49 protein-coding genes and 1 tRNA gene (2 of these 50 cut by a window edge) are annotated in these 57,671 nt (G+C 39.5%); 24 read left to right on the top strand and 26 right to left on the bottom strand.

Translation table 11 applies throughout. The annotated features are described in order from the left end of the window. The 6 genes from B4B65_RS08370 to ccoS all read left to right on the top strand — a co-directional run. Window positions 1-974, top strand: the 3' portion of a protein-coding gene (locus B4B65_RS08370) for a PAS domain-containing sensor histidine kinase (RefSeq protein ID WP_201680151.1). It extends 211 nt beyond the left edge of the window; 974 of the gene's 1,185 nt are visible here — the last part of the coding sequence; its start codon lies off the left edge, out of view; it ends in the stop codon at window positions 972-974. Window positions 975-983: 9 nt separating this feature from the next. Then, window positions 984-2,045, top strand: coding sequence for a response regulator (locus tag B4B65_RS08375; RefSeq protein ID WP_201680150.1), 1,062 nt, complete (start codon window positions 984-986; stop codon window positions 2,043-2,045). Between the two features lie 166 nt (window positions 2,046-2,211). After that, a complete protein-coding gene (locus B4B65_RS08380) occupies window positions 2,212-2,655 on the top strand; it encodes a lactate dehydrogenase (RefSeq protein WP_293915029.1) in 444 nt (147 codons plus the stop codon). Beyond that, a complete protein-coding gene (gene hemN, locus B4B65_RS08385; RefSeq protein ID WP_293915031.1) occupies window positions 2,645-4,009 on the top strand; it encodes an oxygen-independent coproporphyrinogen III oxidase in 1,365 nt (454 codons plus the stop codon). Before B4B65_RS08380 ends, hemN begins: the two co-directional genes overlap by 11 nt. 2 nt (window positions 4,010-4,011) lie before the next feature. Continuing rightward, a complete protein-coding gene (locus tag B4B65_RS08390) occupies window positions 4,012-6,405 on the top strand; it encodes a heavy metal translocating P-type ATPase (protein WP_293915033.1) in 2,394 nt (797 codons plus the stop codon). Window positions 6,406-6,665: 260 nt separating this feature from the next. Next, window positions 6,666-6,836: a cbb3-type cytochrome oxidase assembly protein CcoS gene (gene ccoS / locus B4B65_RS08395; protein WP_201680146.1), complete on the top strand. Its 171-nt coding sequence runs from the start codon at window positions 6,666-6,668 to the stop codon at window positions 6,834-6,836. A 21-nt stretch (window positions 6,837-6,857) separates the two neighbouring features. Here ccoS and B4B65_RS08400 read toward each other — a convergent pair whose 3' ends face one another. Genes B4B65_RS08400 through B4B65_RS08415 form a run of 4 tightly spaced genes read right to left on the bottom strand, consistent with a single transcriptional unit; the run spans window position 6,858 to window position 13,314 of the window. After that, window positions 6,858-7,712, bottom strand: coding sequence for a cyanophycinase (locus B4B65_RS08400; protein WP_201680145.1), 855 nt, complete (start codon window positions 7,710-7,712; stop codon window positions 6,858-6,860). A 2-nt stretch (window positions 7,713-7,714) separates the two neighbouring features. Continuing rightward, on the bottom strand, window positions 7,715-8,767 hold the full coding sequence (locus B4B65_RS08405) for an isoaspartyl peptidase/L-asparaginase family protein (RefSeq protein ID WP_293915037.1): 1,053 nt from the start codon (window positions 8,765-8,767) through the stop codon (window positions 7,715-7,717). 19 nt (window positions 8,768-8,786) lie between these two features. Continuing rightward, entirely contained in the window at window positions 8,787-10,196 is a 1,410-nt protein-coding gene (locus B4B65_RS08410) for a RagB/SusD family nutrient uptake outer membrane protein (RefSeq protein WP_293915039.1), read from the bottom strand. Window positions 10,197-10,200: 4 nt separating this feature from the next. Next, complete coding sequence (locus B4B65_RS08415) at window positions 10,201-13,314, bottom strand: SusC/RagA family TonB-linked outer membrane protein (RefSeq protein ID WP_293915041.1); 3,114 nt, start codon at window positions 13,312-13,314, stop codon at window positions 10,201-10,203. A gap of 262 nt (window positions 13,315-13,576) precedes the next feature. On the opposite strand from B4B65_RS08415, the gene B4B65_RS08420 reads away from it, so the two are divergent. Continuing rightward, complete coding sequence (locus B4B65_RS08420) at window positions 13,577-14,284, top strand: 3-keto-disaccharide hydrolase (protein ID WP_293915043.1); 708 nt, start codon at window positions 13,577-13,579, stop codon at window positions 14,282-14,284. Window positions 14,285-14,300: 16 nt separating this feature from the next. On the opposite strand, the gene B4B65_RS08425 is transcribed toward B4B65_RS08420, so the two are convergent. Continuing rightward, window positions 14,301-14,708 carry an NUDIX hydrolase gene (locus tag B4B65_RS08425; RefSeq protein ID WP_293915045.1) on the bottom strand — a complete coding sequence of 136 codons (408 nt, stop codon included), beginning with the start codon at window positions 14,706-14,708 and terminating at the stop codon, window positions 14,301-14,303. 58 nt (window positions 14,709-14,766) lie between these two features. Between B4B65_RS08425 and B4B65_RS08430 the strand changes: the two genes are divergently transcribed. Beyond that, window positions 14,767-15,339 (top strand): DUF1572 family protein, encoded by a 573-nt coding sequence (locus B4B65_RS08430; protein WP_293915047.1) that lies wholly within the window; start codon window positions 14,767-14,769, stop codon window positions 15,337-15,339. A 52-nt stretch (window positions 15,340-15,391) separates the two neighbouring features. Beyond that, window positions 15,392-15,577 carry a quinol oxidase subunit 4 gene (locus B4B65_RS08435; protein WP_293915049.1) on the top strand — a complete coding sequence of 62 codons (186 nt, stop codon included), beginning with the start codon at window positions 15,392-15,394 and terminating at the stop codon, window positions 15,575-15,577. 110 nt (window positions 15,578-15,687) lie between these two features. Here B4B65_RS08435 and B4B65_RS08440 read toward each other — a convergent pair whose 3' ends face one another. The 3 genes from B4B65_RS08440 to B4B65_RS08450 all read right to left on the bottom strand — a co-directional run bounded on the left by B4B65_RS08440 (window position 15,688) and on the right by B4B65_RS08450 (window position 17,576). Continuing rightward, window positions 15,688-16,089 carry a hypothetical protein gene (locus tag B4B65_RS08440; protein WP_293915051.1) on the bottom strand — a complete coding sequence of 134 codons (402 nt, stop codon included), beginning with the start codon at window positions 16,087-16,089 and terminating at the stop codon, window positions 15,688-15,690. A gap of 359 nt (window positions 16,090-16,448) precedes the next feature. Then, window positions 16,449-16,841 carry a VOC family protein gene (locus tag B4B65_RS08445; RefSeq protein ID WP_201680128.1) on the bottom strand — a complete coding sequence of 131 codons (393 nt, stop codon included), beginning with the start codon at window positions 16,839-16,841 and terminating at the stop codon, window positions 16,449-16,451. Window positions 16,842-16,850: 9 nt separating this feature from the next. Beyond that, the gene (locus B4B65_RS08450; RefSeq protein ID WP_236582249.1) at window positions 16,851-17,576 is read right to left on the bottom strand and encodes a hypothetical protein; all 726 of its coding nucleotides are present in this window, start codon (window positions 17,574-17,576) and stop codon (window positions 16,851-16,853) included. Window positions 17,577-17,639: 63 nt separating this feature from the next. Between B4B65_RS08450 and B4B65_RS08455 the strand changes: the two genes are divergently transcribed. After that, complete coding sequence (locus tag B4B65_RS08455) at window positions 17,640-18,404, top strand: copper homeostasis protein CutC (RefSeq protein ID WP_293915054.1); 765 nt, start codon at window positions 17,640-17,642, stop codon at window positions 18,402-18,404. 34 nt (window positions 18,405-18,438) lie between these two features. Here the strand turns inward: B4B65_RS08455 and B4B65_RS08460 are convergent, their stop codons facing one another. Further along, entirely contained in the window at window positions 18,439-18,618 is a 180-nt protein-coding gene (locus B4B65_RS08460; protein ID WP_002993525.1) for a hypothetical protein, read from the bottom strand. A 31-nt stretch (window positions 18,619-18,649) separates the two neighbouring features. After that, window positions 18,650-18,720, bottom strand: a tRNA-Cys gene (locus B4B65_RS08465). 288 nt (window positions 18,721-19,008) lie between these two features. Here B4B65_RS08465 and B4B65_RS08470 point away from each other — a divergent pair. The 5 genes from B4B65_RS08470 to B4B65_RS08490 all read left to right on the top strand — a co-directional run bounded on the left by B4B65_RS08470 (window position 19,009) and on the right by B4B65_RS08490 (window position 23,122). Further along, on the top strand, window positions 19,009-19,605 hold the full coding sequence (locus tag B4B65_RS08470; protein WP_293915056.1) for a porin family protein: 597 nt from the start codon (window positions 19,009-19,011) through the stop codon (window positions 19,603-19,605). A 112-nt stretch (window positions 19,606-19,717) separates the two neighbouring features. Then, window positions 19,718-20,779 (top strand): AI-2E family transporter, encoded by a 1,062-nt coding sequence (locus B4B65_RS08475; protein ID WP_293915058.1) that lies wholly within the window; start codon window positions 19,718-19,720, stop codon window positions 20,777-20,779. Between the two features lie 159 nt (window positions 20,780-20,938). Continuing rightward, the gene (locus B4B65_RS08480; protein ID WP_293915060.1) at window positions 20,939-21,574 is read left to right on the top strand and encodes an outer membrane beta-barrel protein; all 636 of its coding nucleotides are present in this window, start codon (window positions 20,939-20,941) and stop codon (window positions 21,572-21,574) included. 116 nt (window positions 21,575-21,690) lie between these two features. Continuing rightward, window positions 21,691-22,326 carry an outer membrane beta-barrel protein gene (locus tag B4B65_RS08485; RefSeq protein ID WP_293915062.1) on the top strand — a complete coding sequence of 212 codons (636 nt, stop codon included), beginning with the start codon at window positions 21,691-21,693 and terminating at the stop codon, window positions 22,324-22,326. Between the two features lie 190 nt (window positions 22,327-22,516). Continuing rightward, window positions 22,517-23,122 carry a porin family protein gene (locus B4B65_RS08490; RefSeq protein WP_201680121.1) on the top strand — a complete coding sequence of 202 codons (606 nt, stop codon included), beginning with the start codon at window positions 22,517-22,519 and terminating at the stop codon, window positions 23,120-23,122. An 85-nt stretch (window positions 23,123-23,207) separates the two neighbouring features. On the opposite strand, the gene rpsJ is transcribed toward B4B65_RS08490, so the two are convergent. The 4 genes from rpsJ to rpsL all read right to left on the bottom strand — a co-directional run bounded on the left by rpsJ (window position 23,208) and on the right by rpsL (window position 26,737). Continuing rightward, entirely contained in the window at window positions 23,208-23,513 is a 306-nt protein-coding gene (rpsJ, locus tag B4B65_RS08495; protein WP_002993539.1) for a 30S ribosomal protein S10, read from the bottom strand. A gap of 71 nt (window positions 23,514-23,584) precedes the next feature. Then, entirely contained in the window at window positions 23,585-25,708 is a 2,124-nt protein-coding gene (fusA, locus tag B4B65_RS08500) for an elongation factor G (RefSeq protein WP_201680120.1), read from the bottom strand. Window positions 25,709-25,836: 128 nt separating this feature from the next. Further along, window positions 25,837-26,304 (bottom strand): 30S ribosomal protein S7, encoded by a 468-nt coding sequence (gene rpsG / locus B4B65_RS08505; protein ID WP_002993544.1) that lies wholly within the window; start codon window positions 26,302-26,304, stop codon window positions 25,837-25,839. A gap of 19 nt (window positions 26,305-26,323) precedes the next feature. Then, a complete protein-coding gene (gene rpsL / locus B4B65_RS08510; RefSeq protein WP_002993550.1) occupies window positions 26,324-26,737 on the bottom strand; it encodes a 30S ribosomal protein S12 in 414 nt (137 codons plus the stop codon). A 296-nt stretch (window positions 26,738-27,033) separates the two neighbouring features. Here rpsL and B4B65_RS08515 point away from each other — a divergent pair, with 296 nt between their 5' ends. Both B4B65_RS08515 and B4B65_RS08520 read left to right on the top strand, forming a co-directional pair. Then, window positions 27,034-27,441 (top strand): hypothetical protein, encoded by a 408-nt coding sequence (locus B4B65_RS08515; protein WP_201680119.1) that lies wholly within the window; start codon window positions 27,034-27,036, stop codon window positions 27,439-27,441. Between the two features lie 146 nt (window positions 27,442-27,587). After that, on the top strand, window positions 27,588-29,777 hold the full coding sequence (locus B4B65_RS08520; protein WP_293915071.1) for an alpha-galactosidase: 2,190 nt from the start codon (window positions 27,588-27,590) through the stop codon (window positions 29,775-29,777). Window positions 29,778-29,869: 92 nt separating this feature from the next. Here B4B65_RS08520 and rnr read toward each other — a convergent pair whose 3' ends face one another. The 3 genes from rnr to fsa all read right to left on the bottom strand — a co-directional run bounded on the left by rnr (window position 29,870) and on the right by fsa (window position 33,755). After that, window positions 29,870-31,999 carry a ribonuclease R gene (rnr, locus tag B4B65_RS08525; protein WP_293915073.1) on the bottom strand — a complete coding sequence of 710 codons (2,130 nt, stop codon included), beginning with the start codon at window positions 31,997-31,999 and terminating at the stop codon, window positions 29,870-29,872. A 531-nt stretch (window positions 32,000-32,530) separates the two neighbouring features. Beyond that, window positions 32,531-32,995: a Fur family transcriptional regulator gene (locus B4B65_RS08530; RefSeq protein WP_293915075.1), complete on the bottom strand. Its 465-nt coding sequence runs from the start codon at window positions 32,993-32,995 to the stop codon at window positions 32,531-32,533. A 100-nt stretch (window positions 32,996-33,095) separates the two neighbouring features. Continuing rightward, window positions 33,096-33,755: a fructose-6-phosphate aldolase gene (gene fsa / locus B4B65_RS08535; RefSeq protein WP_201680115.1), complete on the bottom strand. Its 660-nt coding sequence runs from the start codon at window positions 33,753-33,755 to the stop codon at window positions 33,096-33,098. A 200-nt stretch (window positions 33,756-33,955) separates the two neighbouring features. Between fsa and B4B65_RS08540 the strand changes: the two genes are divergently transcribed. Continuing rightward, on the top strand, window positions 33,956-35,200 hold the full coding sequence (locus B4B65_RS08540) for an MFS transporter (RefSeq protein WP_201680114.1): 1,245 nt from the start codon (window positions 33,956-33,958) through the stop codon (window positions 35,198-35,200). Here B4B65_RS08540 and B4B65_RS08545 read toward each other — a convergent pair. The 4 genes from B4B65_RS08545 to B4B65_RS08560 form a co-directional block, all read right to left on the bottom strand. Then, window positions 35,172-35,615 carry a retropepsin-like aspartic protease gene (locus B4B65_RS08545; protein WP_293915078.1) on the bottom strand — a complete coding sequence of 148 codons (444 nt, stop codon included), beginning with the start codon at window positions 35,613-35,615 and terminating at the stop codon, window positions 35,172-35,174. The two genes, B4B65_RS08540 and B4B65_RS08545, sit on opposite strands and share 29 nt — an antisense overlap. A gap of 41 nt (window positions 35,616-35,656) precedes the next feature. Next, window positions 35,657-36,595, bottom strand: coding sequence for a malate dehydrogenase (locus tag B4B65_RS08550; RefSeq protein ID WP_201680112.1), 939 nt, complete (start codon window positions 36,593-36,595; stop codon window positions 35,657-35,659). Window positions 36,596-36,715: 120 nt separating this feature from the next. Next, entirely contained in the window at window positions 36,716-39,052 is a 2,337-nt protein-coding gene (locus B4B65_RS08555; RefSeq protein ID WP_293915081.1) for a BamA/TamA family outer membrane protein, read from the bottom strand. Beyond that, complete coding sequence (locus B4B65_RS08560) at window positions 39,015-44,312, bottom strand: translocation/assembly module TamB domain-containing protein (RefSeq protein WP_293915083.1); 5,298 nt, start codon at window positions 44,310-44,312, stop codon at window positions 39,015-39,017. Before B4B65_RS08560 ends, B4B65_RS08555 begins: the two co-directional genes overlap by 38 nt. Before the next feature lie 414 nt (window positions 44,313-44,726). Between B4B65_RS08560 and B4B65_RS08565 the strand changes: the two genes are divergently transcribed. The 4 genes from B4B65_RS08565 (at window position 44,727) to B4B65_RS08580 (ending at window position 50,011) form a co-directional block, all read left to right on the top strand. Further along, window positions 44,727-47,003, top strand: a complete 2,277-nt coding sequence (locus B4B65_RS08565; protein WP_201680106.1) for an ATP-dependent helicase — start codon at window positions 44,727-44,729, stop codon at window positions 47,001-47,003. A 66-nt stretch (window positions 47,004-47,069) separates the two neighbouring features. After that, window positions 47,070-47,855, top strand: coding sequence for a DUF4290 domain-containing protein (locus B4B65_RS08570; protein ID WP_293915085.1), 786 nt, complete (start codon window positions 47,070-47,072; stop codon window positions 47,853-47,855). A 91-nt stretch (window positions 47,856-47,946) separates the two neighbouring features. Continuing rightward, window positions 47,947-49,272, top strand: coding sequence for a UDP-N-acetylglucosamine 1-carboxyvinyltransferase (gene murA, locus B4B65_RS08575; RefSeq protein ID WP_293915087.1), 1,326 nt, complete (start codon window positions 47,947-47,949; stop codon window positions 49,270-49,272). Between the two features lie 103 nt (window positions 49,273-49,375). Continuing rightward, a complete protein-coding gene (locus B4B65_RS08580; RefSeq protein ID WP_201680103.1) occupies window positions 49,376-50,011 on the top strand; it encodes a YceI family protein in 636 nt (211 codons plus the stop codon). A 68-nt stretch (window positions 50,012-50,079) separates the two neighbouring features. Here the strand turns inward: B4B65_RS08580 and B4B65_RS08585 are convergent, their stop codons facing one another. Beyond that, window positions 50,080-50,976 carry a DUF3078 domain-containing protein gene (locus tag B4B65_RS08585; protein ID WP_201680102.1) on the bottom strand — a complete coding sequence of 299 codons (897 nt, stop codon included), beginning with the start codon at window positions 50,974-50,976 and terminating at the stop codon, window positions 50,080-50,082. Between the two features lie 184 nt (window positions 50,977-51,160). On the opposite strand from B4B65_RS08585, the gene rlmH reads away from it, so the two are divergent. Continuing rightward, window positions 51,161-51,634, top strand: a complete 474-nt coding sequence (gene rlmH, locus B4B65_RS08590; RefSeq protein ID WP_201680101.1) for a 23S rRNA (pseudouridine(1915)-N(3))-methyltransferase RlmH — start codon at window positions 51,161-51,163, stop codon at window positions 51,632-51,634. A gap of 467 nt (window positions 51,635-52,101) precedes the next feature. On the opposite strand, the gene B4B65_RS08595 is transcribed toward rlmH, so the two are convergent. The 3 genes from B4B65_RS08595 to B4B65_RS08605 all read right to left on the bottom strand — a co-directional run bounded on the left by B4B65_RS08595 (window position 52,102) and on the right by B4B65_RS08605 (window position 54,606). Beyond that, window positions 52,102-52,554 (bottom strand): NUDIX domain-containing protein, encoded by a 453-nt coding sequence (locus B4B65_RS08595; protein WP_293915090.1) that lies wholly within the window; start codon window positions 52,552-52,554, stop codon window positions 52,102-52,104. A gap of 22 nt (window positions 52,555-52,576) precedes the next feature. Beyond that, window positions 52,577-53,323 carry a hypothetical protein gene (locus B4B65_RS08600; protein WP_201680099.1) on the bottom strand — a complete coding sequence of 249 codons (747 nt, stop codon included), beginning with the start codon at window positions 53,321-53,323 and terminating at the stop codon, window positions 52,577-52,579. Between the two features lie 86 nt (window positions 53,324-53,409). Beyond that, entirely contained in the window at window positions 53,410-54,606 is a 1,197-nt protein-coding gene (locus B4B65_RS08605) for a DEAD/DEAH box helicase (protein WP_293915093.1), read from the bottom strand. A gap of 195 nt (window positions 54,607-54,801) precedes the next feature. Here B4B65_RS08605 and B4B65_RS08610 point away from each other — a divergent pair, with 195 nt between their 5' ends. Further along, entirely contained in the window at window positions 54,802-57,222 is a 2,421-nt protein-coding gene (locus tag B4B65_RS08610) for an alpha-ketoacid dehydrogenase subunit alpha/beta (RefSeq protein ID WP_293915095.1), read from the top strand. A gap of 33 nt (window positions 57,223-57,255) precedes the next feature. Here B4B65_RS08610 and B4B65_RS08615 read toward each other — a convergent pair whose 3' ends face one another. Further along, a protein-coding gene (locus B4B65_RS08615; protein WP_293915097.1) for an ROK family protein crosses the window boundary here: on the bottom strand, window positions 57,256-57,671 show its final stretch. 442 nt of this gene lie beyond the right edge of the window; the window shows 416 of its 858 coding nt (coding positions 443-858); its start codon lies off the right edge, out of view — the gene reads right to left on this strand; the stop codon is at window positions 57,256-57,258.

A 57,671-nucleotide genomic window follows, 5' to 3' on the forward strand; every position in this document is an offset into this window, starting at 1 on the left:
AGACTGGTCAAAAAAAAATCATAGGAATCGGAAGAGAAGTGCTGGGCCGTCGTAAGGATGGCAGTACCTTTCCTTTCCGATTGGCTGTAAGCGAAGTGTTCTATGAACATAAGAATGTATTTACAGGATTTATCCATGACCTTTCCAAAGAAAAGGCTGCTGAAGATAAACTGTTGAAGCATGCTCTTGAACTGGAACAGCGAATCCGTGAACGTACTAAAGATCTCATAAAGACGGTTTCCGAACTTGAAAAGGCAAAGGCAGAAGTCAGTAATTCGCTTGAAAAGGAAAAAGAACTAGGTCAGATGAAGTCACGCTTTGTGTCTATGGCTTCCCATGAATTCAGGACACCGTTGAGCTCCATCCAGCTGTCGGCTTCTCTTATCGAAAAGTATATAGAGAAACCGGATTTTCTGAATGTACGTAAACACACGTCACGTATCAAAGGATCCGTTCAGCTATTGACTAATATTCTGAATGATTTTCTTTCACTGGAAAAACTGGAAGCTGGTGTGGTAGCTGTTCAGAAAGAGCGCATCAATCTGGTTACGCTGGCAGAAGAAATCACAGAAGAGATGCAGATGATCTGTAAGAAAAATCAGCATATCGTATATGAACATACCGGTACGGAAGCAGAGTTTACGATGGATGCGCATCTGTGGAAAAGTATTGCGATCAACCTTATCTCCAATGCCGTGAAATATTCTGGTGAAGATACGTTTATTGAATTCAGTACGATGATTGAAGGAAATACCTGCACGGTTAGTATCAAAGATAATGGTATCGGTATTCCGGAAGAAGATCAGGTCAATCTGTTTGAGCCATTTTTCCGGGCTCATAATACCGGCAACATACCGGGAACAGGATTGGGACTGAATATCGTAAGGCGCTATGTCGAATTGCTGGGCGGACATCTGGTGTACAGATCTGTTATAAATGAAGGAACATCTTTTTTACTCACTTTTGAACAATAATTAATAAAAATGGATAAGAAGAATATCTTAATTATTGAAGATAACTTTGAAATTCGGGAAGGTACAGCTGAAATACTCGAATTGACAGGGAATTATAATATCATTACGGCTGAAAATGGAAAGATTGGTGTTGATCTTGCTATCAAACATCTTCCCGATCTGATTCTTTGTGATATTATGATGCCTGAGCTGGACGGCTATGGAGTGCTTTACATGTTGAGTAAACATGAAGAAACCGCTACCATTCCTTTTATTTTTCTGACAGCCAAAAGTGAACGGGTAGACATGCGAAAAGCGATGGAAATGGGGGCAGATGACTATCTTACTAAGCCATTTGATGATCTCGAACTGCTAAATGCTATCGAAAGCCGATTGCGGAAAAGAGGGCAATTAGTAGCTAAGACTGCACCCGGACATGATGGTCTGCAATTGAGTGATGAAGAACAGCAGATACTTCTAAAAGATCTGATCGAATCTTCAAGAGTAAAGCTCTTCAAGAAGAAGCAGGCTATTTATGAATCAGGAGACAACCCTATTTTTGTTTACTACCTTATTAAAGGGCGAATAAGAAGTTTTCTGTATTATATGGATGGAAGAGAGCTTTCGACAGATATACATATAGACCGCAGTTTCTTTGGATATGAGTCTGTATTGTTAAATGAAAAGTACAGTGATAACGCATCTGCTCTGGAAGATTCGGAAGTGGCATTGATTGCAAAGGATGATTTCTTTGAATTACTTTATCGGAAACCGGCTGTTACAGGTAAGTTTATCAAACTGTTATCAGGTAATATCAGGGAAAAAGAAGAGAAACTTCTGGAACTGGCCTATGATTCTGTACGTAAACGTGTGGCTAATGCTTTGGTCGATGTCGCTGAAAAATCAGAGGCTGAGCATGAAGATGAGTATCTTATCCGTATCTCAAGAGATGATCTTGCAGCTTTGGCAGGTACAGCCAATGAAACGATCAGCAGGATGCTGGCCGATTTTAAAGATGAAAAACTGATCAAAAAAGAAGGCAATGCAATCCGGATATTTTCTGTAGAAAAATTGAGAAAGATTAAACAGTAATCAGATGTCAATATAGAAAGAGGAGAGGTTTTCGCACAGAAAGCCTCTCCTTTTTTTTGTGATATAGTGATGAATATCACTTCTTTACTTGATAGCCTTCACGAAGGAGGGTATATATATAACTTAAATTTGTTTTGCGTTATCGAATAAATGGAGAAGATATTACATGAAAGTCGTTGCCTATAATATTAAGCCTGAAGAGAAAGAGATATTGGTACTTGCCAATGGAAAGTTGCACGATCTGACATTGATATGCAATGAATTGAATCATAGTACTGTCCACTATGCTATCGGAAAAAAAGCAATCATTGTGTCGGATGACGACATTCTGGATAAAAATATTTTGCGTGAACTCAAAACGCTTGGCGTTCAGTATTTGATCACCAGATCTATCGGGACTTTACATATTGATACAGAGGAAGCCAGTCTCCTCAACATTAAAATAGCCAATACCCCTTACGAAAATCAGACTATAGAAGGTGTCGCCAGACAGACAATCCGTAATCTTAATCTCTGGGAAAATGGTAAATGTGTAGGCCGGGCTTGTTGTTGCTCTAATGACTGTGCTGCCCTGGAAGATAAATCTAAACATCTGAAAGATGGAGAATAAAAACATCGAACACCTGATTCGTAAATATAATGTGGCGGCGCCCCGTTACACCAGTTATCCTACCGTTCCGTTTTGGGAAAATGACAGATTTAATACGCCAGATTGGGAAAATCGGGTAAAGCAAACTTATATAAGCTCTGGTGCGAATGGAATCAGTATTTATATTCATTTGCCATTTTGTGAAGATTTATGTACCTATTGTGGTTGTAATACCCGTATTACTAAAAATCATAAAGTCGAAGAGCCGTATATTACTGCTGTATTGAAAGAGTGGGATATGTACAAACAGATTATAGGAGACACTACTTTAAAAATCAGTGAAATCCATCTGGGCGGAGGAACTCCAACTTTTTTTCAGCCTGCTAATCTGGAACGGTTGATAACAGGTATTCTGGCGGGCAATAGCTGTGCTGAAGATGCTTCTTTCTCTTTTGAAGCTCATCCTGCGAATACAACTGAAAAGCATCTCGAAACGCTTTATGGTTTGGGTTTTAGACGTTTAAGTCTGGGTATACAGGATTTTGATGCTAAAGTACAGTTCGTGATCAATCGTCTGCAAACAGTTGAGGATGTAGAGCGTGTCGTTGCACAGGCGCGGGCAATAGGCTATACTTCCATCAACTTTGATCTGATCTATGGTCTTCCTTTTCAGACCGAAAATACGATTACACAGACTATAGATAAAGCATTGGAAATGCGACCGGATCGCATATCTTTTTATAGTTATGCTCATGTACCCTGGATCAAACCGGGTCAGCGCAGGTTCACAGAAATGGATTTGCCAGAGGGTGAAAATAAACTCAGACTGTATAATCTGGGAAAACAAATGATTAGAAAAGAAGGATATGAAGATGTAGGAATGGATCATTTTGCCAGACCTGATGATGAATTGTTTCTGGCTTCCCGGGAAGGAAGGTTACACCGGAATTTCATGGGATATGCGGATCGCTATACTCCGTTAATGATTGGGTTGGGGGTATCTTCTATCAGTGATGCATGGACTGGTTTTGCTCAGAATGTAAAGACCGTAGAAGAATATCACCAGTTAATAGCAGAAGAGAAATTGCCTGTTGTAAAAGGACATTTGCTGACTGAAGAGGATGAGATATTGAGAAGATATATCCTGCATATGATGTGTAGGGGGGAAATGGAATTTGAAAAAGATTTTAAACTGAATACACCGATCAAAGAGCGTCTGGAACCGATGTTTCTGGATGGTTTACTGACAATGGGAGCAGATAATGTATGTATTACAGAAACCGGAAAATCTTTTTTACGTAATATCTGTATGGCTTTTGATGAGCGTCTGCAACAGTCAAAAGAACAGAACCGATTATTCAGTCAAGCAATATAGTAATGGAAACGAAGTATAATATTCAGGTAAAGGAAAAGTGCTTTCACTGTGGCGATCAGGTTGAAGTGACCGGGTTTCATCTGGATGATCATGATTTTTGTTGCCTGGGTTGTCAGACCGTTTATCAGATATTAAGTTCAAATAATCTGGAAAGTTATTACCGTTATAATGCGCATCCCGGTAAGGTAAATAAAACAAAACGGGTGGATCTTAGCTATCTGGATGAAGAAGAGATCGCTTCAAAACTGCTGGATTATAAAGATGATGAGCTTGCCATTATTACAGTATATATCCCGGTGATTCACTGTAGTTCCTGTATCTGGTTACTCGAGCATTTGTATAAACTTAATCCTGCAATTGTTTCTTCCCAGGTAGATTTTATGAAGAAGCAGGCGACGATCAAATTCAAACATCAGGAGGTATCACTGCGGGCAATCGTGACATTGCTGACAGATATAGGATACGAGCCAAAGATCACGCTTCAGGATGTAGTCAAAGAAGGGCAGAAACTTAATCAGGATAATCTGGTTCGGAAAATAGCAGTTGCCGGATTTTGTTTTGGCAATTCCATGATGCTTAGCTTCCCGGAGTATTTTGGAATGGCGTCTTTTGAGAAGAGTTATTCTGCTTTTTTCGGATATATGAATCTGCTGTTTACTCTTCCTGTATTGCTGTATAGTGCATCTGATTACTTTCGTTCTGCCTGGTTAAGTCTGAAACAAAAACGGTTGAATCTGGATGTTCCGCTGGCTCTGGGCATTTTTGTGTTGTTTTTACGTACAGCTATTGAAGTACTGACGGTTTCAGGTCCCGGATTTGGGGACACTTTATGTAGTTTAGTGTTTTTTATTCTGATCGGAAAGTGGGTACAGCAAAGGACCTACTATCACATATCATTTGAGCGGGATTACCGTTCTTATTTCCCGGTAGCAGTAACTGTAATTTCCAATGAAGGAGATAAACCCACACCAATCGGGGATCTGAAAGTTGGAGACCGTATTTTGGTTCGCAATAATGAAATTATCCCTGCAGATGCAATTCTGCTGAAAGGACAGGCTTCTGTGGATTTTAGTTTTGTAACAGGCGAATCCAAGGAAGTCAGCAAAGTGTTGGGGGAGGTGGTCTATGCCGGAGGAAGACAGATTGCGGAAGCAATCGAACTGGAGGTGGTGAAACCCGTATCCCAGAGTTATCTGACGAAACTATGGAATAATGAAAGTTTTAAAGCATACGACAAGCAGTTTGATACTTTTATCGGGTTTATCAGTAAGTATTTCACTTTAGGTCTTTTATTAATAGCATTTGTATCTTCGATTATCTGGTTGACAGGTGGAGATGCCGGTCGTGCATGGGGAGCATTTACAGCTGTTCTTATTATTGCCTGTCCGTGCGCACTGGCTTTAAGCTCTCCTTTCACACTTTCAGCGGCCTTGAGTATATTTGACAAAAACAAATTCTACATCAAGAATACCGCTGCTATTGAGCAGATGGCAGCTATAGATACTGTGGTATTCGATAAAACAGGTACTATTTCTTCTCCGACAAAGTCTTCCCTGTTTTACGAAGGATCTTTAAGTAAAGATGAACAGGTCATGCTTTCCTCTATCTGTCGCAATTCCAGCCATCCTCTGAGCCGTGAAATCGTTCGCTGGCTGGGTGTCAGTAGTGCTGTTCCATTAGATTATTATTCGGAAATTCCGGGAAAAGGTATACAGGCAGTTACTGGTGAATTTGCTTTTATGGTGGGGAGCGCATCTTTTCTGGAAATCAGACATCAGGAAGAAAAAGGATCAGCTGTGTATGTGATGATCAACGGAATAGTTAAAGGCTGCTTTACACTGGAACAATCCTGGCGACCAGGATTAACCTCATTGGTAAATAAATTAGAACAAAACTATGAATTACATCTGCTGTCAGGAGATAATGACCGGCGTTCGGACAGTTTGAAGCTTATCTTTCCGATACGTTCGGTATTGCTGTTCAATCAGAGCCCTTTGGATAAATTGTCTGCCATAGAAAAATGGCAGAATCAGGGAAAGTCAGTGTGTATGTTAGGTGACGGACTTAATGATGCAGGAGCACTGAGAAAGGCTAATCTGGGGATTGCGGTAAGTGATGATATCAATAATTTTTCTCCGGGATGTGATGCGATATTAGATGGAGAAGCATTTGAAAAATTACCGAAGTTTTTCTCCTTTGCAAAAGATGCTGTCAAGGTCATTCATATGAGTTTTGTGATTTCTTTGACATACAATATAATAGGGCTGAGCTTTGCAGTACAAGGTACAATGTCACCGTTGTTTGCTGCGATCCTGATGCCTATAAGTACAGTTACTATTATTTCATTTACAAGTCTGGTGACCCGGTATTATGCCAGACGCAAAAAACTGCTTTAGCATTTTCAATTGCTGGTGTGGACACCAGCAAACGCAATGAAATAAAGTTGATAATTCTCTCCTTTTTAAGGAGAGATGCCCGTAGGGCAGAGAGGTTTATAAGAAGTTGAAAAGGTTTAGAGGATTAATGTAGTTTATAAAGTTACGCTGTGTGCTGTTATAGAATTCTCTCCTTTTTAAGGAGAGATGCCCGAAGAGCAGAGAGGTTTTAATAAGATACAACAGGAACAATTCCCGGTAGGGTATTAAAAAATATAGATATGAGTATAATATTTTTTCTGATCGGATGCAGTATTTTTGTGGCATTGATCTTTTTAGGTGCTTTTTTCTGGGCACATAAAACAGGGCAGAATGAAGATACTTACACGCCTTCGGTTCGGATCTTATTTGATGATGAAGTCAAAGAGATACCTGCCGAAAAACATAAATAAATCCTCTTTCTGCCGGTTGTCTTATTGTATCGGAAACGTTTTTCCGTTATCGTAAATACTGAGCCGGATATCATCCCAGATAATTCTGCCGTCTTTATTTACCTCCAGTTTTACTGGTTTGCTGGCCACTACAACCTGAAACTGCCCTACGACTTTTGCTTTTTTATTGTGAATAAGTATTGCAGTGCTCTCATCTATACCAATACAGATCTTATCCGGATGTTCAGCTAAAGCAGAAAATAATCTGTTATAACGGCTTCTCTTGATAAAATGCTGATCAATAATAGCTGTGCGGATGAGTCCCATTCCTTTTGCAGTGACTAAATTATCTTTGTTCAACCGGTTAAAGGTAGCCCGATAAGTAGAATCCTGAGCTTGCTCACCGGTAATCATCTGATCGCTCATGATTGCAGCACCTGCACTTGTACCTGCAATACAGGCCCCTTGTTGATAAGCGTTGTGAATAGCATCAAATAAGGGAGACTGCTCGACCACAGCCATGAATCTGTTCTGATCGCCTCCGGTTATATAGATGAGTTTTGCTTTTCTTACAGAATCTACCAGTCTGGGATCTGATGCATCAGCTTTAGAGAAATTTATAGCTGTTATTTTATGATCTGTTACTTCCTGCAGTTGTTCTTTTATATCGGCTACAGAAGCATCGGCCACTGTACTGGCCATAGGCAGTATCATAATATAATCCTGGGCAGATAATGCTGCAGCATCGACCATACTACGGATCAGCTGCGGATCTTTAGCTCCACCTCCGATAATAAACAGAGAGCCTTTGGGCTCCTTTATTTCTTTTGCAAAAGATGTTAAGGATAAGCACCCCAGACCAACGATCAGGAGTGCTTTCTTGAATTTTAATTTCATAACTATTTGTAAATATATATTTCGATCTGACCATCTGATGTGATCATACCGCGGTACATACCTTCAGTATTAAAAGGCATAGCAAGATTACCCGATTTATCTAAGGCGATCAAACCTCCGTCACCACCCATTTTTCCAATATTATCGATTACTGTCTGACTCGCAACTTTGACAGATTCCTGTTTGTATTCCATCAGGGCAGAGACTGTATAGGCAGCTACATTGCGGATATAATATTCACCCCAGCCTGTGCAGGATACGGCTACCGTAGCATTGTTGGCATAAGTTCCGGCTCCAATGATCGGAGAATCACCCACGCGGCCAAACTTCTTATTGGTCATACCGCCTGTAGAAGTTCCTGCTGCCAGATTTCCGTTTTTGTCCAGAGCTACACAGCCGACAGTTCCAAATTTGGAATCTTTGTTAAGTATACCCAAACGTTGGCTCTGCTTCTGATCGTGATCCAGTTGTACCTTGGTGCTGTCTTCTTTCTTGATTTTTTGCAAGGCATCCCACCGCATTTTTGTCCAGAAATAAGAAGGATCTACGATTTCAATGCCAGCTTGTCTGGCAAAAAGTTCTGCACCTTTTCCTACCATCATGACATGTTCGGATTTTTCCATTACTGCACGGGCAGCGCTGATCGGATTTTTGATAGTTGTCACACCCGCTACAGCTCCGGCTTCCAGCGTTTTACCATTCATAATAGAAGCATCCAACTCGTTTTTGCCGTCATTGGTAAATACAGCCCCTTTCCCGGCATTAAAGAGAGGAGAATCTTCCATAACATGAATAGCCTGTTCTACGGCATCAAGACTCGACTTGCCATTTTTGATCTGCTCATATCCCTTCTGTAGGGCTAGAGTCAGTGCATCTTTGTATGCTTTTTCCATCTCCGGAGTCATATTGGAGCGCAGAATAGTTCCTGCTCCGCCGTGAATAGCCAAAACATAGGTTTTATCCGTATTTGATGTTCGGACAGGTGGATCAGGTGCATTTTTGAATGCAACCAAAGTAGTACCAATCGCCAGTAGGATTATTATTGTTCTTTTCATGTTATAGTAAGTTGAGCTGCTAATTTGAGTAATTCGGATTTTGAACCATATTTTTATTGACGGACATTTCTGTTGCCGGTATCGGGAAGTTATACTGTGCTTTTCCGGACTCTAATGTTAATGCTCCTGATGTATTCACAGCATCCTGAGCCGAACGTTGTACAGGAAGATTTCTGCGTTTCAAATCAAAAAAGCGGTGTCCTTCGTAAGCAAGCTCTTTATAGCGCTCCGTATAGATCTCACGTATTAGCGCTTCTTTATCAGCAAATGTCTGATCTGTATAACCAGTAATTCTGGATTTGCGGAGCTGATTAAGATCTGCAGTACCTAACAATTGGTTTGGTGTTTCGGCATATGCCTCTGCACGTATCAGGTACATTTCGCCTGTGCGGAAAAGTTTGATATTAGTCAGTCCCGGGGCAATAATTTTACTTCCCTCATATTTTTTGATTAAATATGGAGATTTACCTGCTCCTCTGTCGGGATCATAGGTGATATAACTCAAATAACGAATATCATTGTCCTTGTCAAATAAATTTAACAGTTTATTGGAAGGCGCAAATAAAGCAATACCTCCGTCTTCTCTGAACAGAAAGCTTCCTATATAAGAGTCACTGACTTGAGATTTTTTCAAAGACCAGATCACTTCATCTTCTGACTGATCTGTCCATATTCTGGCAAAGTTTTGTTGGGAAGCCAAAGGTTTGGCATTGATTGCCGATGTAGAAGCGGATATAGCTAAAGGCCAGTCTTTGCTGTATAAAGCGGTACGGGCCAGAATTGCATAAACAGCAGGCTTGGAAATACGATTTACAGATGCTTCATCTCCGATGAGATTGAGAGCCTCATTCAGATCTGTCTTTATAAAATTGATCACTTCCTGTACTGTATTACGGGCTGGATAGCTGATTTTGGATTCCAACATATAAGGAACAGCCAGATTAGCGGGTTCGTATCCACCTGCATATGCTCTTAAAAGTTCCAGATGTGCATATGCCCGGATAGCAAGTAATTCACCCCTGTAGTGTCTCTTTTCGGTTTCATCTACATTCGTAAGTTTCTCTAATCCGGCCAATACACGGTTCGTTCTGTCAATGACAATATAGTATGTTCGAAATGCTGTAGTTACGGATCCACTACTCGCATTATATAGCCAGCGATAGGCATTAGTATTGCTAACCACATTTTCTGCAGGCATAATGGCTTCATCAGACACCGTTACATTGTTCTCGATCAGACTATAATCTATGCCCTCATAGGCACCTTTTATCCCCATATCTATATCTTCCAGATTGCGAAATGCCTTATCCGGGTCTATTGTGTCTGTTGGTTTGATATCCAGTTCGTTACAGGCCTGAAAAGAAAGTAAACTTACCGGAAGGATAATCGTCCAAACTATTTTTTTGAATAACATTGTATTTCTTTTCATGATATTAGAATTTAACATTTAAGCCAGCAGTATATGTTCTTGGTGCAGGATATTGGAAGCGGCCTCTGGCTTCACTGTTCTCCGGATCCAGACCTCTCCATGATGTCCAGGTGAGCAGATTCTGTCCCTGAAAAAATATTCGTACCCCTTTTACAAAACCAATTTTAGACAAGGCTGACTGCGGTAGATTGTAACTCAGATTGACATTACGAAGACGCAGAAAGGATGCATCCTGAATATCCTTGGATGTATATTGTCTCGGGATATCTATACGTTGCAGGATGGCCTGATCTCCTGCTTTTTTCCACCGGTTTTCCAACATCCGTATAGATTGATTACTGGTCATATAATCTGCATTTTCATTGTAGAAATCTTCATTGTTCCAACGTTGTACATTTGTCACAAAGGAGAATAAGGCATCCAATGTCAGGTCTTTCCAACGTAATCCGGTGGTAAATCCTCCGATAAAGGAAGGGTATAACGTGCCTGATTTGGTGACACTTTGCGAGGATTCATCATAAGTAGTGGTAATAGAACCGTCCCGGTTGTAGTATTGAGGTTCTCCCGTATCCGGATTGACACCTGCCCATTCAGGAGCGTAATATGTACCGTATGGCATGCCTACTTTTAAGATACGGGTATCTCCATCTGGAGTTTCTGTCAAAACATCAGAGAGGAATAAAATTTTATTTTTATTGTAAGCTCCATTTACGCCCAGACTAAAACCAAAGTCTTCTTTGTTGATCACATCTCCCTGTACACTGAATTCTATACCACGGTTACGCATTTTTCCCGAACTAAGGGAAAGCATATCAAAACCAGAGGTCATAGATAATGGTTGGTCGATGAACATGTTCTTTGTTAGTTTGTTATAGTAGTCTGCAGAGATTCTAAGCCTTTTCTTTGGAAACAGCTCCAGATCAAATCCGGCATTGAATTCATCTACATATTCCCAGTCAAATTGAGGATTTCCCGGAGTGACCGGACGAATAGCAGTTTCTCCTCCATATGAAATATCAGTCTTGTATGTAGCTAAGTATAGAAAATCACTTGCAAACTGACTGGCTGTAGTACCATAACTTGCACGTACATTCAACCCTTGTATAAAGGTACTACCTTGTAAAAAATCTTCTCCTTTTACATTCCAGTTGGCTCCTACAGAATAGAATCCATGCCAGCGGTTCTCTTTCGCTACTTTTGTAGATCCATCGTAACGGTAACTGGCAGTCAGTGAGTATTTATTAGCATAAGAATAGCGTCCTGTACCTAAAAATGAAGCTAATGCACTTCGGGTACGACCTCCGTTTATTCCCGGAAGAAAGGTTGGACTGACGTTAACTCCTGCAGGAGTTTCTGGTAACCGACCATCAATACCGTATCCCTGATAACCAAATGCACGATAGCGGTCATACAAATACTCGAAATATCCGGAAAATTCTACATTATGCTCATCCGCAAACGTATTCTGATAAGTCAGTCCGGATGTGGAAATAAGACTGGTAGTTCGGGCATATCCTTCTCCGAACAAACCTTTTCCACCAATAGTAGGTGCGCGGTTGCGGGATCCATAGTATGAATCCGGATTAATATAGTCTTGTGTGACTGTATTTTTGTAATCAATCCCCAGTCGTGTATGGGCTCTTAGCTGTGGTGTAATCTGATAAGCCAGATTCATCCCTATATTGGTGCTGAACAGTTCGCTTTTACTACTTGAATTGAGTAAACGTTCCAGGCCGGCACTTCCTTCACGCTGATCAAGAATATTATAATCATCTTCATTTCCGAAGTGAATCAATGTGCCGTCAGGAGCGTACGGATATTCATATGGAAGAGCATAAAATACGGAAGCCATAGAGGAGCCGACTCTGCTTTCGCCTACACCTTCTGTAAAACTGGAATTGGAATATCCAATAGTTACATTTACCCCTCCGGAAAATTTGTTCATATTAAAATCTACATTGCTGCGGAGCGTATACCTTTCCAGACCGGAACGTACAGCTACACCATCCTGTTTGTAATAGCCAACACTGTTAAAGAAGCGTACATTTTCATTTCCACCACTCAGACTGGCCTGTTGTTCCATAAATTTTCCGGTCTGGAAGAAATAATCTCTCCAGTCTACATTCAGTCCGCGGAGACTGTCCAGAATACGGCCCGCGTTGGCTGCTTCGGCAGGTGTCCAGTTGGCATTTGTAGGGTTTTTGGATGAATATGTCCAGCCCGGACCGATATCATCATCCATCTCAAGTCCGACCTCTTCTTCAAAACGCAGACGCTGTTCACTGTTCATCATCTGGAATTTCGGACGTGTTAGTTTGGAAACTCCATACTGGGAGGTGTAATTAACGGATAATCCGCCTGCTTTTCCTTTCTTAGTCGTAATAACGATAACTCCGTTTGATCCCCTTGATCCATACAGAGACTTCGCAGAAGCGTCACGTAAAACGGTGACGTTCTCAAAATCATTGGAATTATAGTTTTTGAGCTCCGATGCGGAAATAGGAATACCATCCACTACATACAGAGGAGTCGTTACTCCGTTGATACTTCCTACACCACGGATAATCACACTGGCATTGGCTCCCGGCTGTCCTGAACTAGCCAATACACTCATCCCCGGTACGCGCCCCTGTAGTACCTGATCCAGAGAAGCCATAGGAACCTGTTCAATGGCTTTAGCCTGTATCGTAGTGGCCACATTACTGGAAAGCTTCTTCGCATAGCTTGTATAACCTGTAATGGTAATGTCTTCCAGTACAACACTGGAATTGGATAATGTGATGGTCATAGGAGCAGTATCTGATACCGTATACTGGAGAGCATCATACCCTACATAGGTAAAGGACAGTTTATCGGATACTTTTCCCTGAATGGTGAATGTCCCGTCAGCTGAAGATTGTACCGTATGGCCGGCACTCAGGTTTTTGATCGTAACTCCGGCAATACCTTCTCCTTTATCGTTGACAACCTTTCCTCTTAAGGTAGTCTGATAAATAGACGAAACAGGAGGAGAGGACTTTATAGCTGCACTTTCTTTTGCAAAAGAATCTAACGGATGCTGGAGTTGATAGGATAACCCCAGAATCAAAAGTGCATGCAAATGCATTTTTACTTTCATAACTGTAGTTTTAAGGTTAGTAGTTGAAGAAAAGGGATAATTAATTAAACGTTATTTTGATAGTCTAATGTAATTATTAATCTATTCAAAAGCAAAATATTAAAAGATTAAAGAAGGTTTGATATTATTTCTTTATTTTAATAGGTTTTATCACAAAATTAAAGTGTTGTATAATTTTAGTTGCAAACTTTCAGGTTTATTAAAAATATCTTATTTTCATAGCTGTTAATCATAGAACCTGACAAGCATATTATAAGCCCGCATGAAACGTTATTTAATTCCTTTTTTCTTTTTGATTTTATTTAGCACCACTCTCAGGGCACAGGATAAGACAACACTTTCTTTCGGTACAGAGATTCCACTAAGCACCTTGACTGGTAATACCCATATAAAAGCAAAGCCTATTCAATGGATAGATGTCAATACCAGTCCGGAAACATGGTATAAGCAAAAGGATCTGCTGATTTGCAAAGGACTTCCGATAGGAGTGATGCGGTCAGAAAAAATGTATGAGAATTTTATACTTCATGTAGAGTGGAAGCATATGGAAGCAGGTGGGAATTCAGGCGTATTTGTCTGGTGCGATGCCGTTCCGCAGGAAGGTACACGTCTGCCGGCGGGCGTAGAGGTGCAGATGCTGGAACTGGATTGGGTCAATCAGCATATCAGAGATGGTGTCAAACCGCCCATCGCATATGTGCATGGAGAACTTTTCGGTGCAGGTGGAGTGACCACCATTCCGGATAATCCTCGCGGCGAACGCAGTAAGTCAATAGAAAATAGGGCAAAAGGAAAAGGTGAATGGAATACCTATGAGGTTGTCTGTGTAGATGGTACTGTCAAACTTTCGGTTAACGGTAAGTTTGTCAACGGAGTTCGCCAATCCTCTTCCCGTAAAGGATATCTGTGTCTTGAATCAGAAGGAGCCGAAATACATTTTCGTAATTTAAGGATTATAGAGCTGCCATAATCCTGTAATCCGCTGCTTAATAATGGATGATCTGGTCTGCCTTCAGTATTTCAAATAGCTTAATAACACCCGGAACCTGTATAGCTTCTTTCCGGTATGTAGCGTAATCAAAGTAAGATACCTCTTCGATTTCCTGACTGGCTTTAGGATGTATATCTGCATGATATATAAAACATTCCTGCTCCATCATCAGCTGATCTTCTCCATAAGCCGGAGCCTGAATGTGTTTGTAGTATTGAATATGATCGGGATCCAGACTAACATTCAATTCTTCTTCTATTTCTCTTATCAAAGCCTGTTGTGCAGTTTCTCCCGGATCAACTTTTCCGCCCGGCAGATACCAGGCTTTCTTGTTCTTACTGAAAGCCAGTAATACACTGTCCTCTTTTACAATAACCAATCCGGCAGTATCTAATTTTCTCATTCCGTATCTAATTTGTTTTTAAAAGTAGGTATCTTTAAGGATACTTAAAAATAAAAAAATGGCTTATTTGGAAAGTGTTTTAAAGCAATTTGAATATTATAAAAATCTTGCAGATTCTACTTTTTTGCAATTGAATGATCAGCAACTTTTCTGGTTATCTCATGAAGATGGTAACAGTATTGCGCTTATTATACAACATTTGGCCGGAAACATGTTATCCAGATGGACAAACTTTCTGACAGAAGACGGGGAGAAATCCTGGCGAAACAGAGATGAGGAATTTGAACTGCACTATGACAACAGAGATGAATTGCTTATTTACTGGGAATCAGGCTGGGATTGTCTGTTCAGAGCACTTCTCGGATTGAAGGAGTCTGATCTGGACCGTATCATCTATATCCGAAATCAGGGGCATACCGTAATGGAAGCTATTAACCGCCAACTGGCGCACTATCCTTATCACGTTGGACAGATTGTGGTACTGGGAAAGATGCAGGTCGGATCCAACTGGAAGAGTCTGTCCATACCTAAAGGAAAATCTCAAACCTATAATCAGGAAAAGTTTGCTCAGGAACCCCATCGCGAACATTTTACGGATGAAGTGCTAAAGCCGGGATCCAAAATGCCGTAAATGTGGCCTGATTGTTGGACTTCTGAAGCCAAATAATTTTTAAGACAAAGAGATGAAAAAAACTATTTTGTACGTGTCAGCACTGGTTTTTGTATTAGGAACACTAGGTTCTTGTGCTACGCATCATAGTCAGGGTCGCGGAAATGGAGGAATGCCTCCTGGGCAGGCAAAAAAAGTCTACGGTAAAAAATCAGCAAAAGAATTTGCTCCCGGCCAACAAAAAAAGAACCTCCGGTAACGTCAATATATAATAGGATTAGAAGCTGTTCAGCGCTATATCTGAACATCAATACTGTATACTGAATGTCGGAGTTTGTAAGAAGAATCGGTTACGTAAGTAGATGAATATCAGATAGAGTCGATAGTTTGGAAGCGGGTGAGCCATTGTTTAAGGATAGCCGCTACCTCATATTTCTCTTCATTCACGTACGCAAACATAAGTTCTTCAATATTGTTGACCATTAAAGAATATTCAGGAAAATATCCGTCCAGATCGCGGTAGTCGGAGATAATGTCCAGTAAAAAATTGTGGATATCATATTCCAGATATTTGCGATGGTGATTGTCGGATTCCTGTATCCATACTTGTTCCTTTTGAAAACCGGATTCTATATGATGAAGACAGGCATCTTCATATCGTTCCCGTAAGACACTTAATTCATTACGCAATTGTTCTTTCGTTGATTTTAAAGCGTCATAGACACTACTCAAACGTTCCTGAATCTCTGTTTCTTTTGATATAATAGACATGACCCTTGAAGTATTTAAGTGTTATTCAATATGTAGTTTATAGTTATGTTATTAATAGCTAACACATTGTATTATTTTTTGTTTGTTTTTTTTTGGTTTTTTAATCTTGCTGCTTTAATGTGGGGATCATAGATAGGTACGATTTGTCTGAGGAAGGTGGAATGTTAAAAGTACGTTAAAGGTCGGTAGAATTTTGGCAAAAGTCAGGATCATCCTTACCTTTACAGCTCATAATTTAGGTTAATAATTGGTTAGTTAAGGTCTTCAATCTCCCCGATTGAAGACCTTTTTTATTTTAGCTCTTAGTATTGCAGTTCCTTTGTTAGCCCATCCCCACTACAGGATAGATTCCAGTAATTCTATAGTTGGTACAATTCAATGGGCAAACCGTCCGGATCGGCAAAAAATACAAACTCTTTGTTTGTCAGCTCGTCAGTCCTGATCTGTTCATGAGGTATACCAGCCTTATCTAGTTTGGCAACCTCTTCCTTAATATTCTGTACCAAAAAAGACAGATGCCGCAATCCGCAGGCCTCCGGATGGGATAGACGAGATGGAGGAGTAGGAAAGGAGAAAAGTTCCAGGATGTAATCCGTACCAATAGCCAGATCCAATTTGTAGGAATCCCGTTCTTTCCGGTATGTTTCCTGAATAATATGCAGACCCAGTATTTCCGTATAAAATTTTTTGGATACCGGATAATCGCTGCATATTACAGCAACGTGATGTATTCTCAGCAGTGACAGATGCATATATTCAGATTAAGGTTCGTCACAGTCTAGTGTATCGACTTTGATGAACAATTTGTGATAGTTTTCGCTAAATCTGGCGTCATATGTAGGGCGGGGAATAAAATGATTGACACAATTCCACCAGCCATAAATAATAACTTCATTAAACGCGGCTTCATACTTTTGGCTGCTTTGAATGTTACTGAGATATTTATCATACAGGCGCTGAGGGTTGCCGTTATTTTTCATCTGATACTTTGTTAATACTTCATAAGCTTTCAGCAAGGCTTCACCTCCTTCTACCAGAGGTTTGGTATAGTTGATGGCACAGGTGTCTGGCGCCTTATATTCCAACAAAGCTTTGGGGTCTTTCAACGCTTTTACCAAAGCTGATTTGGCTAGATATTCCTGATCCAGAGACAGAATCAGAGAATCCCGGAAGGATGTGAATACAGGATTTTTGACAAGCTGAAAACCTTTTAGTTTGGCTTTTTTAGTTTGATATTCATTTTTTAGTTCGGTTAATACCTGCTCCGTTGGTTTGCTTCGATGTCTGTAATCAGCAGCAGAAAGTAACCAGCTCTCTCCATAATAAAGGTTGTACGTATCTTTGAGTTGTTGCTCTGTATACTTTTTGCTGTCATACGTTCCTTCGTATTCACAGAGCTCATCTATGAATTTAAATTTTTTATGCTGCGCAAATGAGATACTCATGGCTGCGCACATAAAGAGGGATAAAAATAGTTTGAATTTCATAGTAATAAATTTTTCAATCTTTTTAAAGCTAATCAATTTTGGTATTTTCACGCAAAAAAAAGTATGATTGGAAAAGAAAAAGATCTGAACGGGTATAGATTAGAGATCTGTGCCAATTCAATTACCTCTGCTGTTGCAGCGGAAGAAGGTGGTGCAAGCCGGGTTGAATTATGCCAGAATCTTGAAAATGGCGGAACCACGCCGTCTTACGGACAGATCCGAATCACACGTGAAAGACTTGCCATAGGCATTCATGTACTAATCCGTCCCCGAGGCGGGGATTTTCTGTATTCAGATGATGAATTTAATGAAATATTAGCGGATGTGAAGTATTGCAAAGAGGTTAAATGTGATGGAGTCGTTGTGGGTATTCTGGACAAGGAGGGAAATGTAGACATGCCACGCATGCAACAGATAATAGATGCTGCACGACCCTTAAAAGTGGTGTTTCATCGCGCATTTGACAAGTGCAGAGATCCCTATAGCAGTCTGGAAGATATTATTTCGCTCGGCTGTGACCGCATTCTGACCTCTGGACAAGCTAATACAGCATGGGATGGTAAGGAATTGTTGCGTGAATTGATTGATAAGGCTGAAGGACGAATAGAGATTATGCCGGGTGGCGGAGTCAATGAAGAAAATATAGCGGGATTGCTGTCTTATACAAAGGCTGTGTCCGCACATAGCTCTGCCAAAGAAGATAAGGCAAGTGGTATGCTCTATAAGAATGATAAAGTAACAGGAATGGACGAGGGGACGGTATTGTCTTCTACGAAAAAAGTCCACCTAATGGCAGACATCTTAAAAAAACCTTTAAAGTTGCGATAAGCAACTTTAAAGGAAAAAATAAAAAAATCTTTAGTTATTTCGCTTTTGAAGCTAACTGATCTAAGATAGCGTTGTTTTTAGTGATCTGACTATCTTTAGGCATCTGTGATTTAGAACCTAATTCGATATTACGACCTAATTTCAAGAACTGTACTTCAACACGTGATACAGTTTTGTTTCTTCTATCTTTTCTTTTTAAACGTGTAACTCCCATTTTGTTAAATCTTTTTTCTGTCAATAAAACGAGGTCGGAAGCGGATTCGAACCGCTGTGGGAGGTTTTGCAGACCTCTGCCTAGCCACTCGGCCATCCGACCATATTAATTACTTATCCCCCTGAAGGGAATGCAAAATTAAAATTATTATTTGATATAAAAAAGGGATTGGACAAACAAATTTTTAAAATATGTGACAGAGCAGAATATAGTAGATTTAAAATGGGCTTATAAAGAGCCGGAGGTTAAGGTTAGAAAATTTAACATTATTTGAATGTACTTGTTTTCAGGTAATTATGTCAATTGTTTTGTTTGGTTTTCTTTTTGGTCTCAAACTTGCTGTATGACTACTGTCTATAAAGGGACATTAAAAAATTAAAGAAAATTGTTATGAAAAAGATTTTACTTTCATTAGGAGCAGCATTTCTTTTAGCTGCAGGAGCTCAGGCTCAGGTAAGTTATGGTATTAAAGCAGGACTAAACTTGCCGAAAATGACAGTTTCAAGTGGTAATGCTTCAGTTTCTACAAGCACTTCTACTAATTTCTATCTTACTGGATACGCGGATCTTCCTGTAGCACCTAGTTTCTCTATTCAACCGGGATTATCACTACAAGGTAAAGGTGGAAAATCTAAAATCACAGATAATATTGAATCCAAAACAGATTTGATGTATCTGGAAGTTCCGGTTAATGCAGTGTACTATATTCCCGCTGGAGCAGGTAATGTATTTTTAGGTGCAGGTCCTTATGTAGGTTACGGTATTTCTGGTAAAACTAAGACTGGTGACGTTAAGACCGATGTAGAGTGGGGAGATGACGGAATTAAAAGATTTGATTTTGGTATCAACACAATGTTAGGCTACAAATTATCAAATGGTTTCTTAATCAATGCTGGTTATGGTTTCGGATTAACTGATATCTCAGGAGCAAGTAATGGTTCAGTAAAAAATAATGTACTATCATTTGGAGTTGGTTTCCAATTCTAAGCTGTTAGTTATCGAATAGTATATAGAGGTTGTCTGACAGACAACCTCTTTTTTGTGCCATTATCCCAAAAACATTATTAACTTAGGTTTGTTATCCAAAAAATCTGATCGTATGCGAAAATTTATATCCTTACCTTTTTATATAAAATTGGCCTGTATCCTTATTAGTATTGTTATTCTCGGATATCTGGCCAAAATAGGAGATACTATTATTGTACCGCTTATATTGGGCATTCTGTTTGCCATGCTGCTGACACCAATGAGTACACTGTTGGAAAGGAAGCTTCGTTTTCCGCGCACGCTTGCAGGTATTGTATGTATCGTCTTGTTTTTCGGCGGATTGGCAACAGGGCTGTATCTGCTGGCCTCTCAGTTGTCTATGCTGCAGGAAGACTGGCCAGCATTCAAACATCAGATTCTTGACGGAGTAGAGGTAGTGCAGGATTGGGTAAATCATCAGTTCGGAATTCAGTATAATGAACAAATGAATCTTCTGAATAAGACGGCATCTAAATCGGTGGATTCCGGAACATTGATCTTAGGTACTGCACTGATGTCACTTTCATCTATAGCTATATTTCTGGTTTTCACATTTTTGTACACCTTCTTTATTCTTATTTACAGAGGGCATATTGTTCGGTTCCTTCTGTATCTAAATGCTAAAGAAGATCATCCTATCGTATTGGAGATCGTTGCTGAAGTCCAGTATGTGGTCAAAAGATACCTGATAGGGTTATTGCTGCAGATGTTGATTGTCACGACCCTGGTGTATATTGCTTTGGCTATTATTGGTGTCAAATACAGTTTATTACTGGCTATTATTACCGGCGTATTTAATGTGTTACCGTATATAGGTATTTTCTCTTCGATGTTTATTGTAGCCTTGATTACCTTCGCCACATCTACCTTCTCGCATGTGCTGTTTGTGTTTGTAGCTATGAGCATTATCCATATGATAGATAGCAATGTCATTGTACCGAAAGTCGTGGGATCTAAAGTGAAAATAAATTCACTTTTTGCGATGATGGCAATTGTCTGTGGAGAGCTGATCTGGGGTATTTCAGGTATGTTTCTGGCGATTCCGCTTCTTGCAATTGTAAAAATTGTTATGGACAGAGTGGATGAATTAAAGCCATGGGGATTTTTATTAGGCGAAGAAAAGATTGAGAAATAAGCTGAGTATGAGTAGTTTATAAGATTAACCGAATTGCAGTTAGTTTTTCTGTAGTATATAATACTTATTTTCAGGATTAATTAATGACAGTAAAATGTTTTGTTTTTGTGTTTTGAAGCACTACCTTTGCGCCATCATAAAACAAAAATTCATACAGATATGAAGAAAATTTTACTTACAATCGCTGCAGTTGCAGGCTTAACATTCGCTTCTCAAGCACAGGAATTCGGTTTCAAAAAAACTGATTTTATCGTTGAAGGTTACTTCCAGTCTTCTAACAAAAACGACAAATCAAAAGAAGAGAAAGTTTCTAACTTCAATTTCAACCCAAAATTCGGTTACTTCGTAACAGATAAAATCGCTGTAGGTCTTGAGTTAGGTGTTGGTAACACTAAAACTACAAAAACTACAAACGATGTAGAGAGCTACACTAAGAACAATGCTTTCGGTATTGGTGCTTTTGGTCGTTACTACTTCCTGGAAGTAGGTTCACGTTTCAAAACTTACGCTGAATTAGGTGCTGGTTACAACCAGATCGGTGGCGAATTGAACAACGGTACAACTACTACTAAATTTGACAAAACTAAAGGTTTTGGAATTAATGCTGGTGTAGGTGCTAACTACTTCCTGACAAACAGTATCGCTGTTAGTTTTGCTTTTGCTGACGTAGTATCATTCAACTCATCTAAAGTTGATGTTGATGGTGCTAAATCTACTACTAACTTCAATACAAATATCAACGTGTTTGATAACTTCTTCAACACAGCTAAATTTGGTTTGACTTACAAATTCTAATTTAACTATTCGTCTCGTACGAATGCTTAATATAAGCGTAGATGAAATTTTCATCTACGCTTTTTTTGTTATAGAAGAAAAATGTTATATTTTGCGATTAATTAATTATATTCTATATGAAAAAACTATTACTTACGGTTATTACAATCGCAGGTTTTTCTTTTATGGCTCAGGCACAGGAATTCGGATACAAAAAGGCCGATTTTATTGTGGAAGGATTTTTTCAATCTTCCAATAAGAATGATAAAACTGCAGACAGTAAAAAGTCTAACCTTCTGTTTAATCCAAAATTCGGATACTTTGTAACCGATAAAATCGCAGTAGGTGCAGGGTTAGGTTTCAGTAACAAAAAAGAGGTTACACAATTATCACTAGGTAAAGCTGAAGCAAAAATAAATGTTTTCAGTGCCGCTGTATTTGGACGGTATTACTTTCTGGAAATCGGCACACGTTTCAAGACATACGCAGAATTAACAGGTAGCTATGGCAGTATCAGTACAGAAAGAATATTCAATTCTAATACGACTAAAGAGCCTAAGGCGAATCGTTTTACTGTTGATGCCGGAATTGGTGCCAACTACTTTTTGACACAGCATATTGCCGCTGGTTTTGTGTTTTCAAATGTCGCTTCTTTTGCTACAGTCAAGCAAGATACAGAAGGAGCAAAGGCATATACAGAGTTTAATACCAATATAAATGTATTTGATAATTTTTTCAATACAGCTCAATTTGGGTTGACGTATAAATTTTAAATCAATATAGCACATCTTATCATAATGCACGAAGATATCTTCTTTACTGATTTTTTATGGAGTATTGAAGTATATGTAAATTTTGATTCTCTTATTGAGTAAAGTTATTATCTACTGTTTTTTTTTAATAGTAGATCACTAATTGCTGTTTAAAATATATATTTGAGGTTTATTTACCATAAACCATTCAATGAAAAAATCATTATTAACGGTTGCTGCTGCAATTCTACTTTCAGCAGGCCTACAGGCACAGACCAGTTATGGCATTAAGGCTGGGCTTAACTTTTCTAAATTACGTGTTTCTGCTGGCGATATATCAGCTACTTCTGATGCTTCGACTAATTTTTATGTAATGGGATATGTAGATGCTCCCATATCACCTGTTTTCAGTTTTCAACCCGGATTATCTTTGCAGGGTAAAGGAGGTAAGACAACTCAGTCTTACGGAACAAGGCAGACCGGTAGCATTAATGTGATGTATCTGGAAGTGCCTTTAAATTTTGTGTATTATATTCCAGCAGGTCCGGGTAAAGTATTCCTTGGAGCTGGTCCCTATGCAGGCATAGGGCTTAGAAGCAAAGGGAAAGTAGATAAACTCTCCGTAAATATTGGTTTTGATGATGATGGCTTCAACAGGTTTGATGCAGGAGCTAATTTTCTTGCAGGCTATAAACTGGCTAACGGATTTATGCTAAATGGAGGATATAGTTTTGGTTTAACAAATCTTGCAAAGGATTCAGATGATGCATCGCTGAAAAATCGTGTAATCTCTGTAGGAATAGGCTATCAGTTTTAGTACTTTTTGTTATACAGACATCAATAAAAAAGGCTTCTAATCAAAAATTAGAAGCCTTTCTTGTTTTTTCAGTGACTGAAATCTATCACACTTTGATTTCTACTTCAACACCTGAAGGTAATTCAAGTTTCATCAGAGCGTCAACAGTTTTAGAGTTAGATGAATAGATATCTAACAATCTTTTGTAAGCACACAATTGGAATTGCTCACGTGCTTTTTTGTTAACGTGTGGTGAACGTAATACCGTATAGATTTTTTTCTCAGTAGGCAATGGAATAGGTCCACTAACAACTGCACCTGTAGGTTTTACAGTTTTTACGATTTTCTCAGCTGATTTGTCAACTAAATTGTAATCGTAAGATTTCAATTTGATTCTGATTCTTTGGCTCATTTTATATTTGTTTAAAATGACCTCCTATTAGAGCGATTAGCAATAGGAGGTCGGTTTATTTTTAGTAAGGATTATTCTACTGATCCTTTAACTCTACCTTTTGATTTAGCGATAACCTCTTCAGCAACGTTACGTGGTGCTTCAGAATAGTGATCGAATTCCATTGTAGACGTTGCACGACCTGAAGTGATAGTACGTAACTGTGTTACATAACCAAACATCTCAGAAAGTGGAACTAATGCTTTGATAACCTGTGCTCCGTTACGTGAGTCCAAACCTTGCATTTGACCACGACGACGGTTCAAGTCACCCATTACATCACCCATGTTTTCTTCTGGTGTAAGGACCTCCACTTTCATGATAGGCTCCATCAATACAGGAGAACATTTAGGCAATGCTTCACGGTAAGCCATACGTGCTGCCAATTCAAATGATAATGAATCTGAATCGACTGCGTGGAATGAACCGTCGATCAAACGAACTTTCATTCCGGATAATGGATAACCTGCTAATACACCATTGTTCAATGAGCTTTCGAAACCTTTTTGAACAGAAGGAATGTATTCTTTAGGGATAGAACCACCGACAATCTCGTTTACGAATTGAAGGGCAGATTTTGTAGTGTCATAATCCTCATCAATAGGAGAGATAACAACTTTGATATCCGCAAACTTACCACGACCACCGGATTGTTTTTTGTATACTTCACGGTGCTCAGTAGTACCGTTGATAGACTCTTTGTATGCTACCTGAGGTGCACCTTGGTTTACCTCTACTTTGAATTCACGTTTCAGACGATCGATAAGGATCTCTAAGTGAAGCTCACCCATACCGGAGATAACTGTCTGACCAGTTTCTTCATCAGATTTTACTACGAATGTAGGATCCTCTTCTGCCAGTTTACCAAGACCAATACCTAATTTGTCAACGTCAGCCTGAGTTTTAGGCTCAATCGCCAAACCGATAACCGGCTCAGGGAAAGTCATAGACTCTAATACGATAGGTGCTTTTTCATCACAAAGCGTATCACCAGTTTTGATGTCTTTGAAACCAACTACCGCACCGATATCACCAGCCTCGATAAATGGAATAGGGTTTTGTTTGTTTGCGTGCATCTGGAAGATACGGGAGATACGCTCTTTGTTTCCTGAACGAGTGTTCAATACATAAGAACCTGCATCTAACTTACCTGAGTATGCACGGATAAAACATAGACGACCTACAAACGGGTCAGTCGCAATTTTAAAACCTAAAGCTGCGAATGGCTCGTTTACAGATGGTTTACGCTCAATTTCTTCACCAGTATCCGGATTAGTACCTTTTACAGCCTCTACATCAAGAGGAGAAGGCAATAATTCCATTACCAGATCCAGCATAGTCTGAACACCTTTGTTTTTGAAAGATGAACCACATACCATAGGAACGATAGCGTTATCTAATACAGCTTTACGTAAAGCATCTAAGATTTCACGCTCAGTCAGTGAATTAGGATCATCAAAGAATTTCTCCATTAATGACTCGTCATATCCTGCTACTGCTTCCAGTAATTTTTCACGGTATTCTGCTACTTCTTCAACCATATCATCAGGGATAGGCACTTCTGTAAAGGTCATACCTTTATCATGCTCATTCCATACGATACCACGGTTGTTGATTAAGTCAACTACACCTGTGAACGTATCTTCTGCTCCGATAGGCAATTGTAACGCTACAGCGTCAGAACCTAACATTTGCTTAACTTGTTTTACAACTTTCAGGAAGTCAGCTCCGGAACGGTCCATTTTGTTAACGAATCCGATACGAGGCACTTTGTAGTTATCTGCTAATCTCCAGTTTGTCTCAGACTGAGGCTCAACACCATCAACTGCAGAAAATAAGAATACTAATCCATCCAATACACGTAAAGAACGGTTTACTTCAACCGTGAAATCCACGTGTCCTGGCGTATCGATAACGTTTACCTGATATTTTTGGTCGCGGTAGTTCCAGAATACTGTTGTAGCAGCAGAAGTGATCGTGATACCACGCTCAGCCTCTTGCTCCATCCAGTCCATCGTAGATGCACCTTCGTGTACCTCTCCAATTTTGTGGTTAACTCCAGAGTAGTAAAGAATACGCTCTGTAGTTGTAGTTTTACCAGCATCGATGTGAGCAGCGATACCGATATTTCTAGTGAATTTTAAGTCTCTTGCCATATAAGTTTTGTATGCGCTTAGTTCGCTATGAACTTTTTGTTTTGCTTTTAAATAAGTACACCGACTCTAATACAGCGTAAGCTATACTGTGGAATCGGTGTATCCATATTTTTTTGAATTCTTCAAAATTAAAATCTGAAGTGTGAGAACGCTTTGTTGGCTTCTGCCATTTTGTGCGTATCCTCTTTTTTCTTAACAGCAGCACCTTCACCTTTAGAAGCTGAAATGATTTCTCCTGCTAATTTTTCGAACATCGTCTTTTCACCACGTCTGCGTGAGTACGAAATTAACCATTTCATACCTAAAGCAATTTTACGCTCCGGACGTACTTCCATAGGAACCTGGAAGTTAGCACCACCTACACGACGAGATTTAACCTCTACGGCTGGCATAACGTTGTTTAAAGCTTTTTTCCAAGTCTCTAAACCACTTTCGCTAGTTTTTTGTTCTACTAATTCTACTGCTTTGTAAAAGATGTCATAGGCGATAGATTTTTTACCGTCATACATCATGTTGTTTACAAAACGTGTTACCTGAACGTCATTAAACTTTGGATCAGGTAGAATGATTCTCTTTTTTGGTTTTGATTTTCTCATTTCTCTTTCCTCCGTTTAATTATTTCTTTTTACCTTTTGCAGGAGCTGCAGCTGCTTGTCCTGGTTTAGGGCGTTTAGTTCCGTATTTAGAACGACGTTGGTTACGACCTGCTACACCTGAAGTATCTAATGCACCACGGATAATGTGGTAACGTACACCTGGTAAATCTTTTACACGACCACCACGGATCAATACGATCGAGTGCTCTTGTAAGTTGTGACCTTCTCCGGGGATGTAAGCGTTGACCTCTTTACCGTTTGTTAAACGTACACGAGCTACTTTACGCATTGCTGAGTTTGGTTTTTTAGGGGTAGTAGTGTATACACGTGTACACACACCTCTTCGCTGTGGACAGCTGTCCAACGCTGGAGACTTACTCTTGTCTACCAGAGCTACTCTACCTTTTCTAACTAATTGTTGAATAGTAGGCATTTACCTGTTTTTGATTATAAAATTTATTAAAAATAATTTTTTAAAGTCCGCAAAGATAGTGATTCTGTTTTGAATATTAAATAGTTAGCCAATAAAATTTAATTGTTTTTTTTGATGTGTTGTTTTTAGTACATACCTGAAGATGTTGTTTTTCAGTACCTGAAAATCATGTACCTGTTTACGGGTAATTTTCATTTTTATGGGTTTGCAATGCGGTTTTGATCTTCTTTTGGCCATAGATTTGTAAGGCTGAGCATGAAAAACTAAAATTTATTTACAAAAAAACAATTGATATTATGAAAATGAAAGCGATGTATTTAATGGTAGTGGCCTTAGTAATGGTTGCATTTGTGGGTTGTTCTGATAAAGATGATCCTACGCCAAGCGGAGGCAGTATAGATGCTGTATTAGGAAACTACAAAGGTACGATCAAAATTATCGGTGGCGCAGAAGTATTTGATCAAACATTAGTCATTACAAAAGTGAATGATAAAAAGGTTAAAGTAACAGCACAGAATACTTCCCTGAATCTGCCTGTAAGAGAACTTGAAGTAATAAATAATATGAATATCTCTATTCAGGCTGTTGCTACAGAACCTCAGGGATCTCTTATTTATACTTTCGAAAATAAAGGATTGATGTTTTTAGCAGAAAGAACTTCTGAAGGACAATTGGAATATTCATTTAACGGAACTAAGCAATAATTCAATAAAGAAATTCAATAAATTAAGGGAGGATATGAAAATATCCTCCTTTTTTTGTTTTACCTACTTGTAAGGTAATCAAAAAGTTGCATAGGGCTCTCTGTTAAATTCCGTATGTTAGGGCTATCAATTAAGAAAACTTATCCATGAAAAAGACTGCCTTTATTTGTTTAGGTTTGCTGTTGTTGTCTCATATAGGGGTAATGGCACAGAGTAACCCATTGTATACAGATGCTCATTATTCCAGGGCTGCCGGTAAAGACTGGCTGATCAATGCGGAAGAATATAACGCGGAGATATACGAAACAAAGGATCGGGCTGATGTGATACTGGATAATGGTCTTGTTCGTCGCTCATTTCGGCTGGCTCCGGATCTGGTGTGCTATGATTACAGTAATCTGCGTACCGGTCAGCAACTGATCCGGGCGGTGGAGCCGGAAGCATGGGTTAATATTAATGGTGTAGATTATGCTGTGGGAGGGTTGGATGGCCAGAAAGAGAAAGCGTATTTACTGGCCGAATGGCTTCCGTCATTTAAAAAGAAGCAAAACGGGTTTTATTATGTGTCACATGAGATTGTTCCCCTGAGCACTCCTATAAAAGCAAATTATGTCTTTTGGAGTAGCAACAGTAGCAATCCAAAGGGAAAGGCTGTTATATTTCGTTATCAGCATCCAAATTTAAAAGGAATCACAGTTCAGGTACATTATGAGATCTATGATAAACTTCCTGTGATCCGTAAGTGGGTTAGCATAATAAATCAATCTGGAAAATCTTTGACAGTGAACAGAGTTGTTCACGAAGTGCTGAGTCTGGTTGAGGAAGAATCTGCAGTGGTAGGGGAGACCAATCAGATGCTAAAGCAAAGCGGGATATATTTTGAAACCAATTATGCATACAATAATGCTATGCAATACCGTCTTTCGGACCAGACAACACATTGGGAGGCAGATTCAACCTACACTTCTCAGGTCAATTATGATCTGAAGACCCCGGCTAGAGTTAAGATCTATCCTGCCAAAGTTTCTGATATAGCTGTAGCGGATGGTAATGAGTTTGAGTCGGTCAAGACATATGAACTGTTACATGATAGCTATGACCGGGAGCGCAGAGGGCTTGCTGTTCGGCGAATGTACCGCCTGTTGTCTCCATGGGTGACTGCAAATCCGATCTTTATGCATTTAGTAAGTAAAAATGATGATGATGTGCGGGCAGCGGTTGATCAGGCTGCAGCAGTAGGTTATGAAGCCGTGATATTGAGTTTTGGAAGTCATCTTCATATGGAAGATAATTCTGAGGCTAATCATGTTAAATGGAAAAAACTGGCGACATATGCCAAAAGTAAAGGAGTAAGAATTGGAGGGTATACGCTGTTCAGTTCCCGCAAGATATCTGCAGAAACAGATGTTATAGACCCGAAGACAGGAAAGCCAGGAGGAGCGTTTTTTGGAAATGCACCATGTATGGCCAGTGAATGGGGATTGAAATACGCTGAAGCGATTGTTGATTTTTTTAAACAAACAGGATTTGATATTCTGGAAATGGATGGTCCGTATCCCGGAGATGTATGTGCTTCACATAATCATCCCGGACATAAGGGGCTTGAAGATTCGCAATGGGCGCAAATGAATATTCAAAAAAAGATCTTCCATGAGCTGAATGCAATGGATGTCTATATAAATGCGCCGGACTGGTATTTTCTGGATGGTACGAATAAAATCGGATTGGGATACAGAGAAGTGAATTTTGCATTATCGCGCACACAGCAGAAAATATTGAACCGTCAGAATATCTATGATGGTACCTGGGAGCGAACGCCTTCTATGAGTTGGGGCTTTGTTCCGCTGACAGCCTATCACGGTGGTGGTGCAGATGCTGTTATCGAGCCTTTGGATGAGCATCTTGAAGACTATAAGCAACTGATGGTGCAGTACTATGCGGCCGGGGTGCAGGCTTGTTATCGCGGTCCGAGGCTTTATGATACGGAAAGAACGAAACAGATGGTCACAGAGGTCGTGGATTGGTATAAAAAGTATCGTTATATCCTTAATGCGGATGTGGTGCATCTGAGAAGACCTGACGGAAGGGATTGGGATGGTATTCTGCATGTGGATCCGCAAGGGAAAGAAAAAGGACTGGCGGTATTATACAATCCGACTAAAAGTGCGATAACCCGTACATTACGCTTGCCGGTTTATTATACCGGATTGAATAACACTGTTAGTTTGAGTGAACTGGAGGGTAAAACTCAACAACTGCAAGTAGACGGGCAAGGTATGGTTATCTGTACTGTGACTATTCCTGCTGAGAGCTATACCTGGTTGCTGATGCGTTAAGTTATGCAAACTCTGATCTGCCAGCCGGCAGATCAGAGTGAATATTATAGGCTTTCGAAGTAAGCCTTTTTCTGATATGCGTATTCAGAATTTTAGCCAAGCAGGGTGAAGTCAATCTGTCTTTTGTCCAGATCTACCTTTTTTACTTTGATCTGTACCTCATCCCCCAGTTGGTATTTCTTTTTCTTGCGCTGACCGATTATGGCGTAATTCTTCTCGTCAAGCACATAAAAATCATCTGTAATATCACGGAGACGTACCATACCTTCACATTTATTAGATTCAATCTCTACATACATTCCCCATTCAGTCACACCTGATACAATACCTGTATATTCTGTGCCGATCTGATCCTGCAGGAATTCTGCCTGTTTGTATTTAATCGATGCACGTTCCGCTTCAGCTGCTTTCTTTTCCATTTGTGAAGAATGCTCACTCATCTTCTCATAATGTTCTGCATTTACTTTTTGACCTCCATCCAGATAAAACTGCAGCAGTCTGTGGACCATTACATCGGGGTAACGGCGGATAGGGGAAGTAAAATGGGTATAATAATCAAAAGCAAGACCGTAGTGGCTTGTGTTTTTTGTAGTGTATACGGCTTTGGCCATAGAGCGCACTGCCAGAGAAGTCAGCAAGTTTTGTTCTTTGCTGCCTTCTATTTTGGTCATTAGAGCATTCAGTGATTTGGCTGTTTCTTTATCTGATCGTATAGTCAGCTTATGTCCGAAACGCGATGCAAACTGAGAAAAGGTTGTTAAGGTTTCCGGATTCGGAAGGTCGTGGAAGCGGTATACAAATGTAAGCTTGTTTTTGCCTTTTCCCTGCTTACCGATGTATTCAGCTACTTTGCGGTTTGCTAGTAGCATAAAGTCTTCGATCAGCTTATGTGCATCTTTTCTGACTTTTGTATATACTCCTGTAGGCTTTCCGTTTTCATCCAGTGTGAATTTGACTTCTTCGCTTTCAAAGCTGATGGCACCGTTTTTAAATTTTTTCTCACGAAGGATATAAGCGAGTTCGTTTAGTTTGAGTATTTCAGTTGCAAAATCACCTGTTTTGTTTTCGATGACTTCCTGTGCTTCTTCATAGGAGAACCTGCGGTCTGAATGGATGACTGTTCTTCCAAACCACTGGTCATGTATATTCGCCTTGTCATCGAGTTCAAAGACGGCGGAGAAGCAAAGCCTGTCTTCGTTTGGACGGAGTGAACAGAGGTCATTGGAAAGTCGCTCAGGAAGCATTGGTATTACCCGGTCTACCAGGTATACGGATGTTGCGCGCTCGAATGCTTCTTTGTCAAGGGCGGTGTCCGGTTTTACAAAATGAGATACATCTGCGATGTGTACACCAATCTCGTAATTGCCATTCGGTAATTGCTGAAAAGAGATTGCGTCATCAAAATCTTTGGCATCTGCCGGGTCGATTGTAAAGGTCGGAATCGTTCGGAAATCACGACGCTTTTGGATCTCTGTATTGTCAATGACAGCGGAGAAACTATTGGCTTCTTTTTCGACTTCCGGAGGGAAGGAAAGTGGAAATCCGTAGTCTGCCAATATGGCATTCATCTCCGTGTTATTCTCTCCTTTTTTTCCTAATACATCTTTTACCCGACCTACCGGATTCTTACTTCCCTTGGGCCATTCGGTGATCGATACCACTACCTTTTCGCCGTCCTTCGCGCCGTTGAGATTGTCCAGCGGAATGAAAATGTCGTGAAGCATTTTTCGGTCATCGGCAATGAAGAATGCAAAGCTTTTGGAAAGGTTGATTATACCAGTAAAATCAGTCTTTGCTCTTTGCAAAATCTCTACGACTTCACCTTCCTTTTTACGGCCTTTGCGTTTCTCATATGTGTGCACTTTGACGATGTCTCCATGCAGGGCCTGGCGCAATTTTCGGGGTGCGATAAAGATATCATTTTCCAGTTCATCCTCGGGTATTACATAGGCCGATCCATCGGCAGTCATATCTACTTTTCCGGTGATATATACCTTGATCTGGCGAAGCTGGAACTTGCCTCTTTCACTTTCGATAAACGGACTGTTCTTAGGGTCTATGGTGAGGACTTCAGCTATCGCTGCTTTGCTGTCCGAGTCCGATACATTAAGTTTCGCTGCGACCTGTTTGTAGTTAAGAGGTTTGTTGCCGGATTTTTCAAAAATGTCAACTATCATCTGTGTTAACACTTCTTTATAAGGATTCTCTTTTCTTGTTCTCATGTAATAAATTTTACAGTTAAGTCTCCGGATCTTTTCCTCCAGAACGGGGGAGGAGGGGAGTAAGATGGAGAGCTGTTCTTCATGTGAGAATTTACTCACATTAGGAAATTCTATGTACTTCGAATGTACGGAAAATTTTGTGGAGATGGGGTATGGAGGATTAAGTTTTTATGGAAATATTCTGATATGTATCATGTATTTATTTTAGCGTATATTTTATTCTGATTTACAGATTTATATGATTTATTTTGCTAAAATTGAAAAGAATGTAATGTGCGTTTACAGTAAATGAGCACATTTTTGTTTTAAATTCATCAGATTTGATGGTGTTTGCTAAAATATTTAAATAAATATTTTGTTTATTTTAACTTTTATATTTATGTTAAATACAGTATATTATAAAATTTAAATATACAATTTAGCATATTATAAAGTATTATATTTAGCTTGAAAAAATGGATAGTATAAGGCATGGATAGTTTTGAAAACTATCTTATCAAAAAGAAGAGATGGGGATAAACCGGAGGGATATTATTCTTCTGAAGACTGGCAATTGTCGCAAAGACCTACGGCATTTACCGCTATCGAATGAAGCTTAAAATTTTTGGGAAGATTGATTTTGGGTAGTGAAATTTCTTCGAGACAAAAGATGCTGTTACATACTGTACAGATAAAATGTACGTGCTGATCATGGTGATCATGTGCCGAACATTGGGTAGAGCATATGGCATATGTAGCCGTGCCGTTGAGGTCAATGATCTTGTGCAGAATTCCTTTTTCTTCAAAGTTTGCCAGTATCCTGTATAGCGTTACACGGTCTATTTCAGCGCCGAGAATCTTCTCTAAATCGGGTTGGGATATCGCAGAATTCTTTGCAGATACAATCTCCAGAACACGTAATCTTGGCTGTGTCACTTTCAATTTGTTTGAACGTAACAGGCTTGTGAAATGTGCTTCCTGAGCAGTTTTATTTTCCGGATTTTCAATCGATTTCATATTGCAAATTTACATAAACTTTCAGGTATAAAAAAACCGAAAACAGTCACGGTGCAGCCCGGTCTTGTTTTCGGTTTTCTTATGACTTTCGTTTTACTTTTTATTTACCTGCAGCTTTAGCATGATCCGCCAGAAACTGTGCAAGACCGCTATCTGTCAACGGGTGTTTCAACAACGAAACGATAGCTGATAAAGGACCTGTCATAACATCTGCACCTATCTTTGCACAACCCAAAATGTGAGCGCTGTGACGTACTGAAGCAGCAAGGATTTGTGTTGTATAACCATAGTTATCATAGATCAAACGAATGTCTTCGATCAAGGCTAATCCGTCTGTCGAAATGTCATCTAATCTTCCGATAAAAGGAGATACATAAGTCGCTCCGGCTTTGGCAGCCAGTAAAGCCTGACCTGCTGAGAATACCAAAGTACAGTTGGTTTTGATACCTTTTTTACTGAAATATTTGATCGCTTTAATACCGTCTTTGATCATAGGTACCTTCACTACAATCTTGTCATCCAGCGCCGCCAGTATTTCCCCTTCTTTGATCATGTTTTCATAATCTGTAGAAATTACTTCAGCACTTACATCACCTTCAACAATGGCGCAGATAGCTTTGTAATGATTGATTACATTCTCCTCGCCACTGATGCCTTCTTTAGCCATCAGACTTGGGTTTGTGGTTACACCGTCTAATACGCCTAAGTCCTGTGCCTCTTTAATCTGATCTAAGTTAGCGGTATCAATAAAAAATTTCATGTGTATTGAATTGATTGTTAATTGTTTGAAAAAATAAATTTTGTGTAAAGATAATTATTCCTCCGCATACTCACTGCATAAATTAAATATTACAGATTTTTCAAACTTTTGTGCTTCTATTCTGTATAGAATGTAACAATGTACGCTTAATGCCACTATTCTGCTAAGATAAGTGGTACTTTTATCCTGAAATTACTTGCATGCAACTTTTTAGATCTTTATCATATCCCAATTTCAGACTTCATGTTACAGGCCAGGCTATCTCTCTTCTGGGCACATGGATGCAGCGTGTGGCCATTAGCTGGCTGGTTTATCGCCTTACCGATTCTGTATTTTATCTGGGGCTGGTCACTTTTATTTCGTTATCACCTTCACTGTTCTTCTCTCCTTTTATAGGCAGTTTTGTAGATAAACACAAGAAATACAGGCTTGTTTTTCTGACTCAGATCGGATTGATGATTCAGGCAGGTCTACTGACTTTGTTGGTGTATATGAAATGGGAGACGGTATTCTGGCTTAGTGTTCTGGGGTTTGTACAAGGAGTTATCAATGCGTATGATGTGCTGGGACGTCAATCTCTAATGGTATTGCTGGTAGACAATAAGAAAGATCTTCCTAATGCTATAGCGCTCAATTCATCTGTATTCAATGCCGCCCGCATGGTAGGACCTGCAATAGGAGGTTTTTTGCTGAGTAAGTATGGCGAATTGGTGTGTTTCGGACTTAATTTTATCAGTTTTATTCCGGTCATCGCTATGTTGATGCTGATGAATGTAAAAGAGTCTGTATCGCTTAATCACAAAGAGAGTACCTGGAGAGGACTTGTAGAAGGGTTTAATTATCTGCGACATTCTCCTCACATTTCTTCTCTTATCGTGCTGCTGGCACTTTCCAGCATGTTTGTTATTCCTTTCACTTCCTTATTGCCTGCCGTAGCGAAAGATATGTTTTCCGGTAACGCAGATACCTTTTCATGGTTTGAAAGTGCTGCAGGGCTCGGAGCAATGCTTGGCGCCTTTAATATGGCAAGGCTTAAGTCAGGGAGTAATCTTCGATATGGTGTCTTGTTTTCAGCACTGGCGATGGGAGTAGGACTGGTTTTTCTTGCCGGATCCAAGATGCTGGCTTTTGCTTTAATCTATATCGCTGTCATTTCTTTTGCGATGATGGTTCAGAATTCCAGTATTAACACCTATATACAAACGCATGCTATACCGGCGTACCGTGCACGGGCTATAAGCTATTATGTAATGGCCTTTCAGGGAATATTTCCTTTAGGGAGTTTACTGGTGGGTGTTATTGCTGAATATTGCGGATTGAGAAATACCTTGTATATAATGGGAGGAGCCGGTGTACTTATTTCAGTAGCTTACTATACTTACCTCCGCTTACATATTCACAGGCGGTTGTTTAAATTCAGCTTTTACGAACGGGGCGATTCCTGAGTCTGACAGTATGTTTGTTATAGTCTATCACAGCGCCGTAGCGTGTTAAAATATCACCTCCTAATACACCGATTACAGGTTCAATACCCATCTGTTCGTAAGCATAATTGATTGAACTTAAATCTAATACGGCTACATCGATCTTTTTAGTTTCCCATTCATTGATTCTTAATTTGGGCAGATGGAGGATAAAGCTTTCCATGGAATTAGTTCCTAGTCCCGTAGAAAGAATATCTGTACTTTGCAGGTCCTGTTCGGCCAGACCGGAGGAGATAACTGTAGTCTTGTCCAATACGGTTTTGGAAGCACCTGTGTCCAAAACCATATTAAAGGATCTCTCAAATATTTCGACTTCCAGGATAATGTGGTAACCATCTCCCTGAAGATTAAGCAGCGTGAAAGGAATACTAATCATGTATGCTTTAGAAGAGCGCTATAGGGGTAATTGAAGAAAAATTATAACGCATTAATCTCTTTCAGCACATTATTCATATTGCGTACGGCTTCGGCACTTGCATTGAATTTTTTAGATTCTTCATCCGAAAGTTCCAGAGGAACAATACGATCCCATCCATTTTTGTTGATAATCACAGGTACACCAAGATTGATGTCTTCCTGTCCGAATTCTCCTTCAAGATACACGGAAGCTGTAAAAAGTTTATTTTGATCCCTGACGATGCTTTCTACTACAGCAGCAGATGCTGCTCCGGGAGCATACCAGGCAGATGTGCCGATCAAAGCTGTCAAGGTAGCACCACCGACCATTGTTTTTTGTACGATATCGTCCTGTTCTTCTTTGGTTAAAAATGTAGATACAGGTATACTGTTCCACGTGGCATGTTGGATCAGCGGGATCATGGTTGTGTCACCGTGACCACCTATTACTATAGCGTTAAGGTCAGCTGGTGAAGCATTTAGCTTCTCACTTAACTGGTATTTGAAGCGTGCTGAGTCTAATGTTCCGCCCATTCCGATAATACGGTTTTTAGGAAGTCCGCTGGATTTAAGAGCAAGATAGGTCATGGTATCCATAGGATTGGATACAATAACAATGATAATGTCCGGGGAATGTTTTACCAGATTTTCGACAACAGATTTTACAATGTTTGCATTGGTGCCGATGAGTTCTTCACGGGTCATTCCGGGTTTACGTGGTATACCCGAAGTAATAACAGCTACAGTAGATCCTGCAGTCTGCGCATAATCGTTGGTAACACCTTTAATTTTTGCATCAAAACCCAGAAGAGCTGCAGTCTGCGAAATGTCCTGAGCTTTACCTTCTGCAAAACCTTCTTTAATGTCCAGAAGAATAATTTCTTCTGCTACACTTCTTCTGACCAGATTGTCTGCTGTGGTTGCTCCAACAGCTCCTGCACCTACGACTGTAACTTTCATAAACCTTGAATTTAACTTGTTTTACACTTATTCGGTATATGGTAAATATACTGAATAAATAACGAACTCCTGTAGATTAAAAAAAATAAAATCCGGAAAAACAGATCCGAAAATTCTGCCTTAAAACGGATATCCAATAGCCAGATTGAATACCAGATTGTTACTTCTCCAGGTTTTACTTCCGAAATCTATATCCTTGAATACCCATCTGTCACCTTTAGGCAAATAAGGTACACGCAACGGAATAGCAAAATCCGTACGTAAGATCAGGAAGGTAAAGTCAAAGCGCAGACCTGCACCGGCGCCTACTGCCAGTTCACTTATAAAGTCTTTTGAAAATTTACCTCCTGGTTTGTCGGGATCTGCATTTTGTAACCACACGTTACCAGCATCGATAAAAGCTGCCCAATGAACAATACTGGCTAATTTAGCTCTGTACTCTGTGTTCAATTCTAATTTTAGATCACCCGTCTGATCCGCAAAAAAGTTGTTTTGCCCCACATTTTGTGGTGCGGAACTACCCGGACCAATGGCTCTTGCTCTGAATGCTCTCAGGCTGTTAGGTCCACCGACGAAATACTGTTTGAGGTAGGGCAGAGAGTTGGAGTTACCGTAGGAATAACTGTATCCGATAGCAATACGCGATGCGATCTGCGACGTTTCAGACAATTTAAAGTAATGTCTGGCATCCGCCTGCAGCTTAATATACTGCGCGTAATATGCATTGAAGATCTTGTGACGCTTGCCTTCGGCATAATTGGCTCCCTGAATCAATCCCAGAATGTTACCTGATAAATCTACACCTCCTTTAAAATAGAACGTATTTTGCAACGCTGTATTCATGGTATTGGTGTAGGTGTAATTGTAGTTGGGACCGAAAGAAAACTGCGGATCAATAATATGTCTCAAGGAAGGTACAGTATCCATTTGTGCGCGGTAATCGTCAGATACATTACGAGGTTGTACATACACTACTTCCAGTACGCTCAGGTCATGCTGTTTTTCATCTGTCTCTTTCCAGGCATATCCATAGTCAAATTTAATGGAATTCAGCTGATAAGCTGCTTTTCTGTTTAGAAATTCAAATCCTGTTTTAAAATATGTTTTAGGAATATACTTACGTGTTCCTGACCACTTAAATGGTGTCAGCAGACGGGGCAAGGAATAAGTCAGTTCAGCTCCATAGCGGTAATAACTGGAATTCAGATTGACACTTCCTCCTGTCTGCGTTTCATAACCTCCGAATACATTGAGCGATAGTTGTTCAGCTCCTCTGAAGGCATTACGCATACTCCATGTGACATTCAGTTCGGAGCCGTTGTACACAGATGCCATTTTTCCCAATAGTTCCAGACGAAGTGATTTCTTCGGAAGTGGCGTCAGGTAATAATAAACATCAAGTGTATTTGTAGAGTCTTTAGAATCTACAAAGTTGTTCTTCACAAACTTGAAACTGTTGAGATTGACCAGATGGTTGATCGTCAGATTGTGATTGTGACGGTTGTAAGTGTCTCCGCGTTTAAAAAAAATGTGATTCGCGATAACTGGTTTACGGAACGTATTTTTTCTGTCGATGATATAGTAATTGTCCCTGAAAAGTTCTGCATTTCTCGGGGTAGATAACTGATACCCTGTATTAGAAAGCTGGTAATTGGGATAAATATAAATATTGCCTATTTTTTGTGGATGTTTAGCCTGTTCAGGAGTTTCTTTTTTCAATACCACATACATATCTACCTTGTGATTTCCAATGCTGCTGTCTACCTCAACAAGTAAATTTTCGGGATTGAAATAGTAATAACCTTTATTTTTGAGTTCATTATCTATACGGTCACGCTCATTGAGAATAACATCGAGACTGTAATTCTGTCCTACCACTAAAAGCGATCTGTCTTTTGATTCCAGAATATCTTTACCTATCTGTGAGGTACTGTCGATATTAAATTTGACAGATTTGATTCTGTAGATCAGATTGGGGGTCGCTGTATAGGTAACTGTTGCTTCTTTGTTATTAATGGTCGTATCGGATGTTACTTCGGCATTAAAAAAACCTATATTTTCCAGTTTATTCCGTACTAAATTTTCATTATACTCCCGGTTTACATCACTCAGAAAAACAGGTTTTGAACCAAGCCCTTTGATCCATTTACGTACAATATTATTGGTGACAGAGTCTCCGCCCCCCATATAGTATAATCCGCTTTTAATGCGTAAGCCTAATAGTTTTTTATTCGGCTTCGGCATCAGAAGTCCCTCCAAATGCGTTGATAAAAGCTTCTTTTTGTCAACAGGGATCGTATCCGAATTAATGACTACTTCACCTTTATCGTATAATGATTCCCCTTCCGGCAAATGCTTTTTCGTGCTACATGCTGAAGAGAGCATGATGAGGACGGTCATAAATCCCAGCGCCTGCAGTTTACCCTTTTGCATTTTGTCTCCTTTCCTCTTCTTCATTACGAATAGCTGATTTTATAGTATCAATGTTTTTGTGGCTTGTGTCATTTTTGCCGGATTTTTCCAGTGAATCTTTTTTAAGTTTCTCCTGTTCCTGCAATTTTTTCTCCTGACGCTTACGGTATTCCGGGCTGTTCTGCATCAGACTATCGCGTATCACCGCCCTTACGCTATCGCGGTATACGGAATCCTTATCCATCCGCTCTACATCAAATCTTCTTCTGAACCCTTTGCTTTCCGTATCGTAATAATTTTGCAATTGCTTGGTATTCATGAATATTTCACGGAACTTATTGTAGTCCATATTGATGATGAAACCAATTCCCGTTTCAACAAATTGTCCCTGTAATGTTGCCTGATACTGGTTTTTGCGGTATACACGTGCAAAATACCTTCCATCCTGCGAAAGCTGATAATCTAAAGAAATGTCACCGGCAATATTGTTGGCTTGCTCCCCCGGTCTGGAATTACCTTCAACCTCAAAGTTAGAGCCGATTGTAATTTTGAGACGATCATCAAACAGCATTTTGGATACACCGATATTAAGATCCGTACGCGTATTACCGGAGCCGGTAAGATAGTCTTGTGAAGATTCTAAACCGAAATCAAGTTCTACACCTTTTATCAGATCGGAAGCCAGAGCGTTCAACTGTCCACTCAGGAAGGAACTCATGGTGTTACGGGCAGTACCCTCTACACCGCCACCTCCGGACAGACTTTCAAATGGATTAGAGGCCATGAAGCGACCCAGTATAATCAATGAAAAGACTTGTTTATTCAATTCAGACTGATCTTCACGAAGGGCGGTCAAAGCAATATTGACCTTACTGACCACATCCTGTGAAACAATAGCATTTTTCTCGTCCAGATCAATATCAAAATTGATATTTGGTTTGAATAGTTCTCCTGTCAGCAACAGTTTTACAGCGAATGGAATACGTTGTTTGTATAAGTTGGCACTTTCGGTACCAATTTGATTCTGAACAAGTTCAAGGGTCGGAAATTTGTTTGTATAAAGAGCTGTAATAGCCAGCTGTGCATCGAGTGGATCTCCGTTCCACGTGATAGTGCTACCTTTTTCAAAACCAAATTCTTTGCTGAGTGGGCCGAAGCTGAAGGAATAATCTCCTTTTTCTACTGTAAATGTACCGGACATAGTGATTTTTTCACTGGCATCAATTCCCATATTCAGTTCTGCCGTCCCCTGTATATTCAGTGCATCTTTAGAGCCTTCGTCCATGATAATCTTGAATTTTGCTTCTTTATCCGTTTGCAGATTCAGGGTAAGGTCTATTCCTGATAAATGTGATGTGGTAGTCATGGAATCCAGTCTTGCAAATACGTTGGCTGCAGAAGTATCACTTTTATTTACAAATACGACCACACCATCCCGCTGTACCATGCCCGGATTATCATTTGGTACGATAAATACGAAGTCGGTTTTATCATTTGCCTTGATATTACCATCCACTACAGGTTTGTGCATGTCTCCTCTGATACGCAGGTTAGAAGTCACAAATAGTTTACCATAAAACAGATCATTGTCCTCCCGTGTAGAGTTGACAACAGTGAAATCATTCGTATTCAGATTAAGATTAAAATCAAAGTCTGTATAATCTTTTGTCAGGATAGAACCGTTGATTTTGGCTGTATTTCCTCTCTTATCTTTAATGTTGAATTCCTTAAATGCCAAACCCTGATCATTGAATGAAATGGTCTGATCGTCCATATAAAAGTCGGCATTAAGCATGGTAATGTTAAGCCGTGCATCCTGAAATACAAGATCTCCTTTTATACTCGGATCAGCAGTTGTACCACTGATATTGAGTGTTCCTTCAAGATTTCCTTCTGTATTTTGCAGATAGCCCAGACTAAAAGCCTCAACGGTTTTCATTTTTAACGGCTTGAGGTCTAATGTTGCCTGAAATGTAGATTTACCATCCGGAGGACTGATGTATTCCCCAAGCAGACGTACATTATTGCCATTTTCTGTGATACTCACATCTGCGGCATAGGTGTTCTCTTTTTCATTATTGACTTTAATAGCAATATTTCCGACTGTATCTTTTCCGAAATAGAATTTATCTATGGTCAGATCAGAAACAAAAACGGGTTTGCTTTCCAAACGGGATATGGTAGCACTTCCGTTTATTCCTCCACCCAGATTCAGTGCTTCGGATTCCAGCATTTGGGAGAATGTCTCAATTCTGAAATTGTTGAAACTTAAGTTAATGGGTGAATTCAGTGACGAATCCTGCGAAACAATCTTCAGTTCCTGTCCTTTATTACTAAGAATAAAATCCTGAGCACGGATACCTGCTTTACCAAAAGAAAGACTGTTATTCTGATTGATGTTCCACGTTTCGTAGTTCAGCATCAGGCCATTTTCGAGCAAACTCAGGATATAATTATCGTCATTGACTTTCATTTGAGCTCCAAGGTAGTATTGCTCTTTCTCCTGTTTATCTTTTATCCAGAGACCAAAGTCGAGGTTATTCTTTATTACTTTTCCACTCAATACAGTATTAATCAATTCAATATTACTGATAGCAATTTTATTGATCAGCGTAGAATAGTACATTGTACTGTCCACTGTGTTGATATCAAGGGAAACATTTTCAATTTTTGTGCCTCCATAGATGACTTTTGGTGCCACCAGTTTTGCCAGAATAGATTTGGACTGGCTATCGAAAGTACCATCCAGTGTAACAGGTTTCAACTCTTCCAGATCAGGGAAGAAGTCACGAATAAACCTGGAATTATTCAGCTGCGCACTGAATTCAAAGTTCTGAGGTGAATATGGAGGTATCTTTGTAGGATTGGCATTTGGCTGATAATATACCCGTAGAATATCCTGCATAGCACTTCCCAGTTCGGTAAGTTTATATTTACCCACCAGGTGAGCTTTCAGGAATTCAGATTGCAGAGTCAGCATATTGCGGCTGGTATCTGCTTTTGCAATCATAGATACACTATCCAGCACAAAACGATCATTATTGTATGCTATAGACGAATTGACAATGTCTATACGGCCATTTAAGAAGTTAAGATCAGCAGTTTCAAAATCAGCAACGATCTTTCCATGATAGCGCAGATCGTCTGTCATCAGTTTGAGGTTTTTGAAATTGATACTGTCGATCATCATCTCCATGTTTACCTTTGGATACTTTCCACGCATATCCGCATTAGCATTCATATGGAGATCCAGATTAGGATCACTACTGCTGATCGTGGCACCTATATCTCCTTGGTTGGCCAATAAATCCAGATCAATATTCTGATAACGGTAGCCCATAGCATCCAGTCTTAGGAGTTTCCCTTTTACATCTGCCTGCATAGTTTTAGGATTCAGACCATGTCCTTTTATATCAGCATCAAAGGCAATTATGCCCAATGTAGAATCCATTTTTAACAGATTTCCGAGGTTGAAATCTTCAATTCGCACTCTGGCATCATAGGAGGTGTCACGTCCAGCCATATTAAGTTTACCGTCGAATGAGGCATTTCCCAGTTCTGTTTTGAGTTTCAGATCTGCATCAAACCCTTTCATTCCTCCTTTAAATGTACCCGTCAATCCGATCGAATTTGGCAATTGTATACTATCCGGGAGCATAGACTTTGCAATCAGTTGTTCCAGATCACGGCGTCCTGTCGTTAATTTTTTCAGACGCAGATCAATGTTCATTTTTTCAGGATCAGGTAAGCCTGTGATATGTGCACTGGCAATAATATGCGTCCGGTTGAGTGTTTTGAATTCCAGTGTTGGTATCTGTAAGTCATTCATCCTGCCTTTGACACGTCCGTCTATAAAAAAGGTTTTGGTCATTAGCGGTTTCATAACCTGCATGGTGTCAAGAAAAGGAGCAAAATAGCGGATATCTTTCATGCCTACACGGCTTTTACGGATATTTGCTTCCAATGTCAGTTTCTCTGGCTGTGTGCTGATGATATCCAATGAGGGATAGGAGACCTTAATATAATCTCTTAATAACGTATTGGGTGTTTCTGCATACAGATTTTTGATTATCGCACCGGTATTATTATATACAAAATCACCGGATAGTTGTTTAATCTCAAATCCGGAATGATCTTTAGCTTTTAGCATGGATAAGGAACCGGATAGAGAGTCTGCAGAATAAAACAGGTCTTTGAGATCTCCGGACAGCCCCTGGATTTTGATATTACCGTAATCAAAACCTTTCATACGGGCTTGATTATCATCCTTAAACAGAAAATTGGTCTTGTTGATGACTATCTCATTTGCAGATACTATCCAGTTATTTGAGGAAGTCGCAGCCGTAGAATCTTTTGTCGCTTTTACTTCCGGTTTTTTATTGATCTTTCCAAACAAGACCTTTGAATCCGAACCATCCAGTTTTATATTATCTAAGGTGACGATTTCCTTATTGAGATCAATTTCATGTATGCTTGCTACAAGGTCATTGATATTAAACCGGGTATCCATTGCGGATGATGAATCACTGTAGCGTACATCAATATTCTTTAGATTGGCGGTTTTGATGCCTACATTGGGTAGGAGAGAGGCTTCTTTCACAGAAGGATCTGTAATTCCGAAATCTTCGGCCTTGGGACGATTGGTGTCGGTCATTGGTGACCATTGATTTACGATGGCTGTCAGCCCGTCAATATTGACAACCGGCATATCAAAAGTCATATTTTTAGTCAGGTCGAAGGTCTTGATACGGGTGTCGAAGTGACCGAGGTTGATTTCGGCTCTTGTACCGATGACATCATCTTTATAAATAAACCTTATTTTATCAAAATTTACCTTTTCAATATTAAATACCATAGCAGATGTAGTATCTGCTGTTGCTTTACTTTCTTTTTCCGAAGAAAATGCTTTTACGATATAGTCAAAATTAAACGCGCTGTCAGGCAGACTGCGGCTAATCTTTGCGGTAGCCCCTTTTAAAGATATTTCCTGAATTTCGACAGTGTTTTTGAGCAGCTTGAACATGTCAATATCTACTTTGAGCTCTTCTGCAGACACCAGTGTATCTTTGGACTGATCGGCTAGATAGACATTTTCAAGGACAAGATCCTTAGGGAAGCCTATCTTAATGTAACCTATACGAACAGGTGTACCGATTTTGCCTTCAACGTAATTCGTCACTTTGCCCACTACAAAGTTTTGAACGGAAGGGAGCCGGATCAGAAAAACAATAAGTAAAAGTAAGGCTATAATAGAGCCGACAATCCATAAGATTGTCTTTAATGCAATGCGTCCTAATTTATTCAAAATTTGAAAAATCTATATTTAAGCGTCAAAAGTTCTATTAAACAACGTAAAAAGACCGGATATGTTTACGAAAAAAATGATTTTCATATTATATGCCTTAGGGGCAAAGATAATATAACAGTAGTAATTAATTGTATTTTTGCCTGTTAAGGATTTGTTTTTTGTCAATAAAAGGGGTGGTATATCCTTTAAAGACAGATTCTTGTATAAGGGAATTAACAAATACTTCCTAAGTAAGACAGATGCGCTGTTAAAAAACATTCTTAGCGTCTTTATTCTATAGCATACTGCAAAAATTTTTAACGATTAAATACGGTCATCGTTTTTTTGATATTCAAAAAGGGTGCCGCTGTTCTCAGATAGTTTTCGTATTTTTACAGACTATTTTTCTAATTACAAAAATTACAGATTATTTTGGATTATCTAGCAGGATTAAATCCGACCCAACGTGCGGCTGTTGAACAGACAGAAGGACCAGTAATGATTGTCGCCGGAGCCGGATCGGGTAAAACACGTGTAATCACGTATCGTGTGGCACACCTTATACGTAAAGGTGTGGATCCCTTTAATATATTAGTGTTGACTTTTACCAATAAGGCTGCAAAAGAGATGCGGGAGCGTATCATGAAGGTCGTAGGAGGAGAAGCTAAGAATATCTGGATGGGTACTTTCCACTCGGTTTTTGCCCGGATATTACGTGTGGAAGCCGAATTGATTGGTTATCCCCGCAATTTTACGATCTATGATACAGACGACACCAAGAGTTTGCTCCGTTCCATTTTAAAGGAGATGAACCTGGATGATAAACTGTATAATGTAAATCATGTATACGGCCGTATTTCACAGGCGAAAAACAATCTGATCTCTCCGCAGGAATATAATAAGAATGAAGCTATCAAAGCAGAAGATCATTCAAATGGCAGAGGGCAGATGGGACAGATTTATATGACCTATGCACAACGCTGCTATCGTGCAGGAGCGATGGACTTTGACGATTTGTTATTCAAGACCAATGTGCTTCTGAATAAGCATCCCGATGTCTTACATAAGTATCAGCATCAGTTTAAATATCTGATGGTGGATGAGTATCAGGATACTAACTTTTCCCAGTATCTGATTGTGAAGCGTCTGGCTGCGGTGAATGAGAATATTTGTGTGGTGGGAGATGATGCGCAGAGTATTTATGCCTTTCGGGGTGCAAATATTCAAAACATCCTGAACTTCCAGAAGGATTATCCGGATGTAAAGGTTTTCAAGTTGGAGCAGAATTACCGGTCGACGAAGATGATCGTGAATGCCGCCAACAGTATTATTGCGAATAACAAGAACCAGCTGGAGAAGAACGTATTTTCAGACAATGAAGATGGCGAAAAGATAAAGGTAAACAGAGCTTTTTCTGATAATGAAGAAGGAAAGATTGTTGCCGATATTATTGCGCAGGAAAAAGCCCTTAAGGGATTAAATTTTAAAGATTTTGCGATTTTGTATCGTACAAATGCACAGTCCCGATCCATGGAGGAGGCACTTCGCAAGATCAATATTCCTTATAAGATATATGGCGGGACTTCCTTTTATCAACGGAAGGAGATAAAGGATCTGATTGCTTATTTCAGATTGACATTCAACCCTAATGACGAGGAAGCACTGAAGCGTGTTATTAACTATCCGCGTCGTGGAATCGGAGATACAACTATCGAACGTATTATGATTGCTGCGGATCAGCAACAGATCCGTCTGTGGGATGTAGTGGCAAATGCGCAGATGTTTCTGGATGGAAGAAGTGCCGGTTCTGTAAGTGGTTTTGCTACTATGGTGCAGAGTTTTCAGGCTATGGCTAATAACCATTCGGCATTTGATACGGCGATGCACATAGCACAGCATTCGGGAGTATTGAAGGACCTCTATGAAGATAAATCAGTAGAAGGACTGAGCAGATACGAAAATATTCAGGAGCTCTTAAACGGTATCAAGGAGTTTTCGGAGAGAGAGGATATAGAAGATCGTGGGCTGGATGTGTTTATGCAGGATATTGCTCTTCTTACCAATGATGATAACGATAAGAATCCGAATGCAGATACCGTATCCATGATGACGATTCACTCTTCAAAAGGATTGGAGTTTCCGATTGTCTTTATCGTCGGGCTGGAAGAAAACCTGTTTCCTTCTCAGTTGTCTCTTAATTCCAGATCGGAGCTGGAAGAGGAAAGACGATTATTCTATGTCGCGGTTACGCGTGCGGAGAAAAAGCTGCATTTATCGTATGCAACCTCACGATACAGATGGGGTTCATTGAATAATTGTGAACCGAGCAGATTTCTGGACGAATTGAATCCGGCCTGTCTTGATCTTGATTTCAAACCAAGAGGCATGCCTTCTTCAGCAGGAGATGGTTTTCAGAGAGAACGTATGACCTGGCAACAGAAAGATCAGGATACATTTTCCAAGCCGAAACCAAAAATAGTGAAGACAACTTCCATATTACCAAAAGCGCATACACCTACAGAAGGCTTTGCGCCGTCAGATACAAGCGGACTCCAGGTAGGGATGGAAGTGGAACATGAAAGATTTGGATTTGGCAAGGTTATCAATCTGGAAGGTAATAAACCGGACCTGAAAGCAACTATTTTCTTTAAAGAGTTGGGACAAAAGCAATTGTTGCTTAAATTTGCCAAACTTAGGATTGTACAATAGCATTTATTATATTTACAAAATAACGGCGCGTATCTTACGTTATTAAAGCGTCATCATCCACAATTTATGAATTTTGATTATAACAGCACAAGACCAAAACTTATTCTAGCCGAATATGGTCGTAATGTGCAGAATATGGTAGATTATATCAGTTCACTACCAACAAAAGAAGAACGTAACCGTCATGCTCAGGTCGTTATCGATATGATGGGTGTTCTTAATCCGCATTTACGTGATGTGGCCGATTTCAAACACAAGCTTTGGGATCACCTGCAGATTATTTCTGATTTTAAAATTGATGTAGATTCTCCATATCCTATTCAGAGCAGAGAAAATGTAAAACATCAGCCTGAGATGTTGGGCTATCCTCAGCATAACATCCGTTTCAAGCACTATGGACATACCGTAGAAACAATGGTAAGTAAGGCCCGATTGATCACGGATGAAGCCAAAAGAAATCAGATGATCCTGTCGATTGCGAATTTTATGAAAATGGCGTATCTGACATGGAACAAAGATTCTGTATCGGATGATCAGATCTTACAGGATTTGAAAGAACTTTCAAAAGGTGAACTTTTCTTACCTGAAGGTACCGTTCTTACCAAACTTGATTTTAAAACACCTCCTCCGGGAAGCCGTGTAAAAAGCCAGACCCCTTCTTCAGGTGGTAGCAACAATAACAACAATAATAAAGGAAGCTATCAGCAGAAATCGAATAATAATAACAATAAGAAACCGGGAGGTTTTGTAAAAAGAAATAATAACAACAATAATAACGGTGGCCCTAAAAAGAGCTATCACAATAATAACAACAACAATAACAACCATTCAAATAATTATAAGAGAGGATAATCTTTTAAATTGGATAAATGGTACAGAGCAATTGAAATGTCAATCATATTCCAATTGCTTTTTTTTTTGAAATATAATAGTTAGTGTATACATGAACGCATTTGAAATACATGGTGGGAAGCCATTAAAAGGTGAGATTATTCCTCAGGGCGCAAAAAATGAAGCATTGCAGATTATTTCTGCGGTTCTGTTAACAGAAGAACCAATGACAATAGCGAATGTTCCTGATATTAAAGATGTCAATAAGCTGATCGAGCTGTTACAGGCATTAGGTGTAAAGGTGAATCGTGTAGATCAGGATACATATGTCTTTGAAGCAAAAGATATTAATATTGATTATTTTCAATCGGAAGAATTTAAGGTGAAAGGTGGAGGGCTCCGCGGATCTATTATGATCGTTGGTCCTTTACTTGCACGCTTTGGTAAAGCCGCCATTCCTAAACCGGGAGGCGATAAAATTGGCCGTCGCCGTTTGGATACCCATTTTCTTGGATTTGAAAAATTAGGAGCCAAATTTGTGTACGATGCTGACAATAATTTTTTTAATGTCGATGCCAGCGAATTAAAAGGAACTTATATCCTACTGGATGAGGCTTCCGTAACGGGAACTGCAAATATTGTGATGGCAGCCGTATTGGCTAAAGGTACAACAACAATTTATAATGCCGCATGTGAGCCTTATTTGCAACAGCTGTGTAAGATGTTGAACAGAATGGGCGCTAATATCTCCGGTATAGGTTCTAATCTGTTGACTATTGAAGGGGTAGAACGCCTTGGAGGAACTAGTCACAAAATGTTGCCGGATATGATCGAGATCGGATCTTTTATCGGACTGGCTGCAATGACAGGTTCTGAAATTACAATTAAAGATGTGTGTTATCCGGAATTGGGTATTATTCCTACTATCTTCAGCCGTCTGGGAATCAAGATGGAACTGAGAGGAGATGATATTTTTATCCCTGCTCAGGAACATTATGAAATAGAAACGTTTATAGACGGTTCTATCCTTACCGTATCTGACGCACCATGGCCAGGTTTTACACCGGACTTGTTAAGTATAGTACTGGTAACCGCTATTCAGGCAAAAGGAAATGTGCTGATACACCAGAAAATGTTTGAAAGCCGTCTGTTTTTTGTAGATAAACTGATCGATATGGGTGCCCAGATTATTTTATGTGACCCGCACCGTGCTACTGTGATCGGACTGGATAAAGCATTTAAGTTAAGAGGAATTGAGATGACATCTCCGGATATCCGGGCAGGTGTATCCTTATTGATAGCGGCGCTTTCGGCTCAGGGTAAATCCAAAATCTACAATATCGAGCAGATTGAAAGAGGATACCAGCATATTGAAGAACGTTTGAAAGCTTTAGGAGCTGATATTCGTCGTATTGATGAAACACCTGCGGGTCATTAGAATTGTCTGAGTAATGTCTTTTCTCTTGTAAATTGTTACATTAAAGGAGAAATTAAATATCTTTGTCTCAAATTAATGTTTAAACATACAATTTAATGTCATCATGAAAAAAATCATTTTATTCTCTGCCTTTGCGGCTCTGGTATTATCTTCATGTGCAGGTAACCCTGAAGGTAAAAAAGCTGAAACTTCTGATTCTACAGCTATTGTTGAAAATACAGTTTCAGGTAATTCTTTTACAGTAGATACTGCGCAGTCTAAAGTAGTATGGACAGGTACAAAAGTAACAGGTCAGCACACAGGTACTGTAGTTGTTAAATCAGGTTCTATTCAGATTGATAACAATGCCCTTGTAGGTGGTACATTCACACTGGATATGAACTCTATCAGTTCTACAGATCTGGAAGGCGAGTATAAAGATAAATTGGACGGACATTTGAAAGCAGCTGATTTCTTTGATGCAGCGCAATTCCCTGAAGCGACTTTTGTGATTTCAAAAGTAGAGGCAGGAGCTACTGCATCTGATGTAAAAGTAACCGGTAATCTGACAATCAAAGGTATCACAAAAAGTATTTCATTTGATACAAAAGTATTGGAATCGACTGACAGCGTAATCAAGACGCATGCAGACTTCAATATCGAGCGTGCTGATTGGGGTGTGAACTACGCTGGTAAAGAAGATGATTTGATTTCAAAACAAATCAACTTCAAAATTGATATCGTTGCAAACAAGAAATAAGTCAAACTGATTATAGAAATAAAGCCCGAATGTTTTTCATTCGGGCTTTGTGTTTTTTAGAGGTCATTCTAAAATTTGTACGTTATACCTGCACCAAGAATTTGTTTGACCTGTAAAGCCGGCCGCTCAGCTCCTGGAGCTCCGTTGTCTTTCGGAATAAGGGTATTGTCGTCGTAGATCAGCTGTACACCTGCATTGACTGTGATCCATTTGTTTACTTTCATCACGAGATTAGCGGTATAATCGACGTCTACATTCTGCGGGTCTTCCAGATAATTGGAATAGAGTTTAAGGATATTTTCAAAGGTTATATTTTCCATAATCTCCTTTTTATAATATGCATCCAGAGAAGCACCAAATTCAAAACGTGATTTTTTGCCGGGATCTACACCGAAAGCCCCTATATTGGAAAGGGAATCATTGGTTACAAATACAAAACGTGCTGCGGCAGGCGAGATGTTTATTTTAAAATTGTCAGACTCTTTATACGCCATACCGGGACCAAAGCTCAGATATGCAGGAGCAAATGCTGTTGATAATAATGTCCTGGCATTGTTGCTGTCATACTTATATCCTTTGGCAAATTGTGTGTTGAAATTCATAAAAAAAGTATAAAGCCATCTTTCCTTTGCCTGATACCCCAGTAAACTGCTGATCGCAAATCTGTCATCATTCTTTCTCCAGTCTGTTTCCTTCTGGAAGGTCTGTCCGTAAGCGGCTAATACTTTATTGTCCCAACTCCATTTGTCTTTCTTGTAGTTGAAGTCGTAATTAAACATCAGGTTTCCGGCAAAGGAATTGACACCACCGGCAGCCCAATTGGAAAAAGAACTCTGATTAATCAGAAAAGTATTTTCTCCTTTGATCGTCCACAATCTGGTTGAATCTGCACCTTCCTGTTGTGCATAAGTGACAAGGGAGAACGCTGACAGAAGCAGCATAAGTGTGAGTTTTAATTTCTTCATATTGCAAGATTAATTTCTTAATAACTTAGTTAAGAATAAAGATAGTAATTTGATTCACTTTTATGTAATGAAAAAACGCTGTGCTATGTATCTTTGACAGCAGAAAGCATAAGGTGTTATTTATTGAAATCTCCGGATGATCTGAATCATACAGCTCTCTTTTTTAAAACCAAATTAAATACAGATGAAAATTACATTGATCTGTGTCGGTAAGACAGATGAAAAATATTTGAATGAGGGCATTGAGAAGTATACAAATCGGTTAAAGCATTATGTTACTTTTGGAATGGTAATTATTCCTGATCTCAAAAACAGTAAAAATATGAGTCAGGCACAACAAAAGGAAAAGGAAGCTGCGTTGATCCTGAAACATGTCAATCCACAGGATACTGTCGTATTACTGGATGAGTTTGGTAAGGAATACCGTTCAGTAGATTTCTCCCGATACTTCGAGAAGAATATGGTCAACAGTACCCAACATATCGTTTTTGTAATAGGAGGGCCATATGGATTTGATCAGACTGTATATGACAGATCCGTACAGAAGATTTCATTGTCTAAGATGACATTCTCTCATCAGATGATCAGGTTGTTTTTTGTGGAACAGATATATCGTGCTTTTTCTATTATGAAGGGTGAACCCTATCATCATGAATAGTCATAAAAATTATGTAAATTGTAGTGAATTTGCATCTAAATAATAAAGGAGGAAATATGAGAATGCAAAAAAGAGATTATCACTTTAAAAGTGATTCGGCGTATAATGAAGGTAAGAGGGCAAAGATCATGATTGCTATAGGGATGATCTTAGTAATTGCTTTATACTTTATATTCAAATAGGAAAAAAGTGATTTAAAAAAAGATAAGGCGATACGGGGAGTATCGCCTTAAAATCACACTAACTATTAAAAAACCTATAGGACTAGGAATTTTCTATACCAAAAATACTGATTTTTATTCAAAATCAAATTATAAATGAAAAAAGAGTCTATAGTATTATTTAATGTGTGTATTTTATTTTGTGCTTGTACATTTAAGGATTTGATTTTTAAATATTTGTGAATTTTTGCTGATTAACAAATAATATAATATATGCAGTAATAAATTATCTGAATCTTTTCATTATTAAAAAATCCGGCTTTTGAGGTATTCTTCCCATGCTACCTGATCTGTTTTGAATGTAAGTTCAGTTAATTTTACCTGATCCACAGGTACGAGTCTGAAGGCCTGAAGTTTTTCCCCTGCTTCATCTTTATCAAAATCGAAAAGTTTTTCTTTTATAGTCACATGGAGTGGCTGGTTGGCTTTAACTAAGTAATAGATACTAATAATCTGACTTTCGTTAAAACTGGACTTTTCCCAAAAATCTGTTGTGTAAATATGTTTTACAACATCCACAGAGAGAGCACACTCTTCCTCATATTCTCTTTTGAGCGCATCTATCAGTCCTTCTCCATATTCTAATCCTCCGCCCGGAAATTTGGTGAAAGATACACTTTCAGTTTTTTCATCACTGATCAATACTTCATCATGCTCATTGATAAGTATTCCGTACACGCGCACATTAAAAGGATACATGTATTCTATTATTAATATTATTCTACAAAGGTTGGAAGCCGTTCTCGATACTCATTTCATCCAGACCTATAAAGGAATAGTGACGGGGAAGAAACCATACTATCGTCGTCATTATTGCTTCAAACTCTTTTTCGGTAGCGAATTGTTTGGGGATAATGTTAAATACCAAATCTTGTTTTACCGTTTCATCATTTTTATAGTCACGGGCTATTAAAGCGATTTTTGGATTCTTTATTCCGTTATATACAAGATATTCGCGGATATTCGCCCGAAGCTGAGCCGGTAATATACTTTCTGAAGGCTGACCTACAAGTATCTCTTCGTCTTTGCCAATAATAGCACTCCCGTTTTGAGGGGAAAAGATACTTTCATCAGTATAAAATTCTCCGTTGAGTTTCAGATTGGTCAAATCGCCATAAGAGAATATCCAGTCCGATTGTTCTGCTCCGGCATTAATAGCGACACCAAATCCCTGACTCAAGATGTAATCAAGTTGATTTGCGATGACAAAAGCCTTAAAATCCTGATTGGATTCAATAGTCCGCAGATTAAAATAAGGGAATCCGTCTGATCCCATCATGACCTCCGGTTCGCTCAGTGTCAGATTAGCTTCAGCAACATTCGTAACAAAAGCTTCTACCCATGCGCCGTCACGCTCTGCGATAGGAGTCTGCATCAGTGAATTGATAATGACGGTTTTTTCTAAATCGCCCAGATTATTGCCGTTTGGCTGATTCTTATGATCATTAAATAAATGAATGGTACTCATTCTATGAATATTATTACAATTATATAAAGGGCTAAAAGTAAGGAATATTGTGGTATTCTATGAAAATAGGTCCCCGCAATCTCACTTTATTTTTTTCGCTTGCTGCCCTTTCTTTTAGAATTAGATTTTAATTCCTTGTGTGCTAGCATTTTTTGCCAACTCAGCACATAAGGATGTTCGGATAAAATCGGTATGTTTTTTTTGAGTGCAATCTGCAGTTTGATCAGGTTGGGGTTGTCTTCCGCATCACAGAAGGTGTAAGTATAACCATCTCTGATTCCTCTTGCTGTTCGGCCAATACGATGCATATACTGCTCAGCGGTATCGGGAATTTCATAATTAATAACGTAATCGAGGTTATCAAGGTGAAGACCCCGTGAAGCAATATCTGTTGCGACAAGAAAGTTGAAATTTCTGTTTTTGAAATCTTCTACTATTGCTGTACGCACGGCCTGCGATTTGTCCCCATACAACCCTTGTGCAGTGAGCCCGTGTTTTTGGAGGTCGCTTACAATACGGTCTACTCCGTGTGTGGTTCGCGTAAAAATTAGTGCAGCATCTATTTTATAATGATCAATAAGGTGTTTTATAAGATTTTTTTTATCGTTTTTATCTACAAACAACAAATACTGATAGATCTTGCTTTGCTGTTCTTCCCGGTTCTGTACTTCAAAGCGAAACGGTTTATGCAATACTTTCTGAACAAGTTCTTCCAGTTCCTTTGGAAAAGTGGCAGAAAAAAGAAGAGTTTGTCTGTCTTCAGGAATATACCCCAGTATACGAAACAATGCAGATATAAATCCCAGTTGTAATAGCTCATCTGCCTCGTCTATGATTACCTTTTTAAATTCAGACAGGTTGATAAGTTTCTGATCCACAAGATCCAGCAGTCTGCCGGGTGTGGCGACTACAATATTCGGATCATCAGCTAACTCTGCTGCCTGCTTTTCATATGACTGGCCACCGAAGATAGATATGGTACGGATATTTGCTTCGGAAGGAGTACAGTTCAGGATTCGCAGATATGTCTGTTGTGCCAGTTCGCGGGTCGGACTTAGGATCAGTGTTTTATGTTCAGATTGTTTATTTTCTGTCAAAAGATGCAAAACCGGGAGCGCAAAGGCTTCTGTCTTCCCCGTCCCTGTAGGGGATATACCGAGGATATCTTTCCCTTTCAAGATGTTCGGAATCACAGCTTTCTGTATCCCTGTAGGTTGTGTGATCTGAAGGGTGTTGAGCTTTTCGATCAGCGGCTTTGAAAGATTTAATTCTTGAAAATTCAACTTTTTTTGTATTTTGAGATAAAACGAATAAAGATACCAAAAGAAAAATAACCGGTTACTTTAAACCTGACGAATTAAAATATAAGAATTTGTCATTTATTTGGCATACACAGGTTTTCACCATATAATTTAGGGGTGTGTTGATGGATTAAAGAATTTATTTTTAGTATTTTTGTTAAAACTGAAGAACAAAAGATGTCAGGAACCATATTACAGCATATGCAAACATACGAACCTTCTAAGCTGAGTTTTGATGATTTTAGACAAATCATTATTGCTGATTACCGTTTGGCGGTAGAAAGCAGGTTTGTAAGTTTGTTGGGAAGAAAAGAAGTATTGACCGGAAAAGCTAAGTTTGGAATTTTCGGAGACGGTAAAGAACTTGCACAGATTGCTTTGGCAAAAGTTTTCCAGGAAGGTGACTGGCGGTCAGGATATTATCGTGATCAGACCTTTGTATTTGCTTCCGGGATTTCTACTGTTTATCATTTCTTTTCTCAGTTGTATGCGCATCCGGATCTGGAAGCGGATCCTTCATCCGGCGGAAGACAAATGAATTGTCATTTTTCTACCCGTCAGATTGATGAAGACGGAAACTGGTTTAACCAGATGCAGCAAAAGAATTCGGTATCGGATATCTCTACTACCGGAGGGCAGATGTCCCGCATTATGGGATTGGGGCTGGCTTCAAAATTGTACCGTCATAATCCGGATCTGAATCATCTTTCTTATTTCTCAGATAAAGGGAATGAAGTGGTGTTTTGTTCTGTAGGAAATGCCTCTACTTCTGAAGGTGTCTTCCTGGAAACCATAAATGCGGCAGGCGTCAACCAGATTCCTGTTGTGATCTCTGTATGGGATGATGGTTATGGTATATCAGTGCCTAATGAAGTGCAGACTACAAAAGGAGATATTTCGGAAGTTCTGAAAGGATTTCAACGCCAGGAGGGAGATACAACTGGTTTTGAGATTTTTAAAGTGAACGGATGGGATTATGCCGGTCTGGTGGAGACTTACGAACAGGCTGTACGGTATGCTCGGGAAGAACATGTTCCTTGTCTGGTACATGTTACAGAATTAACGCAACCTCAGGGACACTCTACCAGTGGATCACACGAACGATATAAATCTGCTGAACGCTTGCAGTGGGAGCATGATTTTGACTGTAATGTAAAAATGAGACAATGGATTCTGGAGTCTGATATGGCTACGGAAGAAGAGCTGAACCAGATTGAAGCAGAAGCTAAAGAATATGTCCGCACAGAACAGCGAAGAGCGTGGACAGATTATCATAAAACTATTAACGGAGATCTTGAACAGGCTATAAATCTGTTGGAGCGGGTAGAGTCTCCTTTAGTGGAAATGCCTTTAAAAACATTAAAATCATTGCCAGAGCCTTCTTTTAAAGAAGTGTATGTCAATGTACGCAGAGCAATCCGTGAACTGAGAGGGGTACAGGTTAAAGGTAAACAGGACTTGCTGAACTGGTATCATGCACAGCAACGCGTTAATGAAAACCGCTTTAACGATTTTCTGTTTACAGATACTCCGGATTCTCCATTACATGTACAGGTTATTCCTGCACAATATGATGAGGAAACACGGATTGTGGATGGCAGGGAAGTCCTGAATGCCTGTTTTGATGCTAATTTCTCCAGAGATGAACGATTGGTCGCATTTGGAGAAGATGTAGGAAAGATAGGGGATGTAAATCAGGGATTTGCCGGGCTTCAGCAAAAGTTCGGTGAATTGCGGATATTCGATACGGGTATCCGGGAATCTGCTATTATTGGTAAAGGACTGGGACTCTCACTGAGAGGGCTGCGTCCGATTGCAGAAATTCAGTATCTGGATTACCTTATTTATGCATTGCCGATTCTGAGTGATGATCTGGCCAGTCTGAGTTATCGTACCAAAGCAGGGCAGAAAGCTCCGGTTATTGTACGTACACGCGGACACAGACTCGAAGGAATCTGGCATTCTGGTTCACCGATGACCGTGTTACTGGGCGCTTTGAGAGGATTACATATTTGCGTGCCAAGGAATATGACTCAGGCGGCAGGGATGTACAATACACTGCTCCGCGGAGACGAACCCGCTGTGGTTGTAGAATGTCTTAACGGATATCGCCTTAAAGAAAAAATGCCAAAGAATATTGGTGAATTTACGGTTCCTTTAGGTATTGCTGAGGTCGTCAAAGAGGGAGCAGATCTGACAGTAGTTTCATACGGATCTACATTGAGAGTTGTTCAGGAAGCGGCTATAGAACTTGAAAAACTGGGAATTAATATAGAAATTGTAGATATCCAATGTCTGTATCCGCTGGATAGAACGGAGATATGCAAATTGTCCTTAGATAAGACCAACAGATTACTGGTGGTGGATGAAGATGTTCCGGGAGGTGCTTCCGCATATATATTACAACATATACTGGAAAACCAGAAAGGATATTATGTATTGGATGGTCAGCCCCGTACACTTACTGCAAAGGCTCATCGCCCTCCGTATGGATCAGACGGAGACTATTTCACTAAGCCATCTGCTGATGATGTAATTGAGATTGTCTACGAGATGATGAACGATGCTAATCCGGAAAAGTATCCTGCACTCTATTAGGTAGTCAGCAGGATACCTTAATTTTTTTTATAACTAAAAGATACTGGCAGCCCCGATAATGGCTGCTTTTTCATCCAGATTGCTTCTGCCAATGGTATAGGCGCTGAATTCTTCTGCCCGGTAAGGTGTTATAATGTCCAATGCCTTCGCAATATTTCCGCCTATTATATAATGTGTACAGTTATATTTTTCACTGAAAAATTTCAAAAAGTCCAGTAGCTGCTGACTGTATTCCTGAATAAGAGTAGCAAATTCTGCTTCATCCTGATGTTGCTCCAGAATCTCTTTCAGACCCTCTGCTTTATTTCCTGTCAACTCTTCAAATCGTCTCGTAAACCAACGCGTTACCAGATGCTCTTCGAAAATAGAATCTCTGTATGCTGTATTCCAAAGGTCCGCATCAAATGCTTTGCTGCCTTTACTCCACACCGCACTTCCTAATCCTGTAC

The organism is Sphingobacterium sp. UBA5789 (assembly GCF_002418355.1).
Lineage (GTDB): Bacteria > Bacteroidota > Bacteroidia > Sphingobacteriales > Sphingobacteriaceae > Sphingobacterium.

What these genes read in the sequence shown, in the direction of transcription:
- fusA (WP_201680120.1), bottom strand. Translation starts at nt 25,708, where the DNA reads ATGGCAAGAGACTTAAAATTCACTAGAAATATCGGTATCGCTGCTCAC.
- B4B65_RS08520 (WP_293915071.1), top strand. Translation starts at nt 27,588, where the DNA reads ATGAAAAAGACTGCCTTTATTTGTTTAGGTTTGCTGTTGTTGTCTCAT.
- B4B65_RS08470 (WP_293915056.1), top strand. Translation starts at nt 19,009, where the DNA reads ATGAAAAAGATTTTACTTTCATTAGGAGCAGCATTTCTTTTAGCTGCA.
- B4B65_RS08595 (WP_293915090.1), bottom strand. Translation starts at nt 52,554, where the DNA reads ATGTATCCTTTTAATGTGCGCGTGTACGGAATACTTATCAATGAGCAT.
- B4B65_RS08430 (WP_293915047.1), top strand. Translation starts at nt 14,767, where the DNA reads ATGGCTTATTTGGAAAGTGTTTTAAAGCAATTTGAATATTATAAAAAT.
- ccoS (WP_201680146.1), top strand. Translation starts at nt 6,666, where the DNA reads ATGAGTATAATATTTTTTCTGATCGGATGCAGTATTTTTGTGGCATTG.
- rpsG (WP_002993544.1), bottom strand. Translation starts at nt 26,304, where the DNA reads ATGAGAAAATCAAAACCAAAAAAGAGAATCATTCTACCTGATCCAAAG.
- B4B65_RS08480 (WP_293915060.1), top strand. Translation starts at nt 20,939, where the DNA reads ATGAAGAAAATTTTACTTACAATCGCTGCAGTTGCAGGCTTAACATTC.
- B4B65_RS08455 (WP_293915054.1), top strand. Translation starts at nt 17,640, where the DNA reads ATGATTGGAAAAGAAAAAGATCTGAACGGGTATAGATTAGAGATCTGT.
- B4B65_RS08435 (WP_293915049.1), top strand. Translation starts at nt 15,392, where the DNA reads ATGAAAAAAACTATTTTGTACGTGTCAGCACTGGTTTTTGTATTAGGA.
- B4B65_RS08400 (WP_201680145.1), bottom strand. Translation starts at nt 7,712, where the DNA reads ATGAAATTAAAATTCAAGAAAGCACTCCTGATCGTTGGTCTGGGGTGC.
- B4B65_RS08425 (WP_293915045.1), bottom strand. Translation starts at nt 14,708, where the DNA reads ATGAGAAAATTAGATACTGCCGGATTGGTTATTGTAAAAGAGGACAGT.
- B4B65_RS08585 (WP_201680102.1), bottom strand. Translation starts at nt 50,976, where the DNA reads ATGAAGAAATTAAAACTCACACTTATGCTGCTTCTGTCAGCGTTCTCC.
- rnr (WP_293915073.1), bottom strand. Translation starts at nt 31,999, where the DNA reads ATGAGAACAAGAAAAGAGAATCCTTATAAAGAAGTGTTAACACAGATG.
- rpsJ (WP_002993539.1), bottom strand. Translation starts at nt 23,513, where the DNA reads ATGAGCCAAAGAATCAGAATCAAATTGAAATCTTACGATTACAATTTA.
- B4B65_RS08475 (WP_293915058.1), top strand. Translation starts at nt 19,718, where the DNA reads ATGCGAAAATTTATATCCTTACCTTTTTATATAAAATTGGCCTGTATC.
- B4B65_RS08580 (WP_201680103.1), top strand. Translation starts at nt 49,376, where the DNA reads ATGAAAAAAATCATTTTATTCTCTGCCTTTGCGGCTCTGGTATTATCT.
- rlmH (WP_201680101.1), top strand. Translation starts at nt 51,161, where the DNA reads ATGAAAATTACATTGATCTGTGTCGGTAAGACAGATGAAAAATATTTG.
- hemN (WP_293915031.1), top strand. Translation starts at nt 2,645, where the DNA reads ATGGAGAATAAAAACATCGAACACCTGATTCGTAAATATAATGTGGCG.
- B4B65_RS08405 (WP_293915037.1), bottom strand. Translation starts at nt 8,767, where the DNA reads ATGAAAAGAACAATAATAATCCTACTGGCGATTGGTACTACTTTGGTT.
- B4B65_RS08440 (WP_293915051.1), bottom strand. Translation starts at nt 16,089, where the DNA reads ATGTCTATTATATCAAAAGAAACAGAGATTCAGGAACGTTTGAGTAGT.
- rpsL (WP_002993550.1), bottom strand. Translation starts at nt 26,737, where the DNA reads ATGCCTACTATTCAACAATTAGTTAGAAAAGGTAGAGTAGCTCTGGTA.
- B4B65_RS08515 (WP_201680119.1), top strand. Translation starts at nt 27,034, where the DNA reads ATGAAAATGAAAGCGATGTATTTAATGGTAGTGGCCTTAGTAATGGTT.
- B4B65_RS08545 (WP_293915078.1), bottom strand. Translation starts at nt 35,615, where the DNA reads ATGATTAGTATTCCTTTCACGCTGCTTAATCTTCAGGGAGATGGTTAC.
- B4B65_RS08530 (WP_293915075.1), bottom strand. Translation starts at nt 32,995, where the DNA reads ATGAAATCGATTGAAAATCCGGAAAATAAAACTGCTCAGGAAGCACAT.
- B4B65_RS08490 (WP_201680121.1), top strand. Translation starts at nt 22,517, where the DNA reads ATGAAAAAATCATTATTAACGGTTGCTGCTGCAATTCTACTTTCAGCA.
- B4B65_RS08415 (WP_293915041.1), bottom strand. Translation starts at nt 13,314, where the DNA reads ATGAAAGTAAAAATGCATTTGCATGCACTTTTGATTCTGGGGTTATCC.
- B4B65_RS08375 (WP_201680150.1), top strand. Translation starts at nt 984, where the DNA reads ATGGATAAGAAGAATATCTTAATTATTGAAGATAACTTTGAAATTCGG.
- B4B65_RS08410 (WP_293915039.1), bottom strand. Translation starts at nt 10,196, where the DNA reads ATGAAAAGAAATACAATGTTATTCAAAAAAATAGTTTGGACGATTATC.
- B4B65_RS08610 (WP_293915095.1), top strand. Translation starts at nt 54,802, where the DNA reads ATGTCAGGAACCATATTACAGCATATGCAAACATACGAACCTTCTAAG.
- B4B65_RS08550 (WP_201680112.1), bottom strand. Translation starts at nt 36,595, where the DNA reads ATGAAAGTTACAGTCGTAGGTGCAGGAGCTGTTGGAGCAACCACAGCA.
- B4B65_RS08390 (WP_293915033.1), top strand. Translation starts at nt 4,012, where the DNA reads ATGGAAACGAAGTATAATATTCAGGTAAAGGAAAAGTGCTTTCACTGT.
- B4B65_RS08555 (WP_293915081.1), bottom strand. Translation starts at nt 39,052, where the DNA reads ATGAAGAAGAGGAAAGGAGACAAAATGCAAAAGGGTAAACTGCAGGCG.
- B4B65_RS08420 (WP_293915043.1), top strand. Translation starts at nt 13,577, where the DNA reads ATGAAACGTTATTTAATTCCTTTTTTCTTTTTGATTTTATTTAGCACC.
- murA (WP_293915087.1), top strand. Translation starts at nt 47,947, where the DNA reads ATGAACGCATTTGAAATACATGGTGGGAAGCCATTAAAAGGTGAGATT.
- B4B65_RS08570 (WP_293915085.1), top strand. Translation starts at nt 47,070, where the DNA reads ATGAATTTTGATTATAACAGCACAAGACCAAAACTTATTCTAGCCGAA.
- B4B65_RS08485 (WP_293915062.1), top strand. Translation starts at nt 21,691, where the DNA reads ATGAAAAAACTATTACTTACGGTTATTACAATCGCAGGTTTTTCTTTT.
- B4B65_RS08445 (WP_201680128.1), bottom strand. Translation starts at nt 16,841, where the DNA reads ATGCATCTGTCACTGCTGAGAATACATCACGTTGCTGTAATATGCAGC.
- B4B65_RS08450 (WP_236582249.1), bottom strand. Translation starts at nt 17,576, where the DNA reads ATGAAATTCAAACTATTTTTATCCCTCTTTATGTGCGCAGCCATGAGT.
- B4B65_RS08600 (WP_201680099.1), bottom strand. Translation starts at nt 53,323, where the DNA reads ATGAGTACCATTCATTTATTTAATGATCATAAGAATCAGCCAAACGGC.
- B4B65_RS08540 (WP_201680114.1), top strand. Translation starts at nt 33,956, where the DNA reads ATGCAACTTTTTAGATCTTTATCATATCCCAATTTCAGACTTCATGTT.
- B4B65_RS08380 (WP_293915029.1), top strand. Translation starts at nt 2,212, where the DNA reads ATGAAAGTCGTTGCCTATAATATTAAGCCTGAAGAGAAAGAGATATTG.
- B4B65_RS08460 (WP_002993525.1), bottom strand. Translation starts at nt 18,618, where the DNA reads ATGGGAGTTACACGTTTAAAAAGAAAAGATAGAAGAAACAAAACTGTA.
- fsa (WP_201680115.1), bottom strand. Translation starts at nt 33,755, where the DNA reads ATGAAATTTTTTATTGATACCGCTAACTTAGATCAGATTAAAGAGGCA.